The 57671-nt window shown below is 47.6% G+C and carries 33 protein-coding genes and 16 pseudogenes (2 of these 49 cut by a window edge); 13 read left to right on the forward strand and 36 right to left on the reverse strand.

The window, feature by feature from the left end:
• The 4 genes and pseudogenes from malZ to TZ48_RS08990 form a co-directional block, all read right to left on the reverse strand.
• A protein-coding gene (gene malZ / locus TZ48_RS08975; RefSeq protein ID WP_112478917.1) for a maltodextrin glucosidase crosses the window boundary here: on the reverse strand, positions 1 to 1505 show its 5' portion. It extends 328 nt beyond the left edge of the window; only the first 1505 of its 1833 coding nucleotides appear in the window; the start codon lies at positions 1503 to 1505; the stop codon falls past the left edge of the window.
• A 137-nt stretch (positions 1506 to 1642) separates the two neighbouring features.
• Positions 1643 to 2436 (reverse strand): annotated as a pseudogene (locus TZ48_RS08980) (ABC transporter ATP-binding protein).
• Positions 2433 to 3372, reverse strand: a pseudogene (locus TZ48_RS08985) (ABC transporter permease). The pseudogenes TZ48_RS08980 and TZ48_RS08985 overlap by 4 nt, the downstream one beginning before the upstream one ends.
• Positions 3373 to 3467: 95 nt before the next feature.
• Positions 3468 to 4433, reverse strand: coding sequence for an ABC transporter substrate-binding protein (locus TZ48_RS08990; protein ID WP_112462260.1), 966 nt, complete (start codon positions 4431 to 4433; stop codon positions 3468 to 3470).
• Positions 4434 to 4980: 547 nt separating this feature from the next.
• Here TZ48_RS08990 and TZ48_RS08995 point away from each other — a divergent pair.
• Positions 4981 to 5906: pseudogene (locus TZ48_RS08995) on the forward strand (PQQ-dependent sugar dehydrogenase).
• Positions 5907 to 6064: 158 nt separating this feature from the next.
• On the opposite strand, the gene yfbV reads toward TZ48_RS08995, so the two are convergent.
• Complete coding sequence (gene yfbV / locus TZ48_RS09000) at positions 6065 to 6517, reverse strand: terminus macrodomain insulation protein YfbV (protein WP_112478918.1); 453 nt, start codon at positions 6515 to 6517, stop codon at positions 6065 to 6067.
• A gap of 335 nt (positions 6518 to 6852) precedes the next feature.
• On the opposite strand from yfbV, the gene TZ48_RS09005 reads away from it, so the two are divergent.
• Both TZ48_RS09005 and pta read left to right on the forward strand, forming a co-directional pair.
• On the forward strand, positions 6853 to 8049 hold the full coding sequence (locus tag TZ48_RS09005; protein WP_112478919.1) for an acetate kinase: 1197 nt from the start codon (positions 6853 to 6855) through the stop codon (positions 8047 to 8049).
• A 131-nt stretch (positions 8050 to 8180) separates the two neighbouring features.
• Entirely contained in the window at positions 8181 to 10325 is a 2145-nt protein-coding gene (gene pta, locus TZ48_RS09010) for a phosphate acetyltransferase (protein ID WP_112478920.1), read from the forward strand.
• Between the two features lie 72 nt (positions 10326 to 10397).
• Here pta and TZ48_RS09015 read toward each other — a convergent pair whose 3' ends face one another.
• The 3 genes from TZ48_RS09015 to TZ48_RS09025 all read right to left on the reverse strand — a co-directional run bounded on the left by TZ48_RS09015 (position 10398) and on the right by TZ48_RS09025 (position 12583).
• A complete protein-coding gene (locus TZ48_RS09015; RefSeq protein WP_112478921.1) occupies positions 10398 to 10745 on the reverse strand; it encodes a hypothetical protein in 348 nt (115 codons plus the stop codon).
• On the reverse strand, positions 10724 to 11566 hold the full coding sequence (locus TZ48_RS09020; RefSeq protein WP_112478922.1) for a hypothetical protein: 843 nt from the start codon (positions 11564 to 11566) through the stop codon (positions 10724 to 10726). Before TZ48_RS09020 ends, TZ48_RS09015 begins: the two co-directional genes overlap by 22 nt.
• A gap of 135 nt (positions 11567 to 11701) precedes the next feature.
• Positions 11702 to 12583, reverse strand: a complete 882-nt coding sequence (locus TZ48_RS09025; RefSeq protein ID WP_112478923.1) for a Tim44 domain-containing protein — start codon at positions 12581 to 12583, stop codon at positions 11702 to 11704.
• A 341-nt stretch (positions 12584 to 12924) separates the two neighbouring features.
• On the opposite strand from TZ48_RS09025, the gene TZ48_RS09030 reads away from it, so the two are divergent.
• The 3 genes from TZ48_RS09030 to TZ48_RS09040 all read left to right on the forward strand — a co-directional run bounded on the left by TZ48_RS09030 (position 12925) and on the right by TZ48_RS09040 (position 16496).
• Positions 12925 to 13515, forward strand: a complete 591-nt coding sequence (locus TZ48_RS09030) for a TetR/AcrR family transcriptional regulator (protein ID WP_042499038.1) — start codon at positions 12925 to 12927, stop codon at positions 13513 to 13515.
• Between the two features lie 15 nt (positions 13516 to 13530).
• The gene (locus tag TZ48_RS09035; RefSeq protein WP_112478924.1) at positions 13531 to 15405 is read left to right on the forward strand and encodes an MFS transporter; all 1875 of its coding nucleotides are present in this window, start codon (positions 13531 to 13533) and stop codon (positions 15403 to 15405) included.
• A gap of 164 nt (positions 15406 to 15569) precedes the next feature.
• Positions 15570 to 16496, forward strand: a complete 927-nt coding sequence (locus tag TZ48_RS09040) for a YeiH family protein (RefSeq protein ID WP_112478925.1) — start codon at positions 15570 to 15572, stop codon at positions 16494 to 16496.
• Here TZ48_RS09040 and TZ48_RS09045 read toward each other — a convergent pair.
• The 8 genes and pseudogenes from TZ48_RS09045 to TZ48_RS09075 all read right to left on the reverse strand — a co-directional run bounded on the left by TZ48_RS09045 (position 16474) and on the right by TZ48_RS09075 (position 24179).
• Entirely contained in the window at positions 16474 to 16704 is a 231-nt protein-coding gene (locus TZ48_RS09045; protein ID WP_112478926.1) for a hypothetical protein, read from the reverse strand. The two genes, TZ48_RS09040 and TZ48_RS09045, sit on opposite strands and share 23 nt — an antisense overlap.
• A 78-nt stretch (positions 16705 to 16782) precedes the next feature.
• Positions 16783 to 17127 carry an AMP-binding enzyme gene (locus tag TZ48_RS24910; protein ID WP_239670761.1) on the reverse strand — a complete coding sequence of 115 codons (345 nt, stop codon included), beginning with the start codon at positions 17125 to 17127 and terminating at the stop codon, positions 16783 to 16785.
• On the reverse strand, positions 17124 to 18218 hold the full coding sequence (locus TZ48_RS09050; protein ID WP_239670762.1) for an AMP-binding protein: 1095 nt from the start codon (positions 18216 to 18218) through the stop codon (positions 17124 to 17126). The genes TZ48_RS24910 and TZ48_RS09050 overlap by 4 nt, the downstream gene beginning before the upstream one ends.
• A complete protein-coding gene (menC, locus tag TZ48_RS09055; RefSeq protein WP_112478953.1) occupies positions 18218 to 19222 on the reverse strand; it encodes an o-succinylbenzoate synthase in 1005 nt (334 codons plus the stop codon). The genes TZ48_RS09050 and menC overlap by 1 nt, the downstream gene beginning before the upstream one ends.
• 196 nt (positions 19223 to 19418) lie before the next feature.
• Positions 19419 to 20284, reverse strand: a pseudogene (gene menB, locus TZ48_RS09060) (1,4-dihydroxy-2-naphthoyl-CoA synthase).
• 12 nt (positions 20285 to 20296) lie between these two features.
• Positions 20297 to 21150, reverse strand: a pseudogene (menH, locus tag TZ48_RS09065) (2-succinyl-6-hydroxy-2,4-cyclohexadiene-1-carboxylate synthase).
• Positions 21151 to 21158: 8 nt separating this feature from the next.
• Positions 21159 to 22876, reverse strand: a pseudogene (gene menD / locus TZ48_RS09070) (2-succinyl-5-enolpyruvyl-6-hydroxy-3-cyclohexene-1-carboxylic-acid synthase).
• Positions 22873 to 24179 (reverse strand): annotated as a pseudogene (locus tag TZ48_RS09075) (isochorismate synthase). The pseudogenes menD and TZ48_RS09075 overlap by 4 nt, the downstream one beginning before the upstream one ends.
• 228 nt (positions 24180 to 24407) lie before the next feature.
• On the opposite strand from TZ48_RS09075, the gene TZ48_RS09080 reads away from it, so the two are divergent.
• The 3 genes from TZ48_RS09080 to TZ48_RS09090 all read left to right on the forward strand — a co-directional run bounded on the left by TZ48_RS09080 (position 24408) and on the right by TZ48_RS09090 (position 27655).
• Positions 24408 to 25622 carry a pyridoxal phosphate-dependent aminotransferase gene (locus TZ48_RS09080; RefSeq protein ID WP_112478927.1) on the forward strand — a complete coding sequence of 405 codons (1215 nt, stop codon included), beginning with the start codon at positions 24408 to 24410 and terminating at the stop codon, positions 25620 to 25622.
• A gap of 81 nt (positions 25623 to 25703) precedes the next feature.
• Complete coding sequence (yfbR, locus tag TZ48_RS09085) at positions 25704 to 26288, forward strand: 5'-deoxynucleotidase (RefSeq protein ID WP_112478928.1); 585 nt, start codon at positions 25704 to 25706, stop codon at positions 26286 to 26288.
• Between the two features lie 14 nt (positions 26289 to 26302).
• Complete coding sequence (locus tag TZ48_RS09090) at positions 26303 to 27655, forward strand: anti-phage deoxyguanosine triphosphatase (RefSeq protein ID WP_112478929.1); 1353 nt, start codon at positions 26303 to 26305, stop codon at positions 27653 to 27655.
• 40 nt (positions 27656 to 27695) lie between these two features.
• On the opposite strand, the gene TZ48_RS09095 is transcribed toward TZ48_RS09090, so the two are convergent.
• Complete coding sequence (locus tag TZ48_RS09095; RefSeq protein ID WP_112478930.1) at positions 27696 to 28316, reverse strand: tRNA-uridine aminocarboxypropyltransferase; 621 nt, start codon at positions 28314 to 28316, stop codon at positions 27696 to 27698.
• Between TZ48_RS09095 and rrtA the strand changes: the two genes are divergently transcribed.
• The gene (gene rrtA / locus TZ48_RS09100; RefSeq protein ID WP_112478931.1) at positions 28315 to 28872 is read left to right on the forward strand and encodes a rhombosortase; all 558 of its coding nucleotides are present in this window, start codon (positions 28315 to 28317) and stop codon (positions 28870 to 28872) included. The genes TZ48_RS09095 and rrtA overlap by 2 nt on opposite strands.
• On the opposite strand, the gene TZ48_RS09105 is transcribed toward rrtA, so the two are convergent.
• From TZ48_RS09105 to TZ48_RS24360, 8 genes and pseudogenes are all read right to left on the reverse strand, one after another.
• Complete coding sequence (locus TZ48_RS09105) at positions 28862 to 29122, reverse strand: ComEA family DNA-binding protein (protein ID WP_420822931.1); 261 nt, start codon at positions 29120 to 29122, stop codon at positions 28862 to 28864. The two genes, rrtA and TZ48_RS09105, sit on opposite strands and share 11 nt — an antisense overlap.
• Before the next feature lie 238 nt (positions 29123 to 29360).
• The gene (ppiD, locus tag TZ48_RS09110) at positions 29361 to 31220 is read right to left on the reverse strand and encodes a peptidylprolyl isomerase (RefSeq protein WP_112478933.1); all 1860 of its coding nucleotides are present in this window, start codon (positions 31218 to 31220) and stop codon (positions 29361 to 29363) included.
• 185 nt (positions 31221 to 31405) lie between these two features.
• The gene (locus TZ48_RS09115; RefSeq protein WP_006075676.1) at positions 31406 to 31678 is read right to left on the reverse strand and encodes an HU family DNA-binding protein; all 273 of its coding nucleotides are present in this window, start codon (positions 31676 to 31678) and stop codon (positions 31406 to 31408) included.
• 194 nt (positions 31679 to 31872) lie between these two features.
• Positions 31873 to 34222: pseudogene (gene lon, locus TZ48_RS09120) on the reverse strand (endopeptidase La).
• Between the two features lie 116 nt (positions 34223 to 34338).
• A pseudogene (gene clpX, locus TZ48_RS09125) lies at positions 34339 to 35618 on the reverse strand (ATP-dependent protease ATP-binding subunit ClpX).
• 123 nt (positions 35619 to 35741) lie between these two features.
• On the reverse strand, positions 35742 to 36365 hold the full coding sequence (clpP, locus tag TZ48_RS09130) for an ATP-dependent Clp endopeptidase proteolytic subunit ClpP (RefSeq protein ID WP_112478934.1): 624 nt from the start codon (positions 36363 to 36365) through the stop codon (positions 35742 to 35744).
• A 105-nt stretch (positions 36366 to 36470) separates the two neighbouring features.
• Positions 36471 to 37775, reverse strand: a complete 1305-nt coding sequence (tig, locus tag TZ48_RS09135) for a trigger factor (RefSeq protein ID WP_112478935.1) — start codon at positions 37773 to 37775, stop codon at positions 36471 to 36473.
• 311 nt (positions 37776 to 38086) lie between these two features.
• Positions 38087 to 38260 (reverse strand): hypothetical protein, encoded by a 174-nt coding sequence (locus tag TZ48_RS24360; protein ID WP_162674526.1) that lies wholly within the window; start codon positions 38258 to 38260, stop codon positions 38087 to 38089.
• Between the two features lie 51 nt (positions 38261 to 38311).
• On the opposite strand from TZ48_RS24360, the gene TZ48_RS09140 reads away from it, so the two are divergent.
• The 3 genes and pseudogenes from TZ48_RS09140 to TZ48_RS09150 all read left to right on the forward strand — a co-directional run bounded on the left by TZ48_RS09140 (position 38312) and on the right by TZ48_RS09150 (position 41725).
• A complete protein-coding gene (locus TZ48_RS09140; protein WP_112478936.1) occupies positions 38312 to 40117 on the forward strand; it encodes a sensor histidine kinase in 1806 nt (601 codons plus the stop codon).
• Positions 40114 to 41454 (forward strand): annotated as a pseudogene (locus TZ48_RS09145) (sigma-54-dependent transcriptional regulator). Before TZ48_RS09140 ends, TZ48_RS09145 begins: the two are co-directional and overlap by 4 nt.
• A gap of 85 nt (positions 41455 to 41539) precedes the next feature.
• Entirely contained in the window at positions 41540 to 41725 is a 186-nt protein-coding gene (locus TZ48_RS09150; protein ID WP_112478937.1) for a hypothetical protein, read from the forward strand.
• A 28-nt stretch (positions 41726 to 41753) separates the two neighbouring features.
• Here the strand turns inward: TZ48_RS09150 and TZ48_RS09155 are convergent, their stop codons facing one another.
• From TZ48_RS09155 to fdhF, 11 genes and pseudogenes are all read right to left on the reverse strand, one after another.
• A complete protein-coding gene (locus tag TZ48_RS09155; RefSeq protein ID WP_112478938.1) occupies positions 41754 to 43115 on the reverse strand; it encodes a TRAP transporter large permease in 1362 nt (453 codons plus the stop codon).
• A 2-nt stretch (positions 43116 to 43117) separates the two neighbouring features.
• Positions 43118 to 43770, reverse strand: a pseudogene (locus tag TZ48_RS09160) (TRAP transporter small permease).
• 75 nt (positions 43771 to 43845) lie between these two features.
• Positions 43846 to 44844: a TRAP transporter substrate-binding protein gene (locus TZ48_RS09165; protein ID WP_112478939.1), complete on the reverse strand. Its 999-nt coding sequence runs from the start codon at positions 44842 to 44844 to the stop codon at positions 43846 to 43848.
• Between the two features lie 404 nt (positions 44845 to 45248).
• Positions 45249 to 46360, reverse strand: a pseudogene (locus TZ48_RS09170) (ABC transporter ATP-binding protein).
• Entirely contained in the window at positions 46341 to 47222 is an 882-nt protein-coding gene (locus TZ48_RS09175; RefSeq protein WP_112478940.1) for a carbohydrate ABC transporter permease, read from the reverse strand. Before TZ48_RS09175 ends, TZ48_RS09170 begins: the two are co-directional and overlap by 20 nt.
• Entirely contained in the window at positions 47219 to 48148 is a 930-nt protein-coding gene (locus tag TZ48_RS09180; RefSeq protein ID WP_112478941.1) for a carbohydrate ABC transporter permease, read from the reverse strand. The genes TZ48_RS09175 and TZ48_RS09180 overlap by 4 nt, the downstream gene beginning before the upstream one ends.
• 119 nt (positions 48149 to 48267) lie before the next feature.
• Positions 48268 to 49521, reverse strand: a complete 1254-nt coding sequence (locus tag TZ48_RS09185; RefSeq protein WP_112478942.1) for an ABC transporter substrate-binding protein — start codon at positions 49519 to 49521, stop codon at positions 48268 to 48270.
• Positions 49522 to 49660: 139 nt separating this feature from the next.
• Positions 49661 to 51114: pseudogene (locus TZ48_RS09190) on the reverse strand (ATP-binding protein).
• Between the two features lie 3 nt (positions 51115 to 51117).
• A pseudogene (locus TZ48_RS09195) lies at positions 51118 to 51844 on the reverse strand (response regulator).
• A 148-nt stretch (positions 51845 to 51992) separates the two neighbouring features.
• Positions 51993 to 53448 (reverse strand): annotated as a pseudogene (locus TZ48_RS09200) (protein adenylyltransferase SelO).
• Positions 53449 to 54423: 975 nt separating this feature from the next.
• Positions 54424 to 57671, reverse strand: a pseudogene (gene fdhF, locus TZ48_RS09205) (formate dehydrogenase subunit alpha); it runs 869 nt beyond the window's last position.

Here is a 57671-nt window from a genome sequence, read left to right on the forward strand (position 1 = left end):
CATGGGAAGCAGCGACGATTATCGGGATCATGTGTCCCCTCAAGCCCTACTTCCACACCGTAGTACAAACACGGTGTGCCAACGTAGGTCATGAGAAGCTGTAAGGCGATAGCAAGACGATTCTCATTGCAAGCCAACGTGGTGAGAAAACGTTCCGTATCATGGCTATCAAGCTGGTTTAATTGCGATAATTGATTACTCCAAGGCACTTTTGCACTGGCCTCTTGAAGCCAGCTTAAAAACTCGTGGCAGTCGATGTTGATAGGATCAAACGCAATGTCTTTGCCCGCGAGAAGCGCGCGCAGAGGATGAGCAAAACCATAGTAGTTCATGGCGCCATCTTCTTGGTCGCCCTGTAGCCACTGGGTTGCTTCAAAGAAGTGCTCGCCCAGCATGTAGGAGTCAGGATTCACCGACTTCATCGACTCACGAAACGCTCTAACATAATGAGCATTATTTGCCGCGCCTTCACCTTCCCCAAGCATATGAATCACGTCAAAACGCCACCCGTCTATGTTGTAGGGTGGTTTCAACCAATGTTTGATCACTGAGTCTTCGCTTCGATAGATATGATCGCGCACTTCTTCATTGTGGAAGTTTAGAACCGGTAGCGTATCGATGCCCTTCCAACCCACATACTGTTTGGAGTCGTCATTAAAGAAGTAGTAGTCGCGGTAGGGACTGTCTGCTGAGGTGTAAGCACCGTTACTCTCTTCTAACACGTCAAACCATGGATGAGCGACAGAGGTGTGATTGAGTACTGCATCCAGCACCACTTTCATGCCTCTTTGATGCAAGTTGTCTGCAAGTTCGGCAAATTGTTGATTGGTACCAAACTTAGGATCGATGGAATAGTAGTCCACCGTGTCGTACTTGTGGTTACTGTATGAGGTAAATATCGGATTAAGGTATAAAGTGGTGATCCCAAGCTCTTGCAGATAATCCAACTTAGACTCGATACCCGCTAGGTCGCCACCATAAAACTCAACCGCACCCGAGTTGCCATGATTGCCGACTGGCTCACCCCACTGTTTCTTTACAGACTCACGATTGCGATTAGGGTATTGATACTCGCCAGTCTCGACGCCAATACTCGGGTCACCATTGCAAAAGCGATCCGGAAAAATCTGGTAGAACACTTGCTCTGCGACCCAGCTTGGTGGCTGGTCTGCGCGGTTATATTTGAAGTGGTACTCTCGCCCCGGCATGCGGCTGTGCGTACCACGCGCATCAAGCCAATATTGACCAGTCGCAGTCAGCGCCTTGAACACATAGTAAGTCACGTCTTTATCGGCACTCAGTGGCAGTGCTGCTTGCCAAATGTCTAACTGACCTTTGGTACCCACCTTAGTCAGCTCGACTAGATATTCTTCATTGTCCGGCTCATGACGAAGCTTAATTGACTCAAATTTATCTTGCTCAGCAAATAGACGAATAGTGAGTTGATCACCTTCTCGCACTAACCCATCTTGGGTTTGCGGATGATATAGAAATGGCTGGTCCATTATGATTCTTCTGTTATAGGGAACGAGGTAGGATAATTGTAGAAGAATCAGCGACAGAAAAAATCCCCCTTCAAATTGAAGAGGGATCACAGATTGTAGGCTTAGCTCGGGAGGCTGAGGCCTTTAAATAGAGATGATTAGCTGAGCAACAAACTGTCGTCAGCGAGCTCTTCACCACGTACTTTGGAGAACATTTCCAGTAAGTCTGGCACTTGCATATTGGCACGCTGCTCGCCTTCTACATCAAGGACAATTTCGCCTTGGTGCAGCATCACAGTTCGATCGCCACAAGCCAGTGCATCTTTCATTGAGTGCGTTACCATCATGACCGTGAGATTAAACTCTTGAATTACCTTTTTGGTGAGATCGATAACGAACGCCGCCATGCGTGGATCGAGTGCCGCCGTGTGCTCATCCAGTAACAGCAGTTTACTGTCTGACAGTGTCGCCATCACCAAGCTCACCGCCTGACGCTGACCACCAGATAACAAACCAATGTTGTCCCCTAACCTGTCTTCAAGTCCAAGTCCTAGAATGCTGATGCGCTCTTGGAACAGCTTGCGACGTTTACTCGACAGCGACAAGCTCCAGCCGCGCTTTTTACCACGCATGTAGGCCAGTGCCATGTTCTCTTCGATAGAGAGATCGCCACAAGTACCTGCTAAAGGATCTTGGAACACGCGTGCACATTGGTTGGCACGTTGATCGACAGTTTGGCGAGTCACGTCCATATCGTCGATTAAAACACGTCCACCGACCATTGGCGTTTCACCGGTGACCGCACCTAACAAGGTGGATTTACCGGCACCGTTAGAGCAATCACCGTCAAAAACTGGTGCTCAGGTACCTCTAGGTTCACCCCTTTCAGTGCACGATTTTCCAAAATCGTCCCCGGATTAAAGGTGACTTGAATATCTTCTAATCGAATCATGCTGCATTCCCCGTGTTGCCTGATTGAGAGACCGCTTTACTCATAGCAGGCTTAACGACCTTTTTTGCTTTGAGGTTTCCTTTTATCTTCGGCGCAATCAGCGCGGCTGCCACTAGTACCGCAGTGACCAAGTTTAGGTCCGACGCTTGCAAGCCAAACATGCCCGTACTCAAGGCAAAGGCGACGGCCAAACGATACAGAACAGAGCCGACAATGACCGCTGTGACCGCCACCCAAATCTTGCGACCCGGAATCAACGTTTGACCTAAAATGACGGCAGCCAGACCCACAACAATCGTACCCACACCGGATGTCACATCCGCGAAGCTGTTGGTTTGTGCGAAAAGTGCACCCGCAAAACCGACAAAGCCGTTTGATAATGCCAAGCAAAAGTAGGTATAGAACGAAGTACTTGCCCCTTGCGCTTTGACCATACGTGCATTTACGCCAGTGGCACGAAGACCCAAACCAAAGTCGCTGTTCAGCAGTCGAACGACAAACCAAGCTGAAATCAGCACCAACACGCCAACCACCAGCGGGCGAACATACATTGCATCCCCATCATTTCGAACGGAGTCAGAATGGTGTCTTCGCCAAGCAAGGCCATGTTTGGTCGACCCATGATACGAATGTTGATCGAGAATGCCGCAATCATTGTGAGGATAGACGCAAGCAAGTGAAGAATACCGCAGCGCACCGCAAGAAAGGCGGTCACCCAGCCCGTTGCAGCTCCGGCAATAATCGCCATTCCTGTTGCTACCCAAGGATTAATACCAGCAACAATCGCGGTAGCCGCCACCGCAGCCCCATAGGAAAGCTGCCGTCAACACTCAGATCAGGAAAGTCGAGAACGCGAAAAGTAAGATAGACACCCAGGGCAACCAGTCCATAAATGAGACCAATTTCAAGGGCTCCAAAAAATGCAAAAGCAGACATAACTACTCCACTGCTGTTTAACAAGTGCTGTTTAAGAAAAGAAGACTTAATAAAAAAGCTGGATCCGAAGATCCAGCTTCATCGCAATGCAAGACTTACTTAACGCTTGTTGCGCGATCCATCACTGTTTGAGGGATAGTCAAACCCAATTTTTTCGCAGCCGTTGCGTTGATCACCAAATCAGAACCTTTTGCCACTTTCACATCAATTTTGCCTGGTTCCGTACCTTCAAGAATCTGCGCTACGTAATCCGCTGTTTGTACACCGATTTGGTAGTAATCGAAACCAAGGCTCGCTACCGCGCCACGTTCAACATACGACGTTGCCGCACCGAACACAGGTGTCTTGGCTTGGTTAGCTGAGACAATCATACCTTCGATGGCACTCGCTACCGTGTTGTCGATAAGTGCGTAAATGATGTCGGATTTCGCTGAAATAGCTTGAGTCGCGGTTTGTACATCGGCACTTTTAAGCGCTGTTGCTTCCACTAGCTCAATACCACGCTTGTCTGTGCTCTCTTTTAGCAGCTTCATTAGGCTCACTGCGTTCGCTTCGCCTGGGTTGTAAACCACACCAATGCTCTTCACATTTGGCATGATCTCTTGGATAAGCTCGACGTGCTGATCGACAGGTGATAGATCCGATAGACCTGTCACGTTCTTACCTGGCTGTTCAAGCTTTTTTACCAGCTTCGCACCCACAGGATCAGTAACGGCGGTAAACACTACCGGAATGTCGCGTGTCGCTGAAACCAGTGCTTGAGCTGTTGGTGTCGCGATACCCACTAACACGTCTGGGCGCTCACCCACGTATTGGCGAGCAATTTGCACTGCAATTGCAGGATTGCCTTGCGCAGTTTTGTAGTCAAACTCGAGGTTTTTACCTTGCTCGTAGCCTTTTTCTTTAAGGCCGTCGACCAAGCCTTGGCGTGTCGCATCGAGCGCAGGGTGCTCAACAATTTGCGATACCGCGACTTTTGCTGTTTTTGCCATGATGCTGGCTGAAGACAGCAACGCCACACCGGTTAATGCTGCAGTGACAATGATCTTGCTTGCTTTCATCTTAACTCCTTGATTAAGCAACCCTGAATGAGTAGAGACACTCTACTCACTAATGGGGATATAGGTGTATTATTTAATTTACACTTCGTGAATTATTTTTTGATTCCCTGCTACTTCTACCAGCAAGACAACCAAATTGAAAGGTATTATTAACATTCGCATTAGATAAACGTGCTATCCATGTGCTTTCGCAACCAACATTTAAACAAATGCGTACATACAGCGATACATGCGACTAATATTCACTCAAAAATCAGCGTAATCCATTTTTGACAAAAGTGAAGCTTTGTGAGTGCAATTCTGTGAAAGATGTCTATATTCATACAGATAGCGTAATCGTCAACGAGTTGACTACATCCAATCGCGAGGGAACGTTTAGTATGCGTCTATTACTTCTTTTACCCCTGTTTTTTCTATTGGCGATGCCTCGACAGCTCGAGAGTTTGAAGGCAGCAAGTTAGAAAAAGTGACGACCGTGAATGGCGTTCCTTGGTCAATTCTGACGGTGGGTGACTCAGAGCTGTTAATGACGTTAAGAGAGGGTCAAATGCTGCTCGTCGATACCAAAAGTGGCAAGCAAACATCGATTAGTGGGCTACCTGCGATTTATGCCTCAGGCCAAGGCGGCCTGATGGACATTCACCCAAGCCCATCTGAAGCTAACGTTTATTACTTCACCTACGCGAAACCTGTCGGTAAAGGGGGAGCGACCACTCTTGCGAAAGCGACCCTAGATGGCAACAAACTCACAGACTGGCAAGACCTCTTCACCAGTAATGTCTCTGTCACCTCAGGTCGCCACTTTGGGAGCCGAGTTGCTTTTGATGATAAAGGTTTGGTCTATATGACCATAGGGGATGCAGGTGACAGGGATAATGCTCAGCAGACCGACAATCATGCCGGTACCATCGTTCGCTTAAATCAAGATGGATCGATTCCAAAAGACAATCCGTTTGTCGATAACCAAGATTTTGCTCCAGAGATTTACTCCTATGGTCACCGTAATCCACAAGGTTGGTATTTGACAGCAAACGGGCACAATTATGGACGATAGAGCACGGCCCGAGAGGCGGCGATGAGCTCAATTTAGTCAAAGCGGGTCTCAACTATGGCTGGCCAATCACCTCCCACGGGAAAGAGTATTGGGGTCCCATCAATGCCGGAGAGGCGCAAGAGAAAGAAGGTATTGAATCACCGAGCAAAGTTTACATCCCTTCCATTGCACCAGGGTCATTACATTTGTACGAGGGCGAGGAGTTTCCAAGGCTCAATGGCATCTTGCTAATCGGAGCACTGAAGCTCACTCACATCAACATTCTCGATATCAACGAAGCTGGACAAGTGCTAGAAGAAAGACGCTACTACGAAGAGCTTGGTGAGAGAGTACGCGATATCACCACCGATTCAGCAGGCCACGTGTGGTTTAGCACTGATAGTGGTGCGATTTACAAGATTAGTCGCCAGTTCCAATAAAAGCGGTCAAATAACAGCAAGGTTATCGCGAGAGCGGCGACAACATCAAACTAACACTCGCCGCAAAGTTGTTACAATTGCACACCCACCCTTGCTAAAACGAACAAGCCCCGCTCATCATTGAGCGGGGCTTGTGTTTGTTTATCAGTCAATTGTTGTTAAAACCAGCGATCAAAGTCGCTTCTATCAAGCTGCCTAAAAGCGCGATTCAACGTAATGGCGAGTTCTTTGTACTTAGGCTTCGCTTTTACTGGTTCCATCGCAGCGCCCGATTCAACAATCTTTTGGTGCAGCTCGCGATACCAAGACGCTAGAGCCGGAGGCAGTTGCGTGTTGTAACGATTTCCCAACCACCACATCCCCTGCAAAGGCATACTAATCGCGAACAACGCAATCACAATGGCCTGTGGCAGCGCATGAGCATTGTTGAAGGCCATTTGTGTTAGGACACTAATGGCAGCAACAGCAGGCATGACTTTGATACCAAATCGCGTTGCTTTAATGATGCGCTGCTCTGGAAACAGGGGCGTCAGTTCTTTGCGCATCGGCCAAAGTTCCATGTACTTTTGACCATTTTTTAAACTCTGAGTCAGACTTGCTCTCTCGCTCATAGCTAACCTCACTAAAAAAAAGTTGAACTATTCAACTAAATCAGCAAAATATTGACGGAAGTTAAGATTCTTTCAAATTTATTTTGTTATCTTCTGCCATTATCGTTATTCTTTGCGAATCCTCAATCTCATTGTTGTCTTTATTTACAAAATAGGCAACCGTCGAGATGACCGTCGCAAGGACGCTAATGTGGTTTTCTTGGGAAAATCGCATATTATTATACGGCAATTGATGATTTTATGACCAAGAGTGATAGGCATTTTTCATCGCCTCTCAGTCTTGAGATACGTTTACATCCTTGATCCCCGATCAGATAAAATACAGGTAACCTCTAATGTCTAAGCTGGTTTTAGTTTTAAACTGCGGCAGTTCTTCTCTTAAGTTCGCCATCGTTGATGCAGAAAACGGTGATGAGCACCTAACAGGTCTTGCAGAATGTCTTCACCTTCCAGAAGCTCGTATCAAGTGGAAACTTGATGGTAAACACGAAGCTCAACTAGGTAACGGCGCTGCTCACGAAGAAGCATTAGCGTTCATGGTAGAGACTATTCTTGCTTCTAAGCCTGAGCTAAAAGCAAACCTAGGCGCTATCGGTCACCGTATCGTTCACGGTGGCGAGCAATTCACATCTTCTGCACTCATCACAGACGATGTACTTAAAGGTATCGAAGACTCTGCAACATTTGCTCCTCTTCACAACCCTGCTCACATCATCGGTATCGAAGCGGCGAAGCACAACTTCCCAGAGCTTAAGAACGTAGCGGTATTTGACACTGCGTTCCACCAAACTATGCCTCAAGAGTCTTACCTATACGCTCTACCGTACAACCTGTACAAAGAGCACGGCATCCGTCGCTACGGCATGCACGGTACTTCTCACCTATTCATCGCACGTGAAGCAGCTGCGCTACTTGGTAAGCCAGCTAACGAACTGAACATCATCAACTGCCACCTAGGCAACGGTGCTTCTGTTTGTGCTATCAAGAACGGTGAATCTGTAGATACTTCAATGGGTCTAACTCCTCTTGAAGGTCTTGTAATGGGTACTCGTTGTGGTGACATCGATCCTGCGATCATCTTCCACCTACACGACGCACTGGGTTACTCTGTTGAACAAATCAACAACATGCTAACGAAAGAGTCTGGCCTTCTAGGTCTAACTGAAGTGACTTCTGACTGTCGTTTCGTTGAAGACAACTACGGTGAGAAAGAAGAAGCAACACGTGCAATGGACGTGTTCTGCCACCGCCTAGCGAAATACGTAGCTGGCTACACTGCCTCTCTTGACGGCCGTCTAGATGCTATCGTGTTCACTGGTGGTATCGGTGAAAACTCTGCACCAATCCGTGAGATGGTTCTAAACCGTCTAGGCGTATTCGGCATCGAAGTTGACGGTGAAGCTAACCTTAAAGCACGTTTCGGCGGCGAAGGTACTATCACTGCAGCAAGCAGCCGCATCCCAGCAATGGTTATCTCTACTAACGAAGAGCTAGTCATCGCTGAAGACACTGCGCGCCTAGCAGGTCTTTAATGTTCAAACTGGCTAACCTAGGTTAGCCAGTTTTCTTATAGGGCTCAGTGAAAAACTTGCTTGCGCTTATTTGCCATTCATCGAACCACTGAGTTTCTTCCCCCATATATATAGTTTGAGGTACTCAAAGAATGTCCCGTACTATTATGCTTGTACCTACTAGCGCTGGTGTCGGTCTTACCAGTGTTAGCATGGGTGTCCTGCGTGCAATGGAGCGTAAGGGTGTAAACGTATCGTTCTACAAACCTGTTGCTCAACCTCGCCACGGCGGCGATCAGCCAGATCTGACTTCTTCTATCGTCGGTAACAGCAGCGACGTAAAAGTGGGTCAACCACTTCCTATGTCAGAAGCCGAAGCCCTGATTGGTAACGAGAAGCTAGACGTGCTTCTCGAAACCATCGTTGAGCGTTACAACCAAATCAACAAAGATGCAGACGTAACACTTATCGAAGGTCTAGTGCCAACTCGTAAGCACCCGTTTGCCAATGCAATCAACGAAGAAATCGCGAAGACACTTGGCGCTGAAATCGTATTCGTTGCAACGCCAGGTACAGACAACCCGAGCCAGCTTAAAGAGCGTATCGAAGTTGCATGTTCTAACTACGGCGGCACTAAGAACAAGAAGATCTCTGGCGTTATCATCAACAAACTGAATGCACCGGTTGATGAAGCAGGTCGTACTCGTCCAGATCTCTCTGAAATCTTCGACGATGCAGACACAGCTCAGCAAGCTAACCTTGAAGTCATGCAAATCTTCAACACTAGCCCGATTCGTGTTCTAGGCTGCGTGCCTTGGAAGATCGACTTGATCGCAACTCGTGCTGTAGATATGGCAGAGCACCTAAACGCTGAAATCATCAACGAAGGTGACATCGCTAAACGTCGTATCAAGAGCATCACGTTCTGTGCACGTTCACTACCAAACATGATTGAGCACTTCAAGCCGGGTTCTCTACTAGTAACTTCAGCGGATCGTCCAGACGTTATCGTTGCAGCGGCACTAGCTGCGATGAACGGTGTTGAAATCGGCGCTATCCTACTAACAGGTGGTTACGACGTTCCTGCTGAGATTGCTGACCTTATCAAGCCAGCGCTAGACACTGGTCTTCCAATCTTTAAAGCGCAAGGTAACACTTGGCAGACTTCTCTGAACCTACAGAGCTTCAGCCTAGAAGTTCCAGCTGACGATAAAGAGCGTATCGAGTTCGTAAACGAGCACGTTGCAGGTCACATCGACGGCCCTTGGATCGATTCTCTACTAGAGGGTACGGTTGGTACTCGTAAGCTAAGCCCACCAGCATTCCGTTACCAGCTAACTGAGCTTGCTCGTAAAGCTGGCAAGCGTATCGTTCTTCCTGAAGGTGACGAGCCACGTACAGTGAAAGCTGCGGCTATCTGTGCTGAGCGCGGTATCGCGGAATGTGTGCTGCTTGGTAACCCAGAAGAGATCAAACGTGTTGCAGCACAGCAAGGCGTTGAGCTAGGTGCTGGCGTCACTATCATCGATTCCGATGCAGTACGTGAAAACTACGTTGCTCGTTTGGTTGAGCTACGTGGCGCGAAAGGTATGACTGAAGTTGTAGCTCGTGAGAAGCTGCAAGATTCTGTATACCTAGGCACTATGATGCTTGAAGCGAACGAAGTTGACGGTCTTGTATCTGGCGCTGTCCACACAACAGCGAACACTATCGTTCCTCCGTTCCAAATCATCAAGACTGCTCCTGGTACGTCTATCGTATCGTCAATCTTCTTCATGCTTCTGCCTGATCAAGTATTGGTATACGGTGACTGTGCGATCAACCCAGATCCAACCGCTGAGCAACTTGCTGAAATCGCTATCCAATCTGCAGATTCTGCAGCAGCGTTTGGTATTGAGCCACGCGTTGCGATGATCTCTTACTCGACTGGTGAGTCTGGTAAAGGTGCTGATGTAGATAAAGTCCGTGAAGCAACGAAACTGGCTCAAGAGAAGCGTCCTGATCTTATCATCGACGGTCCTCTACAGTACGATGCGGCAATCATGGAGAACGTAGCGGCTTCTAAAGCACCTAACTCTCCAGTAGCAGGTAAAGCGACCGTATTTGTATTCCCAGACCTAAACACGGGTAACACAACATACAAAGCGGTACAGCGTTCAGCAGACCTAGTCTCTATCGGTCCAATGCTGCAAGGTATGCGTAAGCCAGTTAACGACCTGTCTCGCGGCGCACTAGTAGACGATATCGTTTACACAGTTGCACTGACTGCGATTCAATCTGGTCAAGAGCAAAACTAAGTTTGTTCTAACTGAATGAAAAAAGCCTCCAATTGGAGGCTTTTTTAGTATTTGAGGTTTCAGGAAAGCAAACTAGAACACTTCGTTGACGTGGAAGTAGAAGGTTCCACCATGCTCACCATAGCCAATATCCGCGCGTACATTGACCTTGTCTTTGATTTTGAATCTAAAGCCAGTACCAGCACTGGCTAACGTTTTATCCCACAGCCCGGATACATTTTCTGATACCGTACCCGCCGCGCCCCAGAAAACGACACCGACTCGCCAATATACTGGCAAACGGTACTCCACCTGCCCCATCATCATTTGGTTATCACGATAGCGGCCAAGTATATAGCCTCGCATTGCATCCGCTCCACCAAGATCTGGCAGTTGATTCCAAGGTACGTTGCCTGAGGTTAAGTTGCTTGTACTTGCCATGCAAACAATCCCGGCATAGGCGCTAACGTATGGTATTGAGAAGCTTTGAGCGAATACTTGCCAAAGCTCTCTGAGTTAGTGGCATCGTGATACAAACCCAAGTCGGCTTGTAACAAAGTGCCTTTCGTCGCGTTAGTCACGTTATCTCGGGTGTCGAAGACGTTTGAGACAAACACACCGTAGCTGGTGTTGTCGGTAAGCTCATTGGCAATCGAGCCAAGGTTTTGGTTCTCAAACGTCTTGTCGTGAGGGCGCACCGACTTCACATTGGCACCTAAGCCCAAGAAGTAATCTCCAGAAACTCGAGTCAGCCACGTGGGTTTGACATCGACCACTTGCTCTTTGAAGTCAACCTTATTACCGTCTTGCTGCCCGTTTTCATAGCCTTGGCCGTAGTAAACCGCCGCATCATCAAACACTTTAATATCGGTGTAAACGCGGTTATCACCGCCATTGTAAAAGTGCTTATTACTGAACGTAATCCCCATAGAGCCATTCGATGACGCATACGGGTTGATCACCATAGAAGAAGGCTGACCCGCCCCATCACTCGGGTCACCATATAAACCCACATACAACAGTCCAAGCCCCAAGCCCTGCTCTGGCTTGTAGAACACTGCCGGAATGTAGCTCGAGTTAAGACCTTTATCTGCATCGTATTCCGACTCTGCACCAAACACACCTAAAAAACGATCAAGCTTTTCTGTGGTTGGGTTTGGAGTGTGCTCAACAAGAGGCACAATATGATCGTCAGCTAGCGCAAGAGAAGTCGTGATACTGCATGCCAGCGCCAGTGCAGTTTGAGCAAATAAGGTTCGCATGATTGGGATTAATGGGGTTGATAATAAAGGCTGGATTATAGAGGAAAAACACCTAATTGCAGCGATTCAAATGTAAAAAAACTGCAGATTTTACCCTGCAGTTTTTTAATCGCTGTTTTAATCTGTTGGTGGGTATTAGCCTTGGATACCAACGATTAACCATGGCGCATTTGGTTGGGTCAAATCACGCTCAAGGTGCCAAATATCTTCGATGTCTTCCTCGATGTTTTCAACGGCATCGCGGTAGCGACCAGAGAATTGAAGACTCAACTGTGCTTTGTTGGCATCGTAATCCGCACGAACAATCTCTGCATCAACATACATCACGTCAGTGTGCTGCTCGCCCTCAAGCTTGGCACGCTCACTAATGAGGTCTTGCAGCAGGCTTGCTGATACATACTCTTCGATTGTGTGCAGCTCGTTGTGGTTCCATGCACCTTGAAGGATGCGGTAGTGCTCACGAGCACCATTCAAGAATGCAGCTTGATCAAAGCCCGGCGGGTAGTTGTGAGGCACTTCGCTGTGTCCTGCTGCGCCAAAACCACCTGTTGAAGCCGTTGATGCTGGCTGTTCAAAGTTCTGGAAGTTTGAAGGCTGCTCGAACGGTTGACGAGAGTGACCGCCAAACGCCGGCTGCTGCCTCTGCTGATTCATACTGCCCTGCTTCGCCCCCAGCATACCGCGCATCAGTTTGAAGATCACAAAAGCAATCAAACCAAAAATCAAGATATCCATGAAGTTGATGCCTTCAAAAGCACCACCAAAGAAAGCAGCTAAAAGACCACCAGCAAGCAAACCACCTAAGATACCGCCCATCAGACCTTTCTTACTGCTACTAGCTTTGTTTTGATCTTGACGACTGATGTTATTGGTATTTTGTTGTTGCTGCTTTGGTGCCGGAGCCGTTTTAAAGCTCTTACCAAATGATTTACCGCCACCGAATTTCTTTGCTTCGGCTACCGGATTCACCGCCACTGCCAGCACTAACAGCGCGACGAAGGAAAATAAACGTTTCATTCTCAACCTTTCGTTATTGTCACATTACATCGTAAGTCCTATTACGACTTATACCCAAGCAAATCTCGCTGAACCAGCATCTTGAGGCTACTTGGGTATATTACGCATCATATACTGAGCTTAGCATTAAAGGAACGCTTCAAATGCTCGGACTTGTTTCAGAATATTGCACGTTTGTTACGGTATACACACCGTCTATGACAATATTTCAAGAACACAGTGTTATACCGACCACTATCTCAAAAGTGCGTTGCAACCTTGCAATCACTGGCTTCATTTGTTGACGCTAACCTGTCCCAACACTAAAATAACGAACCGTGTTCAATTAAGAATCCATCACCATGGCCCGCAGAAACGATCATACCCGGGAAGAACTTATCGACCTGACGCTGACTACTGTCAGGGATTACCTCAACGAGAACTCCTATCACTCGCTGAGTCTTCGCAAGATTGCCACGCTTATTGGGTATGTTCCCAGCACCTTGGTGAATATTTTTGGCAGTTACAATTTACTGTTACTTCATGCCGTTGCTCGCACCGTGGACGAGTTGTCCGAAGAATCGAGACAAGTCATCGAAAAGACCGACAACGCCGAGCAAGCCTTGTATGCGCTGGCGATTTGCTATCATGATTTTGCAAAGAAGTACCCGTATCGTTGGCAGTTAATATTTGAGCACAACATGAATGGTGACCAACTTCCAGAATGGCAGTCGCAACGCATCGACGGTATGACCGGCATGTTGGAACATTTGTTGTCTGAGCTTCGCCCAGAACGTTCGCCGGCTGACGTCATGAAAGCCAGTCGTGTACTTTGGGCTGGCGTGCACGGTATCACGCTACTCAGTGTCGATGACAAGTTTTTCACCTCAGAACCTATTGATGGCAGCGTGCTCATCAAAGATCTCATCTCAAATTACCTCAAAAGCTGGTAATGAAAAGGAAAGGTAATGCCTAACACCAAAACTGCGTCTTTACTTACCGAAAGACGCTTTATGCCCTACTTTGTTACCCAGTTTTTCGGCGCATTCAACGACAACATTTTTAAAAACGTTTTACTGCTTTTTGTTGCGTTCGCTGGCCCACAAGTTCTACCTATTTCTAGCAACTTGTTCATCAACCTTGCAGCAGGCTTGTTTATTCTACCTTTCTTCTTGTTCTCTGCTTCCGCAGGTGTCCTGGCTGACAAATACGAGAAGTCGTGGTTCATTCGCAAAGTTAAGCTCGCAGAGATAGGTATCATGTGCCTTGGCGCCGTTGGTTTTGTCACCGAAAGCTATGGTATTTTGCTGCTGCTGTTATTTTTGATGGGTACCCAGTCTGCGTTCTTTGGTCCGGTAAAATACGCGCTATTGCCGCAGCAACTCAAACCAAACGAACTGTTATCTGGCAACGCCTTGGTTGAGACCGGGACTTTTCTCGCGATTCTGTTGGGTACTTTAGGTGCGGGCATTATTGCCTCCGCTGAGAGCGCGAAATATGTGGCGGCAGCCAGTGTGATTGTGTTCGCAGTGGCCGGTTATATTTCGAGTCGTTCGATCCCCAATGCACCTGCGGCAGATCCAGAGCTTAAGTTTCGCTGGCAGCCAGTTAAACAAACCAAGGAAACGCTCAAGATTGCTCACCAAGATAGAGTCGTATTCCAATGCATCATGGCGATCAGCTGGTTTTGGTTCTTGGGCGCGGCTTACTTAACGCAATTCCCGAACTTCACTAAAATCCATCTGATGGGCAATGAGGCTGCCGTCTCTTTCCTATTAGCACTGTTCTCTGTCGGTATTGCCCTTGGCTCCATGCTGTGTGACAAGATGTCAAAAAACCGTATTGATGTCGGCATTGTGCCAATTGGTAGCCTTGGCATCACTATTTTTGGCGCATTGATGGCGTTTGCCGTACCCGAAGAGCTTCCGCAATTTGAATCGTTTAGCGAGTTTGTTTCTCACTCAGCCCTTTGGCCTGTGTTTGGCTATTTGCTTGCTCTTGGCGCCTCTGGTGGTCTGTTTATTGTCCCTTTGTATGCCCTCATGCAGCAGCAAGCAAAACCGACAGAGCGCGCTCGCGTGATTGCTGCACTCAATATCTACAACTCTCTGTTTATGGTGGGTAGTGCCGTACTGGGTATTGTTGGTCTTTCAGTACTTGGACTTTCTATTGTTGAGCTGTTTGTCCTGCTCTCAGCGCTTAACTTCTTGATGGCTGCTTATCTGTTTTTGCAAGCACCAATCTTTGTGGTGCGTTTCCTTATTTGGATCATGACGACCATTATGTATCGTATCAGCCACAAAAACCTGCACCACCTACCAGAGAAAGGCGGTGCGCTGATTGTGTGTAACCATGTCAGTTACATGGATGCGTTGGTCATGAGCGCTGCAAGTCCGCGCTTGATCCGCTTTGTTATGGAAGAGGACTACGCAAACTTCAAACCGGTGCGTCGCTTCCTAAAGCGTGCCGGTGTGATCCCGATTTCCGCCAAACGTAAAGGCTCGATTCGCCGCGCGTTTGTGGAAATTGAGCAAGCACTCGCGGCAGGTGAAATTGTTTGTATCTTCCCAGAAGGCCGTTTGACAGCTGATGGCGAGATGAATGAGTTTATGCGCGGCATCGATATCGTTCTTAAACGTTCGCCAGTTCCGGTTATCCCGATGGCGCTAAAAGGTTTATGGGGAAGCTACTTCAGTCGTCATAAAGGACGTGCATGTAAAGGGCTACCCACTCGATTTAGAGCAAAACTGGAGCTAGAAGCAGGGACACCTGTGCTTCCGGAGGACGCATCGAGCCAAGCTATGTTCCAAAAAGTGTCTGAACTGCGTGGTGACTACCGCTAAGCAGAACCACATCATTGACCAGCTTAACGGGCGTTTAGTTTTACTGAACGCCCGTTAAATTTTATTTAGTTTTACTTACCTTAAACTCTCGCTACACTTTGCTAACTATTAACTGGCATTTCTACTGCTTTTAGCCAGCGCTTTTGCTGTTTGTAAGGATTTTGATGTTATCCCAACTACGCTCTTACCCTCTTTTCTTCCTCGGGATTATCGCTTGTTTGACCCCTTGGGTAAGCTCACCAATGGCGCTGATTTTTGGCTTTCTTCTCACTACTTTTAGCTTAGTGCCACGCGATATTCCCATCGCCAAATACACCAAAAAATTGCTCGCTTACTCGATTGTAGGTTTGGGTTTTGGTATCCACCTTGACCAAGCTCTGCAAGCAACCAGCGACGGGATCGGCCTTATTATCGCGACCATCATTGGTACACTTGTGATTGGCTGGGTTCTAGCAAGGCAAATGGAACTGGATAAACACACTGGCTATTTGATCTCGTCAGGCACTGCGATTTGCGGTGGCAGCGCCATTGCTGCGGTTGCCCCTGCTATTGATGCTGACGACGAAAGTATCGCCATTGCGCTCGCGACCGTCTTTGTATTGAACTCACTTGCACTGTTTATCTTTCCGGTCATTGGCCATGCGTTATCACTTGATCAGCATACCTTTGGTACTTGGGCTGCAATCGCCATTCACGATACCTCATCGGTCGTGGGTGCGGCATCTGCGTACGGTGAGCAAGCACTTACCACAGCAACCACACTAAAACTTGCCAGAGCGTTGTGGATCATTCCTGTTGCGCTAGTGAGTGCGATGCTGTTTCGTAACAAAAACAGCAAGCTAACTATCCCTTACTTTATCTTCTTTTACTGCGGCGCCATTTTGGTCAGTGACTACTTACCTCAGTTTGAATGGGCGTATCATGGCATTTTTGATATATCGAAAAAGTTATTGGTTGTGTGTCTATTTTTAATTGGAACCAGTATTTCCATAGAAAGACTCAAACAAGCGGGCAGTATGCCTATGTTATTTGGGATCACGATGTGGCTGCTTATTTCTGTAACGTCTCTTAGCTGGCTTTTATTCGCTTAACAGACGTTAATTGGGCATTGGTGTTGTTGACATCGGTGGAAGGCGATAGAGGGTTCTTGTTTGAAGCAGACTTTGATTTCTTGTGGTTTAAGTAGAGGATCGCTGTGAGCAAAAAAGCAGTCAACTCTGCAAGCGCTTGCGGCAATCCATCAGAGGTTAATGCAAGACCTATCTGCAATCCTATCGCAACCAATAATAGCTTGTTCATTCCCTTCCGTCTCGCTTAGCCAAATCAATAGTGGCTATTATGGTGACCCAAGCTTGGAATGAACAATGCCGATTTGGACTATGAAATAACAATAAAATCCGACTGAGAAGCTGCAAGCCATTGCTTGACGTCTCGACGCGCGACTTTGATCCCTGATGAAGTCAGATGATCTGGCATTAAGAAGTAGCCAATTGGGTGCTTGAATTTTGCTAGAAGAGGGGTAAGTTGCTCACGCATTTTGCTAAGCTCAGGCCGACTCGTTGCCTGCACGACAGCCACACATCGCGTACCAAACTCTTCGTCCTCTACAGGCACTACCATAGCTTGACTGATAAAATTCAAACTATTCAGTGCCGCTTCGACCTCTTCACAGTGAACATTCTCACCACCGGAAATAAACAGGTTGTCAGCACGACCGATCACACACAGCTCTTGTTGTGTATTCCAGCAACCGAGGTCTTTGGTATCAAACCAACCAGACTCCAGCAAAAGCGGCTAATCTTTCCTTGCACAAAGTAGCCACAAGCAAGGGTGTCACCCGCAACATAGATACGCTCATTCTCTACTTTTAGCGCTCGGTGTGGCAGCAGAGTACCAGAAGAAGCCATCGTATCGACACGTTTTGCGGTCACCGTTGATGCGGTTTCTGTCATCCCGTAGCCCATCCAAGACTCAATCCCACGAGCCTCTGCACTCTCCACTAATTTATGAGCAATATGACTGCCTCCAAGCAATACTCGTTTTAGTGAGGTCGGCCACTTATTCTCAATGATTCGCTTAAGCTGAGTGGCCACGAGCGAGGCGTGAGTGACATTGGCGATATCTGAAGCAAAGTTTCCAGAAGCAATGTTCAGCGTTGCACCTACCGTTAGCCAGCGCCAAACAATGGCGAGCCCAGAGACATGGAACATGGGTAGGCTTAGCAGCCATGAGTCATCAGCGGTAAAGCGAAAGCGCTGCAATAAGCCCTCTGCCGATGCGAGATGATTAGATGCACGGTGAGCGACGGCTTTAGGTCGTCCCGTTGAGCCAGAAGTAAAGACAATTGAGGCTACGGGTTCGGTCATCTCAATGGCATTCGTTGGCTGTGAGTCCGCCTTGGAGAAGTCATCATCGGATCTTTCGATGCGATAGAGTTCAAGCTCATCACGCTGAGCCGTTAACTCATCCCATTGACAGTTACCCCAGACAATCGCAGGCTCATCAGTGCGATACAAAGTATCAAACTTAGCAATAAACTGAGGCTTTGATTGGTCACTGAGTAAGGCAGGAATAACGCCGTGAGCGAGACAGGCAAGATAACGAAGTACCAAGCTCTGCTCTGCTCTGCCAACAAGACATACGACGTCACCGGGTGCGACACCTTGCTCAACTAAGCATTGGCCGAGTGATTGAACGTGCTCACAAAGCTCACGCCACGTCATAGCGTGGGCTTCGTTTTTAATCGCAACCTTATCCGGAGTTAACTGCGCCCAATGCTCCCAAAGAGGGAGCGGCGAATTAACGGACGTCATTAAGCCTCATTATCGCCATGTGACTGCCAATACAAGGTTTGCTCTGCCAACGTTTGCACCGGCAGCAAACATCCAGGCCATGGCGTTTCAAGCTGAGCGCCAAATAACTGCATCGTATCCAGCCCTGGTGTTTCCTCTGGATTGAGCCAATTTGCCAATCGTGCAAGCTGCCCAAGTCCGATACTCGATTCAAGGCTAGAGCTTATCACCACTTGAATGGCATGCGCTTTTGCTTCTTCGACAAGCGCCATGCACTTGTCGATGCTACCAACTAAGGTCGGTTTTATGATCAGTGCTTTCACGCCTGTAAGGTGTTTGACCGCAAAATCACTCTGGTGAACCGCGGCTTGCAGAGTCTCATCCCAGGCGATAGCAATACCCGTATCAATCGCGAACGACACACTGTCGCCGGGTTGCTGGCAAGGTTCCTCAATAAAGGCAATACGCTGCCTTAGCGATGGGGCGACATACTTAGCGAACTGTTTAGCTTTTTCTAGCGTCCAAGAGCGGTTCGCATCGAGCCTTAATGTGAGGTCTGGTATCGATTCTAGTAACAGGCTAACAATCATCCCATCACGGATAGCCTCGTAAAGGCCAACCTTAATCTTGGCGACTTTCTTGCCTTGCATGTTATTGAGCTTAGGGATCAGCTCGTCTGGGTCACCACTGCACAGTGGTGCTGCTCGATAATTGCCTTCCGCAGGTAGCTTACCGTCGAGCTCTAGTAACGCGGCCGAAAGACCAAACGCCACCGAAGGGTAACAGCTTTCAATATCGGTTGGTTGATGATGAACCCATAATTCGAGCTGGGCTTGAGCTTGAACGCCAGCCGCTTCGAGCGACTCTTGACTGAATCCAGGTAACGGGGCGATTTCACCCAATGCAACGCGGCCGTTGTCACTGAGTTCTACAACCCACCCTTCCCTTGCAGTGAGCTTTTGCTCGCGAAGAATAACACCGCTGTCCATAGGCAGACAGTAGCGATAGAGTTTTGCTTGTCTCATGGTCGTTCCCACTTCATAAGAAGTCATCACAGCCACCTTGAGAAGTTCGGTGACTATGAACAATACACCGGGTTAGGCCGCGGCATGGGCTAAGAGTTCCCAAAAAAATGGTATTCATGCACTATATTGAGCGCTCTCTCAACCCACCGCTACCAAACGTAAATAGCTGCCAAAAGGCAGCCATTGAACGTGTGAATTATGGGTTTCTTGGGAACTTGTCAAAGTCAGGGCGACGTTTTTCGTTAAAACGCGTTGCGACCTTCCTGACCTTCTTCTGTCATGTAGAACATCATGGTTGCGTTACCCGCTAGCTCCTGAAGACCAGCTTGACCATCACAGTCCGCATTCAGCGCCGCTTTCAGGCAACGAAGCGCCATTGGGCTGTGTTGAAGAACTTCACGACACCAGCGTACGGTTTCTTTCTCAAGATCCGCCAGTGGCACAACGGTGTTAACTAGTCCCATGTCCACAGCTTCTTGTGCGTCGTAGAAACGACATAGGAACCAAATCTCACGCGCTTTCTTCTGACCAACGATACGTGCCATGTAGGACGCACCCCAACCGCCATCAAACGAGCCAACTTTTGGTCCTGTTTGACCAAACTGCGCATTGTCTGCAGCGATCGTTAGGTCACACATCATGTGCAGTACGTGACCGCCACCAACCGCCCAGCCCGCTACCGATGCAATCACAGGTTTTGGACAGGTACGGATCTGACGTTGGAAATCCAATACATTCAAGTGGTGTGTACCAGAATCATCTTGGTAGCCGCCGTAATCGCCACGAACGCTTTGGTCACCACCAGAGCAGAACGCTTTCTCACCAAGGCCAGTTAGGATGATAACGCCAACACTTTCATCGTAGCGTGCATCTGCTAGCGCTTTGATCATTTCGTTGACGGTACGTGGCGTGAACGCATTGTGTACTTGTGGGCGAGCTATGGTGATTTTTGCAATACCATCTTTTGACTTGTGGTAGGTGATCTCTTCAAAGTCACCAGTTACATCAGCCAATCAACGGGGCGTATAGCTCTTCTTCTGTTAATCCAACGGTTTTAGCCATGATCTATTCCAACTATTTTTCTGAGCCTGAGCTCATTTGTTCTAGATAAGTGCGCAGCCGCGAGGCAAAAGCCACAGGCTGCTCTTTGTGTACGTTGTGGCCTGCACTGGCAATAGGTTCATAATCGAGCCCACTACCAACGGCAAGCTGAGTAAATTTGTTATCGAACTCACCACAGATATAGAGTGGTTTGCGATGTTTTGAGAACGACAATGCTTTCACGCTCGGAAGTAAGTCAGGCTGCTTCGCCAATGATGTGGCGAGCAACATGTCGCTCAATGCACTCCCAAGGTTAACACTGCGCTTAGCAATCAAAAGTTGTCTTTGCTCATGATTTAGTGAGGAAAACACCGTTTGCTGATACCAATCGGCCAAAACCACGCCAATCTCTTCCTGCTTAAAGCGCTGAGCCCATTGGCGATCACTAAACCAACGCGCGGCTTTTTGCTCATCGTCAGGCAAGCCAAAATTGCCCCCTCAATCACTAAGCCACTAACATTGAGTTCGTTAATAGTTTCGTCTGTCGCACGGTGCTTGGTCATCAAATACATCAAAAGGCGTGCGCCAAGTGAGTAACCAACCAAACAAACCGGCACTGTTGCACTCAATTTATGTGCTTGAATACAGTCTAGTATTGTCGCTGTGATCATTCTGCAAACTTGATCAAAACTTACGCCTTGAACGGGGCAACTTTTTCCGTGTCCAGGAAGGTCAATCGTCAACTGGTGATAGTCAGGTAGCGCTTGAGTTATCGCATCCCAGTCATCACCTGCCCCCAAAAAACCGTGAGCAAACACCACCAAAGGTGCTTCGGGCGATGAGTGAGCGGGTATATAGCGATAGGCTAATCGTTTAAACTCAGACATATTGGATGTCATTGGCCATAGTTAAAGTCATTAGCCACGCTTTGCCCAAGCTGGCGAATCATCTCCCCAACTTCGTGAGGTTGAGTGGTCACTTCTAATAGCAAAGTACCTTCACCCTGAGAGAGATGGTGAGCCACAGCAGACTCTAATTCTGATTTGTCTTGTGGCGCATGATAATGCAGACCAAATTGCGCCGCAGCATGATGGAACTGATAGCCGTGAGGCATTTGATAATACTGTGACTTTTGCTCTGAAGGCGCGGGAAGCATGTCAAAAATAGCGCCGCCATCATTATTGGTCACGACAATCACACATGGCTTATCAGCATGTGAAAACAGAGCCAACGAATTCATATCGTAAAGTAGTGAGGTATCACCGATATACAGAACTAGAGAGCGCTCACTCCCCTTTTGCACACCCGCTGCCGTTGCCACCAGACCATCGATGCCCGAGGCACCGCGATTACTGTAGGTTTCAATCGCAGGCATAGATGTCAGCATATCAACCAGGCGTACAATCAAGCTGTTACCGATAAACAAGTCCACACTGTTTGGCAGCGTCTCAATACTTCTCGCTACATCAAACTCAGTTAAATGTGGCGTGCTAAGAAGCTTCGACCTCACCGCATTGGGAGCGTCGATGAGTGCCTCTGCCCAGCCTGAATACTGAGATTGTGGAAGCGTATTTAATGCCGCACTCAGCCAATCCTTAATGTTGACACAAAGCTGCTTTTGTCTGAGGTGACTTGGATTTAGCCTATCAAGAACGGGAGCAAGTAATACGTACTCACACCCTGCTTCGACTTGATGATCAATCCAGCTTAACAGTCGCTTGGACACCAGTCTCGACCCGACCTGCAGAATAAAATCAGCTTGCGCCAGTGCGTCACTGGCCGTTTTGTTTTGCAGCCAAATATCGTAACGCTGCCAACGCTCACTCACGCCAGATTGGGGATCGCAAAGCACAGGCCAACCAAGGTGACTGGCAAGCGCTAGCGCCTGTTTGGCTTCAGCAAGGCGAACGCTACCGACAACAATGACGCCTTTGCGAGCAGCAAGATTAAGTAACTTTGAATCTTGAGCGAAGTCTTTCAGCCTATTTTCTGTGTAACCGGAGAAGCAATCACTACTTGCTTGCCATGCACCAACGTTCGCTAGATAGTCGGCAAACACTGTTTTATCTTCCCCACCATAAAGAGGCTCTGGGAAGGGACAATTAATATGAATACTACCGCCACGCAGTTTTTGCTCAGCGAAAGCATAATCGATGGAGGTGAGAAGCCATGACAGAGGCACTTGTGTCGACGGTGAAGGCAAATCAAGCGCATGATTGACATGTGAAGAGAAAATTCCAGTTTGCTCGATAGCTTGGTTAGCACCGCAGCCGACAAGCTCTACAGTCTGTCGGACGTGAGCAATATCAATGGTTCTTTTGTGAGCTTGGATTCTGCCACTGCCGGCAATAAGTTCGCCACAGCGGTACCAGACGTGACGATAACAGCTACTGGACTTTGCGTACTTTTAGCAAGCCCCAACGCGAAAAAGCCTAGACCACGCTCATCAAAATGCGTGTGAATCGTGAGTCCTGAATGTTCAACCGCCTCTAACGTGAGCGGCGTTGAGCGTGAACCTGGAGCAATACAAACATGTCTTACGCCTTGGCGGTAACATTCTTCTAGTAATACTTGTGTCCAAACGCGATTGAGGGCTGCTTGATGTTGGCTCATGAAGCCACTCCAAGAGAAGGGTTATCAGAGATAAGGCTGAGAAGTGTCGACATTTTCTTATCTAACTCTTGCCACTCGTGTTCAGCGACTGAACCTGGAACAATGCCCGCACCGGCAAACAATTGAACCTCATCTTTCATTAGTAGAGCACTGCGAATGGCAACGCAAAATTCAGCGCGTTCATGGCTTAAATAACCTACAGAGCCTGCGTACCAGCCTCGAGCAAACGGCTCTCTTTGTTCAATAAAAGCCATTGCTTCGTTGCGAGGTAAACCGCTACCGCCGCTGTCGGCTGAAGTGCTTGCAATAGCTGCACCGCGTTGATGCCTTTGTTTAACTGGGCAACAATATTGCGCTTTAGATGCTGCACCTTGCGAAGACGTACTAAACGAAGCTCTTGCTCTAAATGAACCTCGTTGGAATGTGGCGCTAAGCTTTGCAAAATGTCATCAACCACGTATTGGTTTTCGTTGATGTTTTTCACATCTTGCGTCAGCCAGTTAGCCAGCTTCATATCATCAGCGGCATTATCCCCGCGACCGATGGTGCCTGCTAAGGCTTCCGTCTCAAGCTGCTGACCTACTCGGCGATAGAGCCGCTCTGGTGTCGAGCCAACAAATGCCAACTCTTTGGAAAGCACCATCATAAAGTGGAAGCTATGATGATTCTCTCGATAACTGGCTTTGAGCAATTGTGCAGGTGAAATCGGCTGTTTGACGTCAACCGTGGTTTTGCGCGCGAGTACGACTTTCTTGAACTGATTATTTTCAATGCCCGTTAGCACGTCACCAACAAGTTGATGCCACTGCTGCTCGTTTGGAGTATGAGTTAGGCTCGAAATTGACGTGGCAAGCGGCGGCAATTCGGCAACATCTATTACCAGTTGCTTGAGTGCGGCTATGGCTTTTTCGACGCTCATACTAATGTTGACGGCAATACGCCAGCTCTCATCGAAGCGTATCAACTCAATTTGCGGCAAAAAGAAAAAGGCTGACATACAGCGGCGGTTTTTGTCTGTATGGCCGTCGAAGGAACGCCCACCCCAAACACGCTGATTTTCTGCCAATATGGTGTAAGCGGGCGCGGCTTCAGAGAATGTGTGTAATTGACCAAGCGCCACTACCTCTTCACGAGTGTCACGAGATTGCCAATAAAACTTCGGATAATGAGGTTGCGCTTCCAGCCAGTCGATGCAGTGAGACTTAGGACGTCCCTCAATGTCTTGCTCCAGTCGTTTACAACCTTGCGGGGCAGATTCAAGTTTTCTGACAAGTTGAGCGATAGCTGTTGTTAACTGAGACAAATCAACCTCATAACCTTAAAATTTGTTCCTATATACACGAAATACTCTATTTCTACCAACCCTATAGATCAAGCCACAAGGCGATTAATTGCTCATGATGTCAACCTGCTCACATCTGCGTCTTTTGGCAGCGTGCTTTATTTTCCACTTTGATCAGATTTTTATTCTTTCAAAAGCCAATTTGGTGTAATTTAGTAAAGAAATTATCGAATTTTTAGGAATTAAACAATGAAAAATATCGGGATGTCGTCAAAACTCGATAATGTCTGCTATGACATTAGGGGTCCTGTACTCAAACATGCTAAGCGCATGGAAGAAGAGGGACATAAAATACTGAAACTCAATATCGGTAACCCGGCCCCGTTTGGTTTTGACGCCCCTGATGAAATTCTAGTTGATGTCATCAGAAACCTGCCGACTTCACAAGGTTACTGTGACTCCAAAGGTATATACTCCGCTCGCAAAGCGGTAGTTCAACACTACCAACGCAAAGGCATTCGCAGTCTCGACGTTGAAGACGTCTACATCGGTAACGGTGTATCTGAGCTTATTGTAATGGCGATGCAAGCGTTGTTAAACAACGGCGATGAAATGTTAGTTCCCGCTCCTGACTACCCACTGTGGACAGCTGCGGTGTCACTTTCCGGCGGTAACCCAGTACACTACCTATGCGACGAAGAAGCGGACTGGTATCCAGATCTTGATGACATCAAAAAGAAAATCACACCAAAAACGCGCGGCATTGTTCTTATCAACCCGAACAACCCTACCGGAGCCGTCTACAGCCGTGATTTCCTACTAGAAGTCATCGAAATCGCTCGCCAGCACAAACTGATTATTTTTGCTGACGAGATTTACGACAAAGTTCTTTATGACGGTGCGACTCACACTTCGGTCGCAACATTAACAGAAGACGTGCTCGTGATGACCTTCAACGGTCTATCCAAGTCTTATCGTGTGTGTGGTTTCCGTGGCGGCTGGATGTTCATGACCGGACCAAAGGAAATGGCAACCGGATACATCGCTGGCCTTGAAATGCTGGCGTCGATGCGCCTTTGCGCCAACGTACCTATGCAGCATGCGATTCAAACGGCACTCGGTGGATATCAGAGTATTAATGAGCTTATTTTGCCGGGTGGTCGCTTACTTGAGCAGCGCGATAAAGCTTATGAGTTAATCACTCAGATCCCTGGTGTATCGTGCGTCAAACCAAAAGGTGCGATGTATCTGTTCCCGAAAATCGACACTAAGATGTACAACATCAAAGACGACCAGAAGATGGTGCTCGATTTCCTAAAGCAAGAAAAAGTGCTACTGGTACAAGGTACCGGCTTTAACTGGCCGAAACCGGATCACTTTAGAATCGTGACACTCCCACACGTCGAAGACCTAGAAATGGCGATTGGCCGATTTGAGAAGTTCCTGTCTACCTACAGCCAGTAACTCTTTCATATTGATACAATAAAGCCTATTCTTAATACGCGCTCAACCTTTACTGGGCGCGTATTTAAGGGGAAACGTTGTATGAAAGAAAGTCATTTTTTCGCTCACCTTGCACGCATGAAATTGATCCAACGTTGGCCTCTCATGCGCTCAGTCTCTACCGAAAATATCTCTGAACACAGCCTGCAAGTCGCCTTTGTCGCTCATGCTTTAGCCATCATCAAAAACAAAAAATTCGGTGGCAATACTAATCCAGAACGCATTGCGATTTTAGCCATGTACCACGACACCAGTGAAGTGCTGACCGGTGACTTACCCACGCCAGTCAAATATTACAACCCAGAAATCGCCAAAGAATACAAAAAGATAGAAGCCGCCGCCGAGCACAAACTTTTGTCCCTTCTACCGGAAGAGTTTCAAGAAGACTTCAAGCCGTTTTTAATCTCTAACGCCGCTCACCAAGAGGACGCACAAATAGTCAAGCAAGCCGATTCAATCTGTGCGTATCTCAAATGCCTAGAAGAGCTCAGTGCAGGTAATCACGAGTACGCCCTCGCCAAGAAACGCTTGGATGAAACGCTGCAAGAGCGTAAAACGCCTGAGATGGATTACTTTCTCCATACCTTTGCGCCAAGCTTCGAGTTGTCACTCGACGAAATCAGTTAGCATTAGGAGAGATCATGACACTAGGCACCAACATCCCAAGAGCCCTCTCTCTTGAGCCACTGGATATCTGGCAGGTCAGGCATAGTGACGAGCACAAGCTTCGTCGTAATGACCATCGCGACCCTTACCAGCGCGACCGAGCGCGTATTCTTCACTCTGCTGCATTTCGTCGCCTACAAGCGAAAACGCAGGTTCATGGCACGGGGGTAAATGACTTTCATCGCACCCGATTGACCCACTCATTGGAAGCCGCTCAGATTGGTTCGGGGATCGTCGCACAACTCAAGCAAAAGCAGCCTGAGTTCGCAGAACTATTACCGTGTGATGCGCTAATCGAAGCGCTTTGTTTGGCGCACGACATTGGTCATCCGCCTTATGGCCATGGTGGTGAAGTTGCACTCAACTACATGATGCGCGAGTACGGCGGCTTTGAAGGTAACGCCCAAACGTTTCGTATCGTGACCCAGTTAGAGCCGTACACTGAAGCCCACGGAATGAACCTAACTCGAAGAGCCTTGTTAGGGCTTTCGAAGTACCCTGCGTTTATTAGCCAAACGCGCTCAGACAAGCAGCCTCATGCGGTGGCTAATCAGCGCCAGTTAAAAGCCAAAGATTGGTCACCTGCTAAAGGTATCTACGACAAAGACTCGGTGCAGTTCGATTGGGTTTTACAACCGTTAACCCCGCCCGACAAGGCGCTCTTTCAGACCATGCGCGCGCAGCAAACATCGCCACTTGGGCATCGTAAAACTCGATTTAAGTCGCTCGATTGTTCCATTATGGAACTCGCTGATGACATCGCTTACGGCGTCCATGATTTGGAAGATGCGATTGTGCTGGAGCTTATCGATAAACAGCGTTGGCAGCAAAGCGCTGCTGAAGTATTAAAAAATCTCGAGCCAAACTGGTTGACCTCAAATATCGACTCTATTACCGAGCTTTTGTTCTCTGGTAAACACTATCAACGCAAAGACGCCATTGGCGGCATCGTCAATGCGCTACTGACCAGTATTAGAGTCGAGCCGGTACCAGACAGCCAATTTGAAAGTCCGCTACTGGCTTATAACGCCTATCTTGAAGAAGGGATGGCAGCGGTGCTCGACGTGCTCAAACAGTTCGTTAGCCAGTTTGTGATTCAGGTGCCAAGAGTGCAGATTTTTGAGTACAAAGGACAGCAGATCATTATGGATTTGTTTGAGGCCTTTAGCGCCGATCCTGAGAGGCTGTTGCCTGAATCGACCTGTCAGCTGTGGAGAAAGGCATGCGGCCAGCATGACGATGGCATGCGCGTTATCGCAGACTACATCTCAGCGATGACCGATGGCTATGCGCAGAAGATGCATCAGCAATTATTTGCCGCAAGCTAAGACCAGTTCACCCTACGAAGGCTAGCACTTGTTTGAGCCCCTACTGCTTGTCTAACTTGGCTAAGTAGTTACGCTCAAACACACCTTTGGGCATATTGTCGATTTGAAAGCCGATCATCTCATTAAACGCTGTGATTAGTGGCGTAAAATCGACATTAGGCTCAATCGACTCTAGCAGATGAAAGCCCGCTTCTACCGTTGATAGCGCATTACTCGATGGCGCTTTGCGGATGCGGTAGTCCCCTATCAAGTCATCAGCAAGCTTAACAAGCGCTAGGGAATGTAAGTTGGAAGATAGCTTCCACATCTTAAAGGCTTTCTTCCACGTCCCATCAAGCAGTATTACGCGAAGAGGTTTGCCTCCCGCTTCGGTTTTCACCTCAGACACGGTTCGTGCACCCTCACCCGGATAGAGAACCACACATTGATAACGCTCATCATCCAATAGCGCATTGAGCTCATCATGCTGACTAAAATCTTCGCCAATAAACAAACGGGCATTTTGAAGGGAAAGCGACAGGATGCGAGCGGTACCCAGTGGCCGCTTTTCTTCGCTGCTATGCTGCAAAATGATCAATTGTGTGTCACAGTGGATGGGCTCTATCCACTGACAAATACATGCCCGCTTAGCTTTGAGGCATTTTGGACAATAACGAGACATGGACACTTCTTTCGTCATAAGGCTATCGCTGTTTAGTTTACTGTGCGCATTGCTGCAAATCCCTGCGCTACAAAACTGGGTTGAATGGAACAAACTGGCAATCTACTCCGGCCAGTGGTGGCGGATAGTAACAGGAAATTTCTCACACACCAACTTAGCACACCTTGGCATGAACCTAGCCGCTCTCTGGGTGATCTGTTATCTGTTTCGCCCCAATTGGCGCCTCCTAATGTTAGTCACCCTTTGCAGCGCCGCTATGATTGGCACTGGCCTGCTGCTTAGCTCACTCAGCTACTACTTGGGACTCTCTGGCATTTTGCATGCTATCTTCGCATTTTGGGCGCTTAAAGAGTCTCTTGATGGACGTAAGTCGAGTTGGTTGTTAGTACTTGGCGGAATATTGAAAGTAGGATGGGAGCTGTATTTTGGCGGGTCAGCGGCAACATCAGCGCTCATTGAAGCCAATGTCGCTGTTCAAGCCCACGCTATCGGGTTAGCCGCGGGCTTGGGGCTGGCTCTGCTTTATCACTATCGCAGCACAGCCGTTAAAGCGTAATTCGGTCGCGGTTTTTTTCTACCGTTGCCGCACCGATACCTTTCACCTGAGTTAAATCATCAGCAGACGTGAACTTTCCATGCTGCTCGCGATAATCCACAATCTTTTGCGCCTTCTCAATACCGACGCCTTTTAAAAGCTCTGCAAGCTCCTCTGGCTCGGCTTGATTAATATTCACCGTAATATCTATGCCTTCCAGTTTGTTACCGTCAGCAGCCCATACAGTGGCGGCAGGCGCGGCTAGAAGCATAACTGCAAGCCAAAGTGTTGTAAGTAATTTCATGGTTGTCCCTATTTTAAGTTGGTTTTGGAGTGAGCAACATAAGGGAAGCGAGTATGGAAGGAAGTCTGACAGGTAAAAACTATAACGGACTGCATGAGCAGTCCGTTATTATTGAACTATCAGTTACATTCAAATGTGAATGAACTAATAATGTCTCAGCTTACTAAGTACTTGGTTACTGGGCACTTGGTTACTGGGCTCGTGATTATTGAGCGTCTAAGAAGTATTCAATCTCAGTATTGCTACGCAGGATAGCAATCACAGAGCTGATATCTTGCTGAGTCGCTTCACGGATCATCTGTGCACCAATTTGCTCGTTGTAAGCGCTGTTGTAATCTGACATGACTTTGTTCAGCTCAACGACAACGATATTACCTTGCATATCTTTAGTTTGAGCGAAACTTGCTGCACCTTCTTCAGGCTTAGACATGGCAAATACAGTGCCTGCTAGTGGTGAACTGCGATCGATCGTTTCAAGCTCACCAAACGCTAGACCGTTTGCGTTAAGCGCGTCCGATTTGCCTTCTTTAAGCTCATTAACCAGTTGAACACCAAGCTCCATTGCCGCTTGCTCACCTTTCACTTTCGCTAGCTGAGTTTCAACTTGCTCACGTACTTCTTCGATCGGCAGTACAGTTTGCTCTCGAAGGTCGTCAACACGAACCACAATGATGTGCTCAGGAGCCACTTCCATCACTTCAGAGTTCAGGCCATCTTCTTTCACTTCTGGTGATTGGATAGCTTGCATCACTGTCGCTGACTTCAAGATTTCAGGTGCATCGATTTGCGAGATAAAGTCAGTCGTCACCACTTTCTGGTTCACAGCTTGCGCTGCATCATCCAGTGAATCTGGGTATTCAAACGCTACTTTCTCTAGCTCATTTTGAAGGCTGTAGAACTCATCAATCGCAATTTGGTCTTTAAGCTCTGCGACAATCTCAGCTTTCACTTCATCAAGTGGCTTAGATTCTGATGCTTTCACCGCGTCCAATTGAATGATGTGGTAGCCGAAATCTGATTTAACCAGACCCGTGCGGTCACCAACGTTAACCAGTGCGAATGCTGCTTCTTCGAACGCAGGATCCATCACATCACGCTCAATCCAACCGAGTGAACCGCCTTCTTCAGCACTGCCGATATCTTCAGACTTTTCTTGCGCTAGAGTGGCAAAGTCAGCGCCTGCATTTAGCTCATCAAGGAGTGCTTGTGCTTTCGCTTCATCATCGCCTTGAACAAGAATGTGGCTCACTTCACGCTGCTCATCTGTCGAGTATTTGTCTAGGTGTTCATCATAATATTGCTGAACATCTTCATCCGTCACAGTTACGCTGTCTTTTAGCGCTTGTGCGGATAGCTCGATGTAAGACACTTTTACTTGCTCTGGGCGAGTAAATTGAGCTGGGTTTTCTTGGTAGTACTGCTGGACTTCTTCGTCTGTAATCACAGCCTTGTTAGCAAACTCTTCAAGCGATAGCGTTAGCGTTTTGATGTCACGCGTTTGAGTCAGCAGTTTGCCTTGTGTTTCAATTTCACTTGGCAAAGTGAACTCGCTGCCTTGAAGCGCGCTTAGTAATTGGCTACGCACTAGGTCACGACGAAGGTATTCTGCAAAGCTGTCCGCAGTGAAACCTGCGCGACGCAGCGTTGCTTGGTAAAGTTCTGAGTCGAATTTGCCGTCGTTTTGGAACTGTGGCATTTCAAGCATCATTGTACGAATTTGAGAATCGCTGATGCGAAGACCTAGAGATTCCGCATGTTGCTCAATGAGCACATCGTCGATCATGCGATCAAGTACCGATTTGCGGAAAGAAGCGACATAGCTTGGGTCGCCAAGTAGAGTTGAGAAGTACTCACCCATTTGCGACTGCATACGATTACGCTCGTTTTGATACGCCTGCTCAAACTCGCCACGACCGATCTCAACATTACCCACTTTGGCAGCTGTGTTACCGATACCGCCAGCGATATAGCTGCCAACACCTGCAAACACAAAAGACAAAATAATGAGCCCTAAGATAATTTTAACCGCGATGCTATTCACGCCTTCGCGAATTCGCTCCATCATAATTTTATTACTCTCCAGATAGGAAGGTTTATCTTCAACTGCATGGGATAATATCAGAAAAAGAAATGCGCATCAGTAAGATGCGCATATTTAAAAAAGGTTCGACTTTATTTGTCGATTAAGCTTGTTGAAAGCTTAATTTTTGTGCAGTTAACGCAAGATTTGCGACTAACTGCAACAAAAGATTAGTTACAAGCGTCTTTAAGCGCTTTGCCCGCTTTGAATGCAGGAACTTTAGCTTCAGAGATTTGGATCTCTTCGCCAGTTTTTGGGTTACGACCAGTACGAGCAGCACGAGTACGTACGCTGAATGTACCAAAGCCAACTAGAGCCACTTGATCACCTTCTTCTAGAGTAGTGCTCACTGCTTCGATGAAAGCGTCTAGTGCACGACCAGCTGAAGCTTTAGATAGATCTGCGTTTTCTGCGATTTTTTCCACTAATTGTGTTTTGTTCACTGTGTTTCCCCTTTCTGTTACCCAATTATTATTTTTAAAAGGTAACGTTAGTTCCATTCTCGTAGTTAAAGACTCCAAGCCTTGTCCATCAAGGGCTTCAGAGTTACATAGCTAAAGTTAGTGCCACAAAAAAACGCTGACAAGCTTTTTTTACCTATCAGCGTATTTCTTTTAGCTAAATTTGGGGCACATCACTATTTTACAGGCTCAAACGCCGCTCCAAGCGGTGCTCGCTCTAGTGCTACCTCGAGAACTTCGTCAATCCACTGAACAGGAATCACCTTCAAATCAGCGATGACATTGTCAGGAATCTCTTCCAGATCACGCTCGTTATCTTTTGGAATCAACACAGTTTTGATGCCACCACGATGTGCCGCAAGCAGTTTCTCTTTCAAACCGCCAATTGGCAGTACTTCACCGCGCAACGTGATTTCACCTGTCATCGCCACCTCTGCTTTCACTGGGTTACCCGTCAAACTAGAAACCAGCGCAGTACACATAGCGATACCCGCACTTGGACCATCTTTAGGTGTTGCACCCTCTGGTACGTGCACGTGGATATCACGCTTCTCGTAGAAGTCAGTGTTGATACCGAGCTTTTCAGCGCGAGAACGAACCACCGTCATCGCCGCCTGAATAGACTCTTGCATCACATCACCAAGCGAACCCGTTTGCGTTAGCTTGCCTTTACCAACCATCGCTTCTGTTTCGATAGTCAGTAGGTCGCCGCCCACTTCTGTCCAAGCTAGGCCAGTTACTTGACCAATGCGGTTGCTGTCATCAGCTTTACCGTAGTCAAAGCGCTGTACGCCAAGGTATTCTTTCAGATTGTCTTGATTAACCGTCACTTTCTTCAGTTCTGGGTCAAGCAGGATGTTCTTCACAGCTTTACGACAGATCTTCGAGATTTCACGCTCTAGCTACGTACGCCCGCTTCACGAGTGTAGTAACGAATGATGCCGATGATCGCTGAGTCTTCAATCTCAATCTCGTGCGCTTTCAGACCATTGCGTTGCACTTGCTTAGAAACAAGGTGACGCGTCGCAATGTTAAGCTTCTCGTCTTCGGTATAACCTGACAGACGAATCACTTCCATACGGTCTAGAAGGGGGCCAGGGATATTCATCGAGTTCGACGTCGCTACAAACATGACATCAGACAGATCGTAATCCACCTCTAGATAGTGATCGTTAAAGGCATTGTTTTGCTCTGGGTCTAGAACCTCAAGCAGTGCCGATGACGGGTCGCCACGCATGTCTGATGACATCTTATCGATTTCATCAAGTAGGAACAGCGGGTTCTTAACACCCACTTTCGACATTTTCTGAATCAGCTTACCTGGCATAGAGCCAATATAGGTACGACGATGACCGCGGATTTCCGCTTCATCACGCACGCCGCCAAGCGCCATACGAACGTACTTACGACCGGTTGCCGCTGCAATAGAGCGACCTAGAGAAGTCTTACCTACACCAGGAGGACCGACAAGACAAAGGATTGGACCTTTAAGCTTGTTGATGCGGTTTTGTACCGCTAAGTACTCAAGAATGCGCTCTTTCACGCGCTCTAGACCATAGTGGTCTTCATTGAGTACTTCTTCCGCTTTAGCGAGGTTTTTCTTAACCTTAGAGCGCTTCGCCCAAGGCACGCCTACCATCCAGTCGATGTAGCTACGAACCACGGTTGCTTCCGCTGACATAGGAGACATCATCTTAAGCTTTTGCAGCTCTTGCTCTGTCTTCTCTTTCGCTTCCGCTGGCATTTTTGATTCTTCGATTTTCGCTTTTAGCGTCTCGAACTCATCAGGGCATCATCAAGGTCACCCAGTTCTTTCTGGATAGCCTTCATCTGCTCATTCAAATAATACTCGCGCTGAGATTTTTCCATCTGCTTCTTAACGCGGCCGCGGATTCGCTTCTCAACTTGCAGTAAGTCGATTTCCGATTCCATTTGACCCATCAAGAACTCTAGACGCTCAGTGACATCGAGTAGCTCTAGAACTTGCTGTTTATCTGCAAGTTTCAATGGCATATGTGCAGCGATGGTGTCCGCAAGACGCGCTGCTTCATCAATTCCACCCAGAGAGGTGAGCACTTCTGGTGGGATTTTTTTGTTGAGCTTGATAAAGCCTTCGAATTGGTCAATGGCGCTGCGCACAATGACTTCTTCTTCACGTTCTTCAAGTTCAGGAGTAATTAGGAATTCTGCATCCGCAACAAAAAAATCTTCGTCACGGTAACTGCTGATTTTAGCGCGTTGCTGGCCTTCAACGAGCACCTTTACCGTGCCGTCAGGAAGCTTGAGCAGCTGTAGAATCGTTGCCACTGTACCTGTGGTGTACAGATCATCAATTTTTGGCTCTTCAGTATCTGCTTCTTTTTGAGCCACTAGGAGTACTTGCTTGTCATTGTCCATCGCAGCTTCTAAACAGCTGATCGACTTTTCGCGGCCAACAAACAAAGGAATCACCATGTGTGGGTAAACCACAACGTCGCGCAGAGGCAATACCGGGATTTCTATACGCTCGGAACGTTCCAAGTTCATATTATTCTCTCTTCCGCTTAGTATTATTTTCAGTATATGGGGCGTATTCGTTGGATTCAATAAAGAAATAAAAAAAGGAGGTAATCAATACCTCCTTTTTGAGTGAACTTGGCAAATTACTCTGCGCTTGCCACTTGATTGTCGTTGTTGGTGTAGATAAGTAGCGGTTCTGACTCACCATTTATCACGCTTTCATCGATAACCACTTTGCTCACATCGGTTGCCGATGGTAGCTCATACATGGTTTCTAGAAGCACACCTTCAAGGATTGAACGTAGACCACGCGCACCTGTTTTACGCTCCATCGCTTTAGCAGCAATCGCACGCAACGCGTCTTCGCGGAACTCAAGCTCAACACCTTCAAGCTCGAACAATGCGCCATACTGTTTAGTCAGGGCGTTCTTCGGCTCGTTTAGGATTTGGATAAGTGCATCTTCATCAAGTTCCGTCAGGGTCGTGGTGACCGGAAGACGTCCAATGAACTCAGGGATTAGGCCGTATTTAACCAAATCTTCTGGTTCAACTTGAGTGAATAGCTCACCAACGGTTTTGGTCTCGTCTTTCGAGCGAACTTCCGCACCAAAGCCAATACCTGTACCTGTCGCTACACGCTGGTCAATCACTTTATCTAGCCGGCAAACGCACCGCCACAGATAAATAGGATCTTAGACGTGTCCACTTGCAAGAACTCTTGCTGTGGATGCTTACGACCACCTTGAGGTGGCACTGAAGCGATAGTACCTTCAACCAGTTTAAGTAGTGCTTGCTGAACACCTTCACCAGACACATCACGTGTGATTGACGGGTTTTCAGCCTTACGTGAGATCTTATCGATTTCATCGATATAGACAATGCCACGCTCTGCTTTTGCTACGTCGTAGTCGCACTTTTGCAGTAGTTTCTGAATGATGTTCTCTACGTCTTCACCAACATAACCGGCTTCGGTTAGTGTTGTTGCGTCGGCCATAGTGAATGGAACATCAAGGAAACGAGCAAGCGTCTCAGCAAGTAGCGTTTTACCACTACCCGTTGGACCGATAAGAAGGATGTTACTCTTACCGAGTTCAACACCATCTGCCGTTGTATCACCATTGCGCAAGCGCTTGTAGTGGTTGTACACGGCGACAGAGAGAACCTTCTTCGCATAGTCTTGGCCGATTACGTAATCGTCTAGGTGCGCGCGAATGTCTCTTGGCGTTGGCAACGCTTCAGATTCCTTCTTCGGCAGCACATCTTTGATTTCTTCGCGGATAATGTCGTTGCATAAATCAACGCATTCGTCGCAAATGTAAACAGACGGACCTGCGATTAGCTTGCGAACTTCGTGCTGACTTTTACCACAGAAAGAGCAGTACAACAGTTTACCGCTACCGCCCTCTTTGCTTTTATCTGTCATTCGCTAACCTCTTAGCCTTTACTTTCTATGTTTTGAGTGTATATCAATTTAGACTATATTGCGCCCGAGAATTCATTTTTCAAGGGCGGCAATCCAGTCTTATTTCACTCAAACGATGACGGGTTAACCGCGGTGGGTTAAAACTTCGTCGATAATACCGTACTCAGCGGCTTGAGCTGCTGACATGAAGTTGTCACGGTCTGTATCTTTTTCAATCACTTCGAGTGGTTGACCCGAGTGCTCAGCAAGAAGTTTGTTTAGCTTCTCTTTGATTGTCAGGATTTCTTGCGCGTGGATCTGAATGTCTGACGCCTGACCTTGGAAACCACCAAGTGGTTGGTGAATCATCACGCGAGAGTTTGGTAGCGCAAAGCGTTTACCTGGCGCACCACCAGCAAGCAGGAAAGCACCCATCGAGCAAGCTTGTCCAGTACATAGCGTGCTGACGTTAGGCTTGATGAACTGCATGGTGTCGTAGATAGACATACCCGCAGTAACACTGCCGCCTGGTGAGTTGATGTAAAGGAAAATATCTTTGTCAGGATTTTCTGATTCTAGGAAAAGCATTTGGGCGACGATTAGGTTCGCCATGTTGTCTTCCACTTGACCAGTCAAGAAAATGATTCGTTCTTTTAGAAGTCGCGAATAAATATCGTAAGAGCGTTCGCCACGGGAAGTTTGTTCAACCACCATAGGTACTAGCGCGTTCATAATTGGCGACATTGCATTTTTTTCTTGGTAGCTCATATTCTTATGTCCCTAAAATAAATGGTCCGGATGATAAACATCATACGGACCATTGTTAGCAGAGAAGTCGACTCTAAGTCAACCTTCTATACAAGATATTGCTTATTAAGCTGCAGGCTGTTGGTTCATTAGCTCGTTGAAGCTAACTTCTTTGTCAGAAACCTGTGCTTTAGCTAGGATCGCGTCGATCGCTTGCTCTTCTAGTGCAACGTTGCGCATGTTGTTCATCATTTGCTCGTTTTGCTCGTAGTAAGCGATAACTTCTGATGGGTCTTCGTAAGCCGTTGCCATTTCAGAGATAAGCTCTTTCACTTTCTCATCGCTAGCTTCTAGCTCTTCAGACTTGATCACTTCACCTAGAAGAAGACCAACCACTACGCGGCGCTTAGCTTGCTCTTCGAATAGCTCACGTGGAAGCTGAGCAGCAGCTTCTGGGTTGCCGCCGAAGCGTTGTGCAGCTTGCTGACGTAGAGCACCGATCTCTTGATCGATAAGTGCAGCAGGAACGTCGATGTCGTTCTCTTTAACTAGACCGTCAAGCGCTTGCTCTTTGATGCGGTTCTTGATTGCTTGCTTAAGTTCACGCTCCATGTTCTTACGAACTTCTGCTTTAAGAGCGTCAACGCCACCTTCAGCAACACCGAACTTAGCAACAAACTCGTCGTTGATTTCTGGTAGTTCGCGAGCTTCAACCTTGATCACTTTGATTAGGAATTTAGCTGCTTTACCTTTTAGGTTTTCAGCGTGGTAATCTTCTGGGAAGTTTACGTCGATTTCGAATTCCATACCCGCAGTCTTACCTTGGATACCGTCTTCGAAACCAGGGATCATGCGACCAGCGCCCATTTCTAGTGGGAAGTTCTCAGCTTTACCGCCTTCGAACTCTTCACCGTCGATAGAACCAGTGAAGTCGATAGTTACACGCTTGCCGTCTTCAGCAGCTTCTTCAACTTCAGTCCAAGATGCTTGTTGCTTACGTAGAGTTTCGATCATCTCTTCAACGTCTGCGTCTTGTACTTCAGTCGTTGGTTTTTCAACAACAACGTTCTCTAGACCCTTAAGTTCTACTTCTGGGTACACTTCGAAAGTTGCAGTGAATACTAGATCTTTACCCGCTTCGTTCTCAACAGGAGCGAAAGTTGGTGCGCCTGCTGGATTGATTTTTTCAGAAACGATTGCTTCGATGAAGTGACGTTGCATAACTTCACCCATCACGTCTTGACGTACTGCTTGGCCGTACATTTTAGCAACCATCTTCATTGGCACTTTGCCTTTACGGAAACCATCGAAACGACGGTTTTTCGCGATGTTGCGTAGTTCAGCTGTCACTGCGTCTTCGATGTTAGCAGCAGGAACAGTAATGTTTAGACGGCGCTCTAGGCCCTCTAGAGTTTCAACAGTAACTTGCATTGTATAAACCTCAGTTTGGCTCAGTGTTGGCTGAGCGTATGAGCGTCGATATCACGAGGATATTTCCGCTTCATCCTTGTTAGTACCCAAAGGTACTTCTTTAAAATGAGCATCGATAACCAGTCAGTGGCACGTTATATAGCACCTTGCTCTGGCGATCGGACTAATGAGTGACGTCTTCGTCATGCTGAACGAGTCAACTTAAAGGCATCTCTGATTAGTCTCAGGACAAAATTTCAGACGCGACATTCTAGCGATCTCCACCTACCCTGTCGAGTCGAAGTCGGGTCAATCGACGCTTTTGTCGCTAATTACTCAAAGAATTGGGGAATCATTGCTGTTTTCTCCCAAGTCCACAATGAAATGGGGACAATATCGTCTTTTTCAAGAGATTGAAGGGCTTTTTTTGGTGAAAGAGCAAAAAAGAGATCTTGCTCCTGTTTTGCAGCTTTGCCACCTCTCAGAAATAATAACTTTTTCGCCACAAGTTAGCCATATTCGTTAACCTATAGAGGTTAGGCTGTAGAGGTGAATTCATGCGATTGAAACGAATTTTAGTGAGCTTTATAGCGCTGTTTGTTTTTATCTCTACTGCAGCGGGACATTGGTACTGGCACCACAGCCTAGAGACCATGCAATTACAGCATCAAAACTGGCTCAATCGCTTCGTCGAGACCATAGATAGTAAGCTCGACAAATACCGTCATATTCCACAACTTTTGTCTCAAGACAAAGAGTTAGTCGATGCATTGCAAGCGCCCAATAACTCGGCGCAAATAGAGGTGACCAACCGTTATCTGCAGCAAGCAAACAAAATCATTCTTGCCTCCGACACATACCTGTTAGACCGCTACGGTAATACTATCGCTTCCAGTAACTGGAATCTTCCCCATTCCTTTGTCGGCAAGAACTTTGCGTTTCGTCCTTACTTTCAATATGCCATAGAAGGCCAACGGAGCGCCTACTTTGCGCTCGGTTCTACCTCAGGACAGAGAGGGTACTATTACTCGTTTCCGGTGACTTACGCCGCTGAGCATATCGGCGTGGTCGTGGTGAAAATGGATCTCTCTTCCATTGAACGAAGCTGGCAGAGTGACACCAGCATTTATGTGGCCACCGATAGCAATCACATTGTGTTTATGTCGAGCGACTCCGATTGGCTGTTTAACAGCCTAACAGATATCGATTCAAACACCCTCACCACAGTGCGCGACTCCAGGCAGTATCTGCAAACCCATATCAAAAGCCTTGGCTTTCAGGGCGATCTGTTGGCAAGCACCACCATGCTCACCAACCCCAAAGGGAACCTTTTTACCCGACATTATCTTGCCACACAGCGTGAGTCAGGCATTCCTAATTTAATACTGCGCGTACTCACGCCGCTGTCGGCACTTTATGTCGACCTGTTTGGTTTTATCAGTGTATTGGCTTTGGTGTTTATTTCACTCTACTTGTTTGTCGCCCTTACCGAAAATCGCCGCTATCGCCATAGACAAATAGAGCAATTGCAAGCAGAAGCGAAACAAAAACTAGAGTTTCAAGTGATGGAGCGAACAGCGAAGCTGCACGTAGAGATTGATGAGCGAGTCAAAACCGAAAAAGCGCTCCGACAAGCTCAAGACGAGTTGATTCAAGCAGCAAAGCTCGCCGTGCTAGGTCAGATGTCGGCGAGCATTAGCCATGAGCTTAACAATCCACTCGCAGCTATCCGCAGCTTTGCTGAGAATGGTCAACGTTTTATCGACAAACACAAAGTCGATCGAGCCAAAGATAACCTTAATCGCATTGTTGCCCTTACCGAACGAATGGCAAAGATCAGTCAGCAGCTCAAATCCTTTGCCAGACGCAGTGATGCCAACGAACTCAGTGAGGTGAAATTAGCACCCGTAGTGTTTTCGACCATAGAACTTATCCAGCCGCAGCTTAAGAGCCATCAGGTCAAGCTGAATTGTCTCGTTGACCAACAAGACATCCTAGTCGTCATCAACCCAATTCAACTTGAGCAAGTGCTGATTAACCTCATGACCAACGCCATGCAAGCGATGGAAAGCAGCCCCGAAAAGCAGTTAAATCTGACTATAGAGCCCACAGATTCGGCCGTCATGATACATGTGGACGATTCTGGTCCAGGACTAGCTGATTACTCTTCGCCAACACTATTTGAGCCTTTTTACACCACCAAGGAAAACGGCTTAGGGCTAGGGCTTTCCATTTCTCAGCAAATTATTCATAACCTAGATGGACACATCCATGTCAGCGAGTCCGCACTCGGTGGCGCGCGCTTTAGTGTCGAGTTGCCTATTTCACGACCTGCCCACCCCTCCAAAAGGAAGCCTTTATGAGCCAAGTGTTTTTAATCGATGATGAATCTGATATTCGAATCGCCTTGGAACAAAGCTTCGAGCTTTCCGATATCGACGCAAGGTGTTTTGCCAGTGTTGAGGACGCCCTACTCGCTCTCAAGCAAGAAACGCCGCTGGCCATTATTTCCGATATTCGCCTACCAGGCTTGTCAGGTCTAGACCTACTCAACACCGTTAGCCACCATTACGCTGGTATTCCTGTGATCTTGATTACTGGGCATGGCGATATTTCCATGGCGGTTCAAGCGATCCAGGATGGTGCTTATGATTTCATTGAAAAGCCATTTTCCGCTGAGCGCTTGATTGAGATTACCCAGCGAGCAATTGAAAAACGGCACCTAACCTTAGAGAACGAACAGCTAAAACGTTCTCTAAAGGCAAGTCAAACATTAGGTCCTAGGATCATTGGCGACACCCCTGTCATTCAAACTCTGCGTGAGACGATTGGGATGATTGCCGATACTGATGCCGATATTCTGCTGTTTGGTGAAACGGGAACAGGTAAAGAGCTGGTCGCCCGCTCGCTGCACGAGCAAAGCCGTCGGCGCGATGCTAACTTTGTCGCCGTCAACTGCGGGGCAGTGCCTGAAAACTTAATTGAAAGCGAACTGTACGGTCATGAGAAAGGCGCATTTACAGGTGCAGAGAATACTCGGATTGGTAAGTTTGAACATGCCCAAGGGGGCACTCTGTTTCTTGATGAAATTGAGTCAATGCCAATGCAGGCACAAATTCGCTTACTGCGTGTACTGCAAGAGCGTGCGATCGAGCGCGTAGGCTCCAATACCCTTATCCCTTTAAATATTCGCGTCATCGCAGCAACCAAAGCCGATCTCAACCAAGCCTCATTGGCGGGTGATTTTCGCCAAGATCTCTATTACCGCCTCAATATCGTCACGCTTGACCTCCCCCGCTTCGAGAGCGAAAAGATGATATCGCAGCGCTTTTTCACCACTTTCAACTGGTCGCAGCATCGCGATATGGCAAAACCGCCAACGCCCTCTCCGCGGCAGAACTCAGTCAATTGATTAGCATGATTGGCTGGCAATGTCAGAGAGCTGAGAAACTGTGCCGAGCGTTTTGTCCTGCTTGGTAAAATCCAAGCCGGTCATGCCCAAAATGATGACCAAGAGAGAGGCCAAAGCCTCGCTGATCAAGTAGGATTGTTTGAAAAGAGTGTCATTGAGCAGGCTCTGGTCGAAACCCATGGCAGCATCAAGCAAACCATGGAAAAGCTCAATGTCCCGAGAAAAACATTGTACGATAAAATGCAGAAATATCAGCTTATTAAGGAATCCTACAAAAGCGACAGCTAAAATAAGGTAGAACTGTGATGCATCTCTCCTATAATTGAAAGTGTAGCCAAGGAGTTGCATACAATATTATTAATAAGGAGTCGTTATGGGGGAAAAAACCAAAATGCCCTTCATTTCTGACACAGTTGAGATAGATGGCATTTTTTACGTTGAACAACGTGTCGCTACTGGGGAAAGACGCAAGGTAAAGTCAAAACGTGTTCTGTATGAAAGACGTTTTCAATCCGATCCGCGCGAGAATTACGGTAAGCATATTGATGAGGAGGTCTAACGACCTCCTTTTGCTTTTTAGGGCTATCTTACTTGGTAATAATTTCCGGCCCCATCAAGGTCGTTGGTAACCAAGTTGATACCCAAGGCACGTAAGTCACAATGATCAGGAACAAGAACATCACAGCCACCCACGGCAGTGCGGCTTTTACAACTCCCATCATCGACATCTTTGCCACGCCCGCCGTCACAAACAAATTGAGCCCCACCGGCGGCGTTATCATGCCAATTTCCATGTTCACCACCATCATAATCCCTAAGTGAATAGGATCGATACCAAGCGCGATCGCAATTGGGAATACTAGAGGTGCCACAATAATCAGCAGACCTGACGGCTCCATAAACTGCCCACCAATAAGCAGCAGTACGTTCACCACAATCAGGAAGGTAATAGGCCCTAAACCTGCTGATAGCATAGATTCGGTGATCATCTGCGGGATGCGTTCTTCTGTCAGTACGTGCTTGAGAATCAGTGCGTTAGCAATGATAAACAGCAGCATAATGGTGAGCTTACCCGCTTCAAAAAGCGTGTGCTTGGTGTCTTTGTGCACAAAGGTCTCAAGCACTTTAATCAGCACCGGCTTAGTGTTTTCTTTGTCCGCAAACGGCCCCATATCTTTGTAGATAAAATTGGCAATCAAGAATGAGTAGACCGCCGCTACGGCCGCCGCTTCCGTTGGCGTGAATACCCCGCCGTAGATACCTCCAAGGATTATGACCACCAGCAGTAAGCCCCAGCTCGCTTCACGGGCAGAATCAAACACCTCTTTCCATCCCACAAATGGCTGCTTAGGAAGCCCTTTTACTTTTGCAGCAATGTAGATAGCGATCATCAGCATTAGACCTGCTAACAGCCCAGGAATAACGCCACCAAGGAACATGCGACCTACCGACACATCGGTCGCAGCCGCATAGACCACCATAACAATGGATGGAGGAATAAGAATCCCTAAAGTACCCGCGTTACAGATAACCCCTGCAGCGAACTCCTTGGTGTAACCGTTTTTGATCATACCTGCGATGACGATACTACCGATGGCGACAACCGTCGCCGGTGACGAGCCAGACAGAGCCGCGAACATCATACACGCCACCACAGATGCCATCGCTAGTCCACCGCGGAACCAACCCACCATCGCAATCGCAAAGCGGATAATTCGTTTCGCTACACCGCCCGTCGACATAAAGCTTGATGCCAAAATAAAGAAGGGAATCGCCAGTAGCGTGTAGTGACCGGCAAACGCATTGAACAGGGTTTGCGCCACCGACGCTAATGATGCGTCGGAATGCATCAATAGAAAAAGAATACTCGATAGGCCAAGTGATACCGCGATCGGCACCCCGATAAGCATAAAGCCTATCACCATCAAAAAGAGTAATAGAATGTCCATGCTTACTTATCCTTGTCCTTGACGTTATCAAACGCGTTATCTTGCATTTCAGCTTTTAGCGCTTCCAAATCCTCTTCTGCTTCATGACCCGCGATTAAGCATCCAGCTTTCCGCTGAAGATTTGAAAAGCCGCCTGAGCAAATCGAAAAGTCAGCAATGCCATACCAATAGGCAGTGCCATATAAGGGATAAATCGCGGCATTTTTTCATAGCGCTCACCTTCATTGAGCCAATCTGATAAAAACTGCAGCATTTCAGGCATTGGAATATCATCGGTCTCATACCAAGCTCTCTCGGTGACAAACGGATACCAGTAGTTCCATGAACCGATGAGAAGTAGGACAGAGAATGTTAGACAAGCTAAAACTGACAAGATGGCAAACAGCTTACGGTGCTTTTCCGACACCATGTTGATCACCACATCCACACCGATATGAAAGTGTTTCTTCACACCATAAGACGCGCCAACCAGCACCATCCAGGCGAACATAAAGACGGTCAGTTCAAGCGCCCACAAAATGTTGTCATTAAACACATAACGAGAAATAACATTGGCAAAGGTCAACAGCGTCATCGCTCCCAGAAAGAACGCAATCAGCGTTTCTTCAAAGGCATCGGTGACTCTACCAATACGAGAAATAAGAGACTGTTCCATGTGATACATCGCTTTTTGTAATAATTGGGACAGGAGATGGCCTCACATCCGGCGAGGCCATGTACGACTTAATAGTTATTGTTGGTTAGACGCGAGCGCTGCTTCGATAAGATCAGAGCCGATGTCTTTCTCAAACTTCTGCCATACCGGTTGAAGCGCTTCTACCCACTGCTGACGTTGCTCTGGCGTCAGAGTACGCACCACACCGCCCGACTCAACAATGTTGTTCTTGTTGGCTAGGTTTACCTTGGTCGATTCAGCGTTACGGGTTTCAGTGACTTCTTTTAGAATTTGTGCAAACTGGTTACGCGTATCTTCTGGCATGCCATCCCAAAACTCGCGAGAAGTCACGACCAAGTAGTCAAGAATGCCGTGATTGGTTTCAGTCACACCGTCCTGTACTTCGAAGAATTTCTTACCGTAGATGTTTGACCAAGTATTTTCCTGACCATCGATAACCTTAGTTTGTAGGCCGCCATACACTTCTTTAAACGACATTTTCTGAGGGTTAGCACCAAGCTGCTCAAACTGCGCAACCAGAACGTCTGACGCTTGTACACGGAACTTCAGGTCTTTCGCATCACCAGGTACCAAAAGCGGCTTGTTCGCCGACATTTGCTTCATGCCGTTATGCCAAAACGCAAGACCTTGCAGACCACGACGCTTCATCGCATTTTTCAGTTTTTCACCTGACTCGGAGTTTTGGAAGCGATCGACGGCTTCCACGTTTTCAAACAAGAATGGCAAATCAAAGATGCGGTATTTCTTGGTAAACTTCTCGAATTTAGAAAGTGAAGGAGCGGCAAGTTGAACATCGCCGTTCAAAAGGGCTTCGAGAACTTTGTTGTCATCGTACAGTGTCGAGTTAGGGAATACCTGCATACACGCTTTACCGTTCATCTCAGTATTCACACGCTCTTCAAGCAGTGACGCAGCGATACCTTTCGGGTGCTTGTCGGTATTCGTTACGTGACTGAACTTAATGACAATTTCACCCGGGTCACAGTTGGCAGCGGCATTGAAGCTCATAACAGCAAGAACAGAGGCAGACAGTAGGGATAGAGGCTTTAACATTATTATTCTCCTTTGGATTGATGCAGTCCCGTCTATGGGTACTGATGGGCTTATAAGGAGCAATAAGGGTGCCAAGGTTGGATAGTTGTTGTTTTTCAGATAGATAGATCAAGTTCAACTAAGATTGAGTGATTCTGGGGCTGGGGAATGGGTGGAAAGTGACACATTGGGTGATGGGGATTGGTGGGAAATGACCGAAAAAAGAAGAGCACCCCTCTAGCTCCCCCTTATTAAGGGGGAGAACTACTGCTCGTTGCTATCGCAACATTGCCGGATTAATAAGGCGATGCGATAGCGAGCCCGCAGCTCCTCCCCTTTAAGCGGGGCGCGTAGCCGGGAGGCTGGGAGGGGTGCTCTTCTTGCTTTTAACTGACTTAAATTAAAAGCAAAGAGCCCCCACAACCCTACACAACCAACCTCTCCTCAGTCACAGCATCAAAAAACACCGCCTTAGACATATCAAAGTACAGCGGAGCCACCTGCCCCACACTGGCATCAAACTCAGGAGACAAGCGACACGCAACCTCTTGGTCGTTTACCTTAACCATAGCGATGACATCAGGCCCCGTTGGTTCAAGCACTTCCAATTTAAGGCTGACTTGAGTCGCAACGACTGTCTCGTCTTCAAGCTTTTCTGTGATGTGTTCAGGACGCAGGCCAATCACGATCTCATTGCCGTCTTGTGGACGCAGTGATTCTGGTAGTGCGACTACGTGCTGCTCATTGTCACCAGAGACCACACGGATGATTGGCTTGTCGTTCTCGTCGAGATCAACGCGTGTTTTAATGAAGTTCATCGACGGAGAACCCATAAAGCCTGCAACGAACATGTTGTTTGGCTCGTTATAGATCTCTTTCGGCGTACCCAATTGCTGCAACTCACCGTCTTTCATAACGGCGATGCGATCCGCGAGCGTCATCGCTTCGATTTGGTCATGCGTTACATACACAATCGTGGTGTTGAGCTGCTGATGGAGACGTTTGATCTGATGACGCATCTCGACACGCAATTTCGCATCTAGGTTAGACAGCGGCTCATCAAACAGGTAGAGCTTAGGACGGCGTGCGAGCGCCCGACCCATCGCTACCCTTTGTCTCTGGCCACCGGAAAGCTGCGACGGCTTACGATCAAGAAGATGGTCGATTTGCAGCATCTCGGCAACGCGATTGACTTCGGCATCAATTTGCTCTTGGGGCATCTTGCGAATTTTTAGACCAAAGGCGATATTGCCATGCACCGTCATATTTGGGTAAAGAGCATAAGATTGAAACACCATGCGATATCGCGATCTTTTGGCTGCACCTGAGCGACATCACGACCATCAATCACGATTTCACCTGCGCTAATATCCTCAAGACCCGCAATGGTGTTCATCAGAGTCGATTTGCCGCAGCCCGATGGCCCAACAAGGATCAGGAACTCACCGGAGTCGATACTGATATCGATACCTTTCAGGGTTTCGTTGTCCGCATTGCGATAGGTTTTGCGGATCTGTTTAAGTTCTAATGTTGCCATGTTGATTATCCTTTACTGAACCCGCAGTGAGACCGCGAACAAAATACTTCCCTGCCAGTACGTAGACCACCAGCGTTGGCAACGCAGCGATGATCGCAGCAGCCATATCAACGTTGTACTCTTTGACGCCAGTACTCGTGTTGACCAAGTTGTTGAGCGCGACCGTGATGGGTTGCGTCTCAGAGCCCGAATAAACGACCCCGAATAAGAAGTCATTCCAAATTGAGGTGAACTGCCAGATTACTGTCACCATGATGATAGGTGTTGAGAGTGGCAGCAGGATTTTGAAGAAGATGGTGAAGAAGCCTGCGCCATCCAGTTTGGCCGCTTTGACAAGCTCATCCGGCACTGCAATGTAAAAGTTACGGAAGAACAGTGTGGTAAACGCCATACCATAGATAACGTGTACCGCGACCAAACCCGCCGTTGTGTTCGCCAGACCTAGTTTGCCAAGTAGCGCTGCCATTGGTAGCAGGATGACTTGAAATGGAATAAAGCATCCGAACAGTAGCAAGCTGAAAAACAGATCTGAGCCTCGGAACTTCCACTTGGTGATCACGTAACCGTTGAACGCACCCAACAAGGTAGAAATGGCTACTGCCGGAATGACCATTTGGAATGAGTTCCAGAAATAGCTCTTCACCCCGTCACATTTCACGCCAGTACAGGCGCTGTTCCATGCTTTGCTCCATGCATCCAATACCCACTCTGTTGGTAGCGACATCAGGTTACCCGCTTTAATGTCAGGCAGCGTCTTAAATGACGTGATAATCATGACAAACAGTGGCATCAGGTATACCAAGCAGAAGAAAGTCAACGCCGAGTAGATAAAAAGTCTTGAGAGATTCATCGACGTATTCATGATTTCTTCTCCCTAAGTTCTGAGTACAAATACGGAACCAAAATCGCCAATATCCCTGCGAGCATCATCATGGCGCTCGCTGCGCCGAGACCAACCTGCCCACGAGTAAATGAGTGTGCGTACATAAAGAGCGCCGGTAAGTCAGAGGAGTAACCAGGACCACCTGCGGTCATCGCTGTCACCAAGTCGAAACTCTTGATCGCGATGTGGGACGTAATGATAACGGCGCTAAAGAATACCGGGCGCAAACAAGGCAGAATGATTTTCCAATAGATGGTTGGTAAGTTTGCGCCATCGATTTGCGCCGCTTTAATGATTGACGAATCAATCCCGCGAAGCCCGGCCAAAAACATCGCCATCACAAAGCCGGATGATTGCCAAACCGCCGCTATCACGAGCGTGTAAACCGCCATATCGGAGTTAACCAGCCAATCAAACTTAAAGTTTTCGAATCCCCAGTCATGCATGAGTTTCTCGATACCGAGACCTGGGTTTAAGATCCATTTCCACGCTGTACCTGTGACAATGAAAGAGAGTGCCATCGGGTAGAGGTAGATAGTACGAATTGCGCCTTCTTGACGGATATTTTGGTCAAGCAATATGGCGAGTCCAACACCGAGCACAATCGCTATCAGCATGAACAACACGCCAAAGATACCGAGATTGGTGATGGAAGTGATCCAACGGTCGTTTTCCATCAGCTTCTCATACTGAGCAAAGCCGACAAAGTTGAACGAAGGGAGAAAACGCGAGTTGGTTAATGAGAGTGCCGCGGTCCAAAAGATGAACCCGTAAATACACACTAGGGTAACGAGCATGGTGGGTGCCATGACTATTTTCGGTAGCCAATGTTGAAGGCGATCTACCAAGCTGAGTTTTGGCGCGGACTGCTTATTTGAGTCTTGTGCATTCAAAGCCTGCTCCATAACTTTTCCTTACTGATAACTGCTTTCGGAATTGAGCAAGCGCTAAAGGTGCAAGGCACCACTCTCTCCCCAATTCAAGGGAGAGAGTCAGCTTTAACGCTTAGTTTAGGAGGAAGTGACTAGATAGCCGCTTTAACTGCTTTCGCTAGCTTCTGTGCTGCTTCTTTTGGATCCGCTTTTGGATCGTTAAAGAAGTTTGTGACTACGTCGTAGATAGCACCTTGAGCGTAACTGGTTGTCGACATACCGTGTGCCATACTCGGTACAAGATCACCGGTTTTCGCCGTTGCTTTGAAGCTTGCCATTGAGTCCAGAGCACATTGGTCAAACGCGCTCATGTCCATATCGGTACGAACTGGGATGGAACCCTTGTTGAGGTTGAACACTTCTTGGAACTTCTTATCCAAGATAGTGGCTGCTAACGCTTTTTGCGCCGCTACGTTACTTTCATCTTTGATTTCAAAGAACGCGAAGCTATCGACGTTGTGCGTGAACTGGCCATCTGTACCTGGCGCTGGAGCACAGATATAGTCTTTGCCCGGTACCTTACCCGCGGCAGTGAACTCACCTTTCGCCCAGTCACCCATGATCTGCATTGCCGCTTCACCATTGATAACCATTGAGGTAGCAACGTTCCAGTCACGACCAGGAGAGTTCGCATCGATGTAGTCATGCACTTTTTGGAACTTAGTGAACACTTCCACCATCTTGTCACCTGATAGTGTGTCCATATCTAGGTCGACGAATGCTTTACGATAGTCATCTGAACCTAGTACATCTAGAGCAACCGCTTCAAATACAGTCGCGTCTTGCCATGGCTGACCACCGTGTGCGAGAGGGATATAACCTGCTGCTTTGATTTTCTCTGCTGCTGCAAAGAAATCATCCAGCGTTTTCGGCACTTCAACACCGGCTTTTTTCAATACTTCCGGGTTAGCCCAAAGCCAGTTAACACGGTGCACGTTAACAGGTACTGCTACGTATTCGCCATTGAACTTCATGACGTCAGTCACCATGCTAGGAACACTTTGATCCCAACCGCCAGATTGTGCCACATCATCAAGATTCGTTAGGAAGCCCAAGCCGCCCCATTCCTGAATATCATGACCTTTAATTTGTGCCGCTGAAGGTGGGTTACCAGACACAGCGCGCGTTTTTAGTACCGTCATCGCACTTTCACCGCCACCGCCTGCTACAGCAAAGTCTTTCCAAGAGTGACCTTGCTCTTCTAGCATCGCTTTCAGTTCTTGTACGGATTTCGCCTCACCACCAGAGGTCCACCAGTGAAGGACTTCCACTTCACCTGCACTAGACAGCGAAGGTAGGGTGGCAGCAGCGAGGGATAGAGTCAGTAGGGTTTTATTCATTTTCATTGTTATCTTCCATGTATTGGATTAGACAAAGGGCTATTCTTGCCCCTGTTCGATACACAGTGTAGAAAAAACCCGCAATCCTCACTGCAACAAACTGTTAATCCAAAGTAACAAGAATGTTACACTGTGAAATCTATCACTAAGCTTCTAAATTAGGTGGAATATAGATCTTCACTTCCAAACCGCCTTGCTCAGAATTTTGCAGCACAAGGTCTCCGCCTAGGCCGTGTAAGATGCTGCGGCAGATCCCAAGACCTAAGCCGTGCCCATCTTTATCGTTGGCAAGACGAGTATAAGGCTCAAAAACCGCTTCCAATTGCGATTCTGGAATGCCGTTACCTTTGTCTAGAATTGTGACAACGATCCATGTTGGATTCTCTTCTATCGAGACAAATGCATGCTTACCGTACTTCACTGCATTGTCGATGAGGTTGGTCAGCACACGCTTTATCGCCAATGGTTTAAGTACCACTGGCTCCATTGGCAATGCCGTAAAGCTCACTTGTGTATGCACTTGGTTGTAAGTTTCCGAGACGTTTCTGATCATCTCATTGAGATCGATAAAGTCATTATTCTCATGCAAATCCGTATCATGTACACACTGCAATGCACCTTTAACCATCATCTCTAGATCATCGAGATCTTGGTTGAACTTGTCACGCTTAGCGTCATCGTCCAGTAATTCAGCACGCAGTCTCAGTCGGGTAATAGGCGTTTTTAAGTCATGAGAGATGGAAGAAAATAGATGTTCTCTATCAGAGACATACTTTCGAATCCGAGTTTGCATGCGATTGAATGCCCGCGTTGCGGTCACCAGCTCCGTCGCCCCTTCTTCTTTGAGTGGCGACTGATCAATGTCCATGCTCATTTCATTGGCGCTTTCGCCAAACGTTTTAGTGGTTTCACTTGTGCACGTACGAGCAAAAATGTCAGCAGTAACATCAGAGAGGTAAAAATAACCAAAAACACCAACTGGTCTTTAGAGAAAAACTGATCATCGAGCTGCATGTAAGGAGAAGGAAGCAAAGCAGCGATATAAATCCACTCCCCTTGTTTGAGCTTGAGCTGTACCACCAAAATCGGCGGATCGAGCGGTCCCAAGGTCAACGTATGGTGAGCCCACGACCTGGGTAAGTCATTAAGAAAGATATCGTTTTTAAGTAACCTGAGATTCTCAGCTTTTGAGAAATCCACTTTGACCGCTTCGATGGTCGGAAGCTTATCAATCAGTACCCTTTTCACCGACATCATCGCCGCTTCTTTTAGCGGCGTATCTGGAATGGGCTCAACCAACAGCTCTTCATGGTTGAAAGAAACAAAGAAGCGAGTGCCTCCCATGTTACGGATTTGATCTAGCACGATATGACGGTATTTAATCGGTAACTTTTGAAAAAAGGTCACAGTAGAAGCAAACATAGTCGCCATACTGGCTGACGTATCGCGAATACCAGAGAGTTCATCCTGCTTGGTTTTCTGATACCAAATGGTCGTCAGAACCCCCTGAGAGCAAAAAACCGCGAGTAAAGTCAGCAAAAGCGTTCGAGCGACCAAAGAATTCGGGCTCAATCGCCTAAACCAGCGAGTTCTAGACATGAATTATTGACCGTATTCGACAGGTACTGAAAGGATGTAACCATTGCCGCGCATGGTTTTAATGTAATGAGGAAACGCTTTACTGGTACCGAGACGATTACGGATACGGCTGAGTTGAACATCAATCCCTCGCTCATAAGGTAACGCTTCACGGCCACGTGTGGCAAAAGAGATGGTATCTCGGTCGAGAATTTCATTCGGGCGCGACAAAAACAGCATCAGCAACGCAAAATCACTGCCAGAAAGATCGTGGCTACGTCCATTGACTTTGTTCGTCATACGGTGAGCAATAGTGTCGAGATGCCAATCCCCAAAGTCTATGGTTCTTGGTGGCGTGTCATCATGCTTCTCTTCATGAATATGTGCGCGGCGTAGCAAGGCTTTAATGCGAGCATTAACTGTCTTGGGCTGAATGGCTTAGCGATGTAGTCATCGGCACCAATCTCAAGACCAATGATCTGATCGGTTTCATCGGATACTGCGGTCAGCATAATGATAGGCACTTGAGACTCGCGCCTCACTCGCTGACATAAAGTGAAACCATCATCACCAGGTAACATCACATCTAGTAAAATGAGATCCGGATACCCCTTGCTTTGATGAACAGCTCCATCTCAACGCCATCTTCCGCCCCTGACACTTGAAAGCCTGCTTTGGTCAGATACTCTTCAAGCAATAGACGGATTTCCTCATCATCATCCACAACTAAAATGTGCGTCTTAGCCTGCATTATGTTCCCTTAAGTCTGCACTGCGATCTCTACAGTGTAAGGGTTTTAGCGAGGAGTTATTATTGATTCGTTTATAAATTTTGCCACTTAGTTTTGCTCAAGTTCACAAAAATGACATGGAAGTGACCAATTTCAACGTTTACCCACCTTAAGAAGAGCAGCTAATCGCCATTCTCTTGCCCCACTCTGGCGGCAATTTTGCTAAATAGTCGTACCTAGGCTGTTCGTCATAAGGCGTTTTTAGGACCTCATCGAGTGTATGAACGAGAGAAAAATCCCCCTGTTCGGCTTTATCGATAGCCTGCTGAGCCAAGTAATTCCTCAGGATGTACTTGGGGTTTACTTTGCGCATCTGCTCACAGCGCTCAGGTGTTTTGAGCGCCTCTTTTTCACAGCGCAATAAGTACTCACTGAGCCATTTCTCGGCCTTGGTTCTATCTACAAACAAATTAATAAGCGAAGCGCTATCATGCTATCTAGGCAAGATAACGCTCTAAAGAAACGAGTGTAATCGACACCTTCCGACTCCATCAGCGCAAAGCTGTCATTAAAAAATGCGCTATCCTCTGGGTACTTTTCAACTAGGCCAAACTTAGCGCGCATATGGGCGCTGTATTGGCTTTGAAGTCTTGGCGTGAACTGCTCAAGTGCACGCTCTAGGTCTGCACGAACGATCAGAGGGGTAAGCGCCTGCGCTAAAGCGGTCAAATTCCACAGTGCAATAGACGGCTGATTATTGAACGCATAACGCCCTTGATAATCCGAGTGGTTGCAAATATAGCCTGGCTCATAGTCGTCCATAAATCCGAACGGCCCATAATCAAAGGTTTGCCCAAGTATCGACATGTTATCGGTGTTCATCACCCCATGGGCAAATCCTTTGGCTTGCCAATGGGCAATCATGTCGGCGGTTAATGCGATGATACGTTCGAACATCGCAAGATAAGGCTGCTTCGCTTGCTGGCATTGAGGGAAGTGCCACTCAATCACTTTATCTGCTAAATGCTGCAAGTGATCGTGCTGCTCGGTATAGAAAAAGTGCTCAAAATGGCCAAAACGAATATGAGTCTCAGCCAGACGAAGCAGCAAAGCACCTTGTTCCACCTTTTCTCGATACACTGGCGTATCAGTGACCATCATGCCAACGGCGCGTGTGTTGGAACGCCCAGCCCTGCCATGGCCTCGCTGCACAGATACTCGCGAATGGTTGCACGCAACACCGCGCGGCCATCTCCGGAGCGTGAGTAAGGTGTTTGCCCTGCCCCTTTTAAATGCAAATCGAATACGGTGCCAGAGTCCGAGGTGAGCTCCCCAAGCAGCAACCCTCTTCCATCACCTAAGTCTGGATTGTAGACGCCAAACTGATGTCCAGCGTACTTCATCGCTAACGGTTTAAATCGTTCCGTTGAGGAGGTGCCAGACAGAGTATTCAAAAGCTCGGTGGACTGATTGGCGTCATGGGGAAAGCCAAAACGTTCTGCAAGAGGCTGATTCCAACTCACCCATCTTGGATTGTCGAGCGGAGTCGGCAAAACATAGTGATAGAAGCCTGTGGGCAACGTCGTGTATCGGTGGGTAATCGCGATTCGATCTAACAGCGGCATATCGGTCTCATTACGAGATAACAAAGACAATTGATATGAGTATAGCGACTAGAGGGGTTTAAAAAAGAAACGAAAAGTGTGGGTATTGTGGGAGTGTTCGCCTAGAGGAACGCCCATTTGCGAAGATTGCTGTCTGCGGTCACTGCTGAATGCAGAAGATGCATCGAATCGAAGCGTTTGGGCTGTCCCCTAAGAAGGTTTGTTATTAGAGCATCGCAAGAATTGCGATCACTGTACCTAGAGAGAAAAGGCAAGTGCGGCTAATAACGCCAAGGTTGGTAGGTTGAATCATTTCTTGATGCATAGGCAATATCTCCTTTTTATTACACTATGATTACAATGTAGGCCGAAACGGGTATTTTTACAACATACGTCGCACAATTATTTGAAGTAAAATTACATTTTCATCCGAGTATTTATAGAAACTCAGACTCGTAATCACAAAGTATCTCTAATGGGCGAGATTAAAAACCTAGTATCACCTGTTACCCTACAGGTTAAACATCTACCCACACATCCGTAAGCCTCTCTATACTTAATTCTCTTCTAAATCAACGGAAGATGACTTAGGTTTATCATGGTAATAGTCTCCTGAAAAATCATTGATATATTCAGTGCCGCATTCGGTACACATGTACTTATGGCACCCTCGACTAGTCACATTCTTTTCGATAAAGTTTCGCTTTACCCTGCAAGTTACGGTATCCCGATGGCAATTTGGGCAATAACTTAAAAAACGCATTACTCTCTCCCTTAATTGGCAAACTAAATAGCACGCTAAACTCAAGCGGTGAAACCAAGTAAAATCGTGACACTAGTTCCACTTTCATCTAAGCATAGGAAACCGCAAAGCATCTCTCTAACCAACAATGTGACACCTGTATCATATTGATTAAATATCTACACTTTTCGTCAACCAGCGAAAAAAAAGAGGTAAGCGAACTCACTTACCTCTTTTAATCGAGCAAACTCTAACTATACATGCTGAATGTCAATCAAGCGCTCCAACTTTACCGCTGAGACCTTAAACTCAGGTATTTTGGCATGGGGATCGGTCGCCGTATTGGTGAGCTTATTGGCCGCCGATTCAGCAAAATGGAACGGAACAAACACCACGCCTTGCTGCATACGTTTGGTGACAAACGCTGGCGCAGAGATCTCGCCGCGTCGTGAGACCAACTTAACGGGCTCGCCGTTCGCGACGCCCATCGCCTCGGCATCTTCTACGCTTATCATGATTCGCGGCCCTGCAAGGTTGTCTAACCCTTTGGTTTTGCGCGTCATGGTTCCGGTGTGGAACTGCTCAAGTAAGCGTCCTGTGGTGAGTATCATTGGGAAGTCTTTATCCGGCAGCTCAGCTGCATACTCAAACGGAATTGCCGCCATTGCGCCTTTACCACGAATAAACTGGTCTTGGTGCATAATGCGAGTACCAAATGGCTTAACGTTGTTACACGGCCACTGCAATCCATTTTTACCCACCGACTGCCAGCGAATACCATGATATTGCGGCGTCACGTCTGCAATCTCTTCGGTGATATCCTGAACGGATTCATATTGCCAATCGCTACCCATCGCATTGGCGATAGATTGGATAATTTGCCAATCTTCACGCGCCTCGCCTGGGGCTTTTACAGCCGGTACCAAACGTTGTACTCGTCGCTCAGTATTAGTGAAGTGCCCTGCTTTTTCGGCAAAGGAATAGGACGGCAACACAACATCGGCTAACTGCGCGGTTTCGGTGAGGAAGATATCCTGCACTACCAAGAAGTCCAAAGATTTTAAGCCATGCACCGCATGCGCTTGATCTGGGTCGCTCAATACTGGGTTCTCGCCCATCACGTACAAAGCTTTGATGTCGCCATCGCAGGCACCGTCGATGATCTCTGTCAGTGTTTTACCGCGCTCGGTTGGCAAATTGTCACTGTTCCATGCTTTCGCAAACTTCGCTTGTACCTCTGGGTCGGTAACCTTTTGATAACCTGGGAAGTCGGTTGGCAGCGCCCCCATATCACAAGAGCCTTGTACGTTTGATTGACCGCGAAGCGGGTTAATACCGCCACCTTCAACGCCAACATTGCCACAAAGCATTTGCAAGTTAGCAATTGAGCGTACATTGTCATGACCCGTCGTGTGCTGGGTAATACCCATCGAATAGAACACCGACGTCACTTTCGCGGTACCAATCAGTTCGGCAACTCGCTCAATATCAAATGCCGCGACACCGGTAATGAGCGCTGCATTTTCTGGGCTGTAGTCCGATTTGCGGATCTCAGTGACAAACGACTCGTACCCCTCGGTGCGTTCATTGATAAACGCTTGATCGTGCCAGCCATTTTTGTCGATAACATGCATGATGGCATTGAGTAGCATCACATCTGTACCTGGACGATGACGCACATAGAGCTCAGCGTGGTCAGCCATATCGATGCGTTTCGGATCCGCGACAATAAGACGAGCGCCACCAGCAATCGCCTGTTTGATGTGTGACGCGATGATTGGGTGTGCTGCACTGGTATCAGAGCCGATAATAAAAATGACGTCGGAGTGCGCAATACTTGGAATGTCATTGGTCATTGCACCGCTACCGAATGAAGCTTCAAGACCAGTCACCGTCGATGAGTGGCAAAGCCTCGCACAGTGGTCAATGTTGTTGGTGCCTAGCTCTCGTCTAAACAGCTTTTGGAACGCAAAGTTATCTTCATTGGTGGTTTTCGCTGACGAGAACCCTGCTAGGCTGTCACTGCCGTACATCGATTTAATCTTGGTCAGTTTGTCCGCAACGTAACTGATGGTTTCATCCCAAGACGCTGGCACAAGCTCACCCGATTTGCGAATCAGAGGAATGGTTAATCGCTCGTCGCTGTGAATGAAATCAAAGCCAAATCGACCTTTCACGCACAGCATACCTTGGTTGACCGGTGATGTTGGGTCACCTTTGACATAACGAATTTTGTTGTTCGCTGCATCGACGTACATTTCAACGCGGCAGCCCACACCGCAATAGGTACAGATGGTTTTGACTGGCGTTAGCATCTCGATGCGGCTGTGGGATTTGTCTCGTTTATCCACCAGCGCCCCTGTTGGACACACCTGCACACAAGCACCACATTGAACACAGTTACTGTCGCCCATTGTGGCGCCATCTGGGAAGGCGGGTCTGTGGGCGGATTCCGAGAAGTTCAAAATGCCATGTACGGATTCGGTCTGACAGGCATGAACACACGAGCCACAACTAATACAGCGGTTCGCATCGAACACAATGAACTCACTGGATTTATCCACTGGGAACATCTTGCGCTCTTCGGTATCAATCTCTCGATAATCAACCTGATATTCACTGGCGTAATCGCGCAAATCACACTGAGTATTCGCCTGACAGCCACATTCTAAACAGCGAGCGGCCTCTGCGATTGCGTCCGAATCACTCATGCCCAGTTCTACTTCTTGATAGCTGGTTTGGCACAGTTCAACATCGAGATGAGTCGCTTTGGCTCTCGACTTGGCGCGCTCTTGTAAATATTCCGCTTGGCGAACTTCGGTCAATCGCTCTGCTTTGCGGCTATTAAACGGCGCAGGTTCTGGTTTAAAGTGTCCTTCGAGAATGTAGCGCTCAATGGCGTCGGCGGCTTTTTTACCATCGGCAATGGCTTCAATGGCGGTCGCAGGACCGCGTCTAAAATCACCAATGCTATAAACGTTGTAGCCATGGTGCATGGAATCACCATCGGCGGATGCGGTTCCCCAGTCCGTCATAGGCAGAGATTGGCGGGCCGTTTTTAGGAACTCCACATCCGGTTTCTGTGATAGTGCAGAGATAACGGTATCAAACTCCAGAGTTTGGGTTTCACCCGTTGAGACCGGACGACGACGCCTGAACTGTCGGGCTCGCCAAGTGCCATGATCTCAAGCTCAATGGCTTTGACCCTACCCTCTTCATCAGCTAGGTTGCTCTTCGGGTTAGTTAGGAATTTGAACTTCACGCCTTCAAGTTCAGCCGCTTCAATTTCATGCAGCTCAGCAGGCATTTCGTTGCGAGTACGACGATAGATAATTGTCGTATCAGCCCCTCACGGATGGCGGTGCGCGCACAGTCTATCGCCGTATTACCGCCGCCAATAACAGCGACTTTGCGCCCCATAGTAAAGCGCTTGTCGGTCATGTGATCTTTAAGGTAATCAACCCCAAGAATACAACCTTCTAAATCGGATCCCGGATAAGGC

The sequence above is a fragment of the Vibrio variabilis genome (genome assembly GCF_003263785.1).
In the GTDB taxonomy this organism is placed as follows: domain Bacteria; phylum Pseudomonadota; class Gammaproteobacteria; order Enterobacterales; family Vibrionaceae; genus Vibrio; species Vibrio variabilis.

What these genes read in the sequence shown, in the direction of transcription:
- TZ48_RS09045 (WP_112478926.1), bottom strand. Translation starts at nt 16,704, where the DNA reads ATGAACAAGCTATTATTGGTTGCGATAGGATTGCAGATAGGTCTTGCA.
- TZ48_RS09025 (WP_112478923.1), bottom strand. Translation starts at nt 12,583, where the DNA reads ATGAAACGTTTATTTTCCTTCGTCGCGCTGTTAGTGCTGGCAGTGGCG.
- TZ48_RS09140 (WP_112478936.1), top strand. Translation starts at nt 38,312, where the DNA reads ATGCGATTGAAACGAATTTTAGTGAGCTTTATAGCGCTGTTTGTTTTT.
- TZ48_RS09020 (WP_112478922.1), bottom strand. Translation starts at nt 11,566, where the DNA reads ATGCGAACCTTATTTGCTCAAACTGCACTGGCGCTGGCATGCAGTATC.
- pta (WP_112478920.1), top strand. Translation starts at nt 8,181, where the DNA reads ATGTCCCGTACTATTATGCTTGTACCTACTAGCGCTGGTGTCGGTCTT.
- menC (WP_112478953.1), bottom strand. Translation starts at nt 19,222, where the DNA reads ATGAGACAAGCAAAACTCTATCGCTACTGTCTGCCTATGGACAGCGGT.
- TZ48_RS09105 (WP_420822931.1), bottom strand. Translation starts at nt 29,122, where the DNA reads ATGCTTCTAGCCGCGCCTGCCGCCACTGTATGGGCTGCTGACGGTAAC.
- TZ48_RS09080 (WP_112478927.1), top strand. Translation starts at nt 24,408, where the DNA reads ATGAAAAATATCGGGATGTCGTCAAAACTCGATAATGTCTGCTATGAC.
- TZ48_RS09150 (WP_112478937.1), top strand. Translation starts at nt 41,540, where the DNA reads ATGGGGGAAAAAACCAAAATGCCCTTCATTTCTGACACAGTTGAGATA.
- TZ48_RS09155 (WP_112478938.1), bottom strand. Translation starts at nt 43,115, where the DNA reads ATGGACATTCTATTACTCTTTTTGATGGTGATAGGCTTTATGCTTATC.
- TZ48_RS09180 (WP_112478941.1), bottom strand. Translation starts at nt 48,148, where the DNA reads ATGGAGCAGGCTTTGAATGCACAAGACTCAAATAAGCAGTCCGCGCCA.
- TZ48_RS09005 (WP_112478919.1), top strand. Translation starts at nt 6,853, where the DNA reads ATGTCTAAGCTGGTTTTAGTTTTAAACTGCGGCAGTTCTTCTCTTAAG.
- TZ48_RS09050 (WP_239670762.1), bottom strand. Translation starts at nt 18,218, where the DNA reads ATGACGTCCGTTAATTCGCCGCTCCCTCTTTGGGAGCATTGGGCGCAG.
- ppiD (WP_112478933.1), bottom strand. Translation starts at nt 31,220, where the DNA reads ATGATGGAGCGAATTCGCGAAGGCGTGAATAGCATCGCGGTTAAAATT.
- yfbV (WP_112478918.1), bottom strand. Translation starts at nt 6,517, where the DNA reads ATGAGCGAGAGAGCAAGTCTGACTCAGAGTTTAAAAAATGGTCAAAAG.
- tig (WP_112478935.1), bottom strand. Translation starts at nt 37,775, where the DNA reads ATGCAAGTTACTGTTGAAACTCTAGAGGGCCTAGAGCGCCGTCTAAAC.
- TZ48_RS09090 (WP_112478929.1), top strand. Translation starts at nt 26,303, where the DNA reads ATGACACTAGGCACCAACATCCCAAGAGCCCTCTCTCTTGAGCCACTG.
- TZ48_RS09095 (WP_112478930.1), bottom strand. Translation starts at nt 28,316, where the DNA reads ATGTCTCGTTATTGTCCAAAATGCCTCAAAGCTAAGCGGGCATGTATT.
- TZ48_RS09015 (WP_112478921.1), bottom strand. Translation starts at nt 10,745, where the DNA reads ATGGCAAGTACAAGCAACTTAACCTCAGGCAACGTACCTTGGAATCAA.
- clpP (WP_112478934.1), bottom strand. Translation starts at nt 36,365, where the DNA reads ATGAGCTACCAAGAAAAAAATGCAATGTCGCCAATTATGAACGCGCTA.
- TZ48_RS09040 (WP_112478925.1), top strand. Translation starts at nt 15,570, where the DNA reads ATGTTATCCCAACTACGCTCTTACCCTCTTTTCTTCCTCGGGATTATC.
- TZ48_RS09030 (WP_042499038.1), top strand. Translation starts at nt 12,925, where the DNA reads ATGGCCCGCAGAAACGATCATACCCGGGAAGAACTTATCGACCTGACG.
- yfbR (WP_112478928.1), top strand. Translation starts at nt 25,704, where the DNA reads ATGAAAGAAAGTCATTTTTTCGCTCACCTTGCACGCATGAAATTGATC.
- TZ48_RS09035 (WP_112478924.1), top strand. Translation starts at nt 13,531, where the DNA reads ATGCCTAACACCAAAACTGCGTCTTTACTTACCGAAAGACGCTTTATG.
- TZ48_RS09175 (WP_112478940.1), bottom strand. Translation starts at nt 47,222, where the DNA reads ATGAATACGTCGATGAATCTCTCAAGACTTTTTATCTACTCGGCGTTG.
- TZ48_RS09185 (WP_112478942.1), bottom strand. Translation starts at nt 49,521, where the DNA reads ATGAAAATGAATAAAACCCTACTGACTCTATCCCTCGCTGCTGCCACC.
- rrtA (WP_112478931.1), top strand. Translation starts at nt 28,315, where the DNA reads ATGGACACTTCTTTCGTCATAAGGCTATCGCTGTTTAGTTTACTGTGC.
- TZ48_RS09165 (WP_112478939.1), bottom strand. Translation starts at nt 44,844, where the DNA reads ATGTTAAAGCCTCTATCCCTACTGTCTGCCTCTGTTCTTGCTGTTATG.
- TZ48_RS08990 (WP_112462260.1), bottom strand. Translation starts at nt 4,433, where the DNA reads ATGAAAGCAAGCAAGATCATTGTCACTGCAGCATTAACCGGTGTGGCG.